At 65.7% G+C, this 57,671-nt stretch carries 49 protein-coding genes and 1 pseudogene (1 of these 50 running past the window's edge); 26 read left to right on the forward strand and 24 right to left on the reverse strand.

Going from position 1 to position 57,671, the window contains the following annotated elements:
* Nucleotides 1-41 precede the first annotated feature (41 nt).
* Both AC1D14_RS12710 and AC1D14_RS12715 read right to left on the reverse strand, forming a co-directional pair.
* Nucleotides 42-1,292 (reverse strand): FAD-dependent oxidoreductase, encoded by a 1,251-nt coding sequence (locus AC1D14_RS12710; protein WP_476968591.1) that lies wholly within the window; start codon nucleotides 1,290-1,292, stop codon nucleotides 42-44.
* Nucleotides 1,285-2,484, reverse strand: a complete 1,200-nt coding sequence (locus tag AC1D14_RS12715) for an MFS transporter (protein ID WP_476968592.1) — start codon at nucleotides 2,482-2,484, stop codon at nucleotides 1,285-1,287. Before AC1D14_RS12715 ends, AC1D14_RS12710 begins: the two co-directional genes overlap by 8 nt.
* Nucleotides 2,485-2,628: 144 nt before the next feature.
* Between AC1D14_RS12715 and AC1D14_RS12720 the strand changes: the two genes are divergently transcribed.
* From AC1D14_RS12720 to AC1D14_RS12740, 5 genes are all read left to right on the forward strand, one after another.
* Nucleotides 2,629-3,426 carry an IclR family transcriptional regulator gene (locus AC1D14_RS12720; protein ID WP_476968593.1) on the forward strand — a complete coding sequence of 266 codons (798 nt, stop codon included), beginning with the start codon at nucleotides 2,629-2,631 and terminating at the stop codon, nucleotides 3,424-3,426.
* A 123-nt stretch (nucleotides 3,427-3,549) separates the two neighbouring features.
* Complete coding sequence (locus AC1D14_RS12725; RefSeq protein WP_230117234.1) at nucleotides 3,550-4,677, forward strand: cupin domain-containing protein; 1,128 nt, start codon at nucleotides 3,550-3,552, stop codon at nucleotides 4,675-4,677.
* A complete protein-coding gene (locus tag AC1D14_RS12730) occupies nucleotides 4,678-5,514 on the forward strand; it encodes a fumarylacetoacetate hydrolase family protein (protein WP_476876828.1) in 837 nt (278 codons plus the stop codon).
* Complete coding sequence (locus AC1D14_RS12735; protein ID WP_230117236.1) at nucleotides 5,514-6,266, forward strand: maleylpyruvate isomerase family mycothiol-dependent enzyme; 753 nt, start codon at nucleotides 5,514-5,516, stop codon at nucleotides 6,264-6,266. The genes AC1D14_RS12730 and AC1D14_RS12735 overlap by 1 nt, the downstream gene beginning before the upstream one ends.
* A 107-nt stretch (nucleotides 6,267-6,373) precedes the next feature.
* Nucleotides 6,374-8,776 (forward strand): phosphoketolase family protein, encoded by a 2,403-nt coding sequence (locus AC1D14_RS12740; protein ID WP_476968594.1) that lies wholly within the window; start codon nucleotides 6,374-6,376, stop codon nucleotides 8,774-8,776.
* 57 nt (nucleotides 8,777-8,833) lie between these two features.
* On the opposite strand, the gene AC1D14_RS12745 is transcribed toward AC1D14_RS12740, so the two are convergent.
* The 4 genes from AC1D14_RS12745 to AC1D14_RS12760 all read right to left on the reverse strand — a co-directional run bounded on the left by AC1D14_RS12745 (nucleotide 8,834) and on the right by AC1D14_RS12760 (nucleotide 12,830).
* Nucleotides 8,834-9,496 (reverse strand): hypothetical protein, encoded by a 663-nt coding sequence (locus AC1D14_RS12745; protein WP_230117238.1) that lies wholly within the window; start codon nucleotides 9,494-9,496, stop codon nucleotides 8,834-8,836.
* A gap of 144 nt (nucleotides 9,497-9,640) precedes the next feature.
* Nucleotides 9,641-10,072: a VOC family protein gene (locus tag AC1D14_RS12750; RefSeq protein WP_230117239.1), complete on the reverse strand. Its 432-nt coding sequence runs from the start codon at nucleotides 10,070-10,072 to the stop codon at nucleotides 9,641-9,643.
* A gap of 101 nt (nucleotides 10,073-10,173) precedes the next feature.
* The gene (locus AC1D14_RS12755; protein WP_230117240.1) at nucleotides 10,174-10,848 is read right to left on the reverse strand and encodes a response regulator; all 675 of its coding nucleotides are present in this window, start codon (nucleotides 10,846-10,848) and stop codon (nucleotides 10,174-10,176) included.
* Entirely contained in the window at nucleotides 10,845-12,830 is a 1,986-nt protein-coding gene (locus AC1D14_RS12760) for a DUF4118 domain-containing protein (RefSeq protein ID WP_476876830.1), read from the reverse strand. The genes AC1D14_RS12755 and AC1D14_RS12760 overlap by 4 nt, the downstream gene beginning before the upstream one ends.
* A 134-nt stretch (nucleotides 12,831-12,964) precedes the next feature.
* Between AC1D14_RS12760 and AC1D14_RS12765 the strand changes: the two genes are divergently transcribed.
* On the forward strand, nucleotides 12,965-13,585 hold the full coding sequence (locus tag AC1D14_RS12765) for an L-threonylcarbamoyladenylate synthase (RefSeq protein ID WP_056626995.1): 621 nt from the start codon (nucleotides 12,965-12,967) through the stop codon (nucleotides 13,583-13,585).
* A 69-nt stretch (nucleotides 13,586-13,654) separates the two neighbouring features.
* Here the strand turns inward: AC1D14_RS12765 and ligD are convergent, their stop codons facing one another.
* Nucleotides 13,655-14,677: a non-homologous end-joining DNA ligase gene (gene ligD, locus AC1D14_RS12770; protein ID WP_476876831.1), complete on the reverse strand. Its 1,023-nt coding sequence runs from the start codon at nucleotides 14,675-14,677 to the stop codon at nucleotides 13,655-13,657.
* Nucleotides 14,678-14,876: 199 nt separating this feature from the next.
* On the opposite strand from ligD, the gene AC1D14_RS12775 reads away from it, so the two are divergent.
* Both AC1D14_RS12775 and AC1D14_RS12780 read left to right on the forward strand, forming a co-directional pair.
* Nucleotides 14,877-16,748: an amylosucrase gene (locus tag AC1D14_RS12775; protein ID WP_476968621.1), complete on the forward strand. Its 1,872-nt coding sequence runs from the start codon at nucleotides 14,877-14,879 to the stop codon at nucleotides 16,746-16,748.
* Between the two features lie 38 nt (nucleotides 16,749-16,786).
* Nucleotides 16,787-17,455 (forward strand): alpha/beta hydrolase family protein, encoded by a 669-nt coding sequence (locus AC1D14_RS12780; protein WP_476876832.1) that lies wholly within the window; start codon nucleotides 16,787-16,789, stop codon nucleotides 17,453-17,455.
* Nucleotides 17,456-17,463: 8 nt separating this feature from the next.
* Here AC1D14_RS12780 and AC1D14_RS12785 read toward each other — a convergent pair whose 3' ends face one another.
* From AC1D14_RS12785 to AC1D14_RS12810, 6 genes are all read right to left on the reverse strand, one after another.
* On the reverse strand, nucleotides 17,464-19,644 hold the full coding sequence (locus tag AC1D14_RS12785; RefSeq protein ID WP_476968595.1) for an elongation factor G-like protein EF-G2: 2,181 nt from the start codon (nucleotides 19,642-19,644) through the stop codon (nucleotides 17,464-17,466).
* A gap of 175 nt (nucleotides 19,645-19,819) precedes the next feature.
* Entirely contained in the window at nucleotides 19,820-19,975 is a 156-nt protein-coding gene (locus AC1D14_RS12790; RefSeq protein ID WP_230117246.1) for a hypothetical protein, read from the reverse strand.
* Nucleotides 19,976-20,095: 120 nt separating this feature from the next.
* Entirely contained in the window at nucleotides 20,096-21,172 is a 1,077-nt protein-coding gene (gene moaA / locus AC1D14_RS12795; RefSeq protein WP_230117247.1) for a GTP 3',8-cyclase MoaA, read from the reverse strand.
* A 136-nt stretch (nucleotides 21,173-21,308) separates the two neighbouring features.
* Entirely contained in the window at nucleotides 21,309-24,017 is a 2,709-nt protein-coding gene (locus AC1D14_RS12800) for an ATP-dependent RNA helicase (protein ID WP_476968596.1), read from the reverse strand.
* Between the two features lie 49 nt (nucleotides 24,018-24,066).
* A complete protein-coding gene (locus AC1D14_RS12805; protein WP_476968597.1) occupies nucleotides 24,067-24,984 on the reverse strand; it encodes a macrolide family glycosyltransferase in 918 nt (305 codons plus the stop codon).
* 12 nt (nucleotides 24,985-24,996) lie between these two features.
* Entirely contained in the window at nucleotides 24,997-25,377 is a 381-nt protein-coding gene (locus AC1D14_RS12810) for a VOC family protein (protein WP_230117250.1), read from the reverse strand.
* A gap of 317 nt (nucleotides 25,378-25,694) precedes the next feature.
* Here AC1D14_RS12810 and AC1D14_RS12815 point away from each other — a divergent pair, with 317 nt between their 5' ends.
* From AC1D14_RS12815 to AC1D14_RS12850, 8 genes are all read left to right on the forward strand, one after another.
* Nucleotides 25,695-26,690 carry a LacI family DNA-binding transcriptional regulator gene (locus AC1D14_RS12815; protein WP_476968598.1) on the forward strand — a complete coding sequence of 332 codons (996 nt, stop codon included), beginning with the start codon at nucleotides 25,695-25,697 and terminating at the stop codon, nucleotides 26,688-26,690.
* Nucleotides 26,687-27,667, forward strand: a complete 981-nt coding sequence (locus AC1D14_RS12820) for a 2-hydroxyacid dehydrogenase (protein ID WP_230117252.1) — start codon at nucleotides 26,687-26,689, stop codon at nucleotides 27,665-27,667. The genes AC1D14_RS12815 and AC1D14_RS12820 overlap by 4 nt, the downstream gene beginning before the upstream one ends.
* A complete protein-coding gene (manD, locus tag AC1D14_RS12825; RefSeq protein ID WP_230117253.1) occupies nucleotides 27,664-28,881 on the forward strand; it encodes a D-mannonate dehydratase ManD in 1,218 nt (405 codons plus the stop codon). Before AC1D14_RS12820 ends, manD begins: the two co-directional genes overlap by 4 nt.
* Nucleotides 28,882-28,883: 2 nt before the next feature.
* Nucleotides 28,884-30,401 carry a mannitol dehydrogenase family protein gene (locus AC1D14_RS12830; protein ID WP_230117254.1) on the forward strand — a complete coding sequence of 506 codons (1,518 nt, stop codon included), beginning with the start codon at nucleotides 28,884-28,886 and terminating at the stop codon, nucleotides 30,399-30,401.
* Nucleotides 30,398-31,450, forward strand: coding sequence for an alcohol dehydrogenase catalytic domain-containing protein (locus tag AC1D14_RS12835; protein WP_476968599.1), 1,053 nt, complete (start codon nucleotides 30,398-30,400; stop codon nucleotides 31,448-31,450). The genes AC1D14_RS12830 and AC1D14_RS12835 overlap by 4 nt, the downstream gene beginning before the upstream one ends.
* Before the next feature lie 101 nt (nucleotides 31,451-31,551).
* A complete protein-coding gene (locus AC1D14_RS12840; RefSeq protein WP_476881808.1) occupies nucleotides 31,552-32,940 on the forward strand; it encodes an MFS transporter in 1,389 nt (462 codons plus the stop codon).
* A gap of 97 nt (nucleotides 32,941-33,037) precedes the next feature.
* The gene (locus AC1D14_RS12845; RefSeq protein WP_476968600.1) at nucleotides 33,038-33,724 is read left to right on the forward strand and encodes a bifunctional 4-hydroxy-2-oxoglutarate aldolase/2-dehydro-3-deoxy-phosphogluconate aldolase; all 687 of its coding nucleotides are present in this window, start codon (nucleotides 33,038-33,040) and stop codon (nucleotides 33,722-33,724) included.
* Nucleotides 33,721-34,677, forward strand: a complete 957-nt coding sequence (locus AC1D14_RS12850; protein ID WP_230117258.1) for a sugar kinase — start codon at nucleotides 33,721-33,723, stop codon at nucleotides 34,675-34,677. The genes AC1D14_RS12845 and AC1D14_RS12850 overlap by 4 nt, the downstream gene beginning before the upstream one ends.
* 18 nt (nucleotides 34,678-34,695) lie before the next feature.
* Here AC1D14_RS12850 and AC1D14_RS12855 read toward each other — a convergent pair whose 3' ends face one another.
* Nucleotides 34,696-35,424, reverse strand: a complete 729-nt coding sequence (locus AC1D14_RS12855; protein ID WP_476881805.1) for a hypothetical protein — start codon at nucleotides 35,422-35,424, stop codon at nucleotides 34,696-34,698.
* 214 nt (nucleotides 35,425-35,638) lie between these two features.
* On the opposite strand from AC1D14_RS12855, the gene AC1D14_RS12860 reads away from it, so the two are divergent.
* From AC1D14_RS12860 to AC1D14_RS12870, 3 genes are all read left to right on the forward strand, one after another.
* Nucleotides 35,639-36,226 (forward strand): hypothetical protein, encoded by a 588-nt coding sequence (locus AC1D14_RS12860; protein ID WP_230117260.1) that lies wholly within the window; start codon nucleotides 35,639-35,641, stop codon nucleotides 36,224-36,226.
* Nucleotides 36,227-36,384: 158 nt separating this feature from the next.
* On the forward strand, nucleotides 36,385-36,519 hold the full coding sequence (locus AC1D14_RS12865; protein ID WP_476968601.1) for a hypothetical protein: 135 nt from the start codon (nucleotides 36,385-36,387) through the stop codon (nucleotides 36,517-36,519).
* Nucleotides 36,520-36,659: 140 nt separating this feature from the next.
* On the forward strand, nucleotides 36,660-36,824 hold the full coding sequence (locus AC1D14_RS12870; protein ID WP_230117261.1) for a hypothetical protein: 165 nt from the start codon (nucleotides 36,660-36,662) through the stop codon (nucleotides 36,822-36,824).
* Between the two features lie 69 nt (nucleotides 36,825-36,893).
* Here the strand turns inward: AC1D14_RS12870 and AC1D14_RS12875 are convergent, their stop codons facing one another.
* The 9 genes and pseudogenes from AC1D14_RS12875 to AC1D14_RS12915 all read right to left on the reverse strand — a co-directional run bounded on the left by AC1D14_RS12875 (nucleotide 36,894) and on the right by AC1D14_RS12915 (nucleotide 45,419).
* Nucleotides 36,894-37,265 carry a VOC family protein gene (locus AC1D14_RS12875; RefSeq protein ID WP_230117262.1) on the reverse strand — a complete coding sequence of 124 codons (372 nt, stop codon included), beginning with the start codon at nucleotides 37,263-37,265 and terminating at the stop codon, nucleotides 36,894-36,896.
* Nucleotides 37,266-37,368: 103 nt separating this feature from the next.
* Entirely contained in the window at nucleotides 37,369-37,800 is a 432-nt protein-coding gene (locus tag AC1D14_RS12880) for a YybH family protein (protein ID WP_230117263.1), read from the reverse strand.
* Nucleotides 37,801-37,883: 83 nt separating this feature from the next.
* Nucleotides 37,884-38,909 carry a LacI family DNA-binding transcriptional regulator gene (locus AC1D14_RS12885; RefSeq protein ID WP_230117318.1) on the reverse strand — a complete coding sequence of 342 codons (1,026 nt, stop codon included), beginning with the start codon at nucleotides 38,907-38,909 and terminating at the stop codon, nucleotides 37,884-37,886.
* Between the two features lie 208 nt (nucleotides 38,910-39,117).
* A pseudogene (locus AC1D14_RS12890) lies at nucleotides 39,118-39,753 on the reverse strand (mannitol dehydrogenase family protein); the annotation flags it as partial.
* 103 nt (nucleotides 39,754-39,856) lie between these two features.
* Nucleotides 39,857-40,858 (reverse strand): carbohydrate kinase family protein, encoded by a 1,002-nt coding sequence (locus tag AC1D14_RS12895; RefSeq protein WP_476968602.1) that lies wholly within the window; start codon nucleotides 40,856-40,858, stop codon nucleotides 39,857-39,859.
* A 127-nt stretch (nucleotides 40,859-40,985) separates the two neighbouring features.
* Nucleotides 40,986-42,044: an NAD(P)-dependent alcohol dehydrogenase gene (locus tag AC1D14_RS12900; RefSeq protein ID WP_230117265.1), complete on the reverse strand. Its 1,059-nt coding sequence runs from the start codon at nucleotides 42,042-42,044 to the stop codon at nucleotides 40,986-40,988.
* A gap of 39 nt (nucleotides 42,045-42,083) precedes the next feature.
* Complete coding sequence (locus tag AC1D14_RS12905) at nucleotides 42,084-43,025, reverse strand: carbohydrate ABC transporter permease (RefSeq protein WP_476881799.1); 942 nt, start codon at nucleotides 43,023-43,025, stop codon at nucleotides 42,084-42,086.
* Nucleotides 43,022-43,990: a carbohydrate ABC transporter permease gene (locus AC1D14_RS12910; protein WP_476881798.1), complete on the reverse strand. Its 969-nt coding sequence runs from the start codon at nucleotides 43,988-43,990 to the stop codon at nucleotides 43,022-43,024. The genes AC1D14_RS12905 and AC1D14_RS12910 overlap by 4 nt, the downstream gene beginning before the upstream one ends.
* A gap of 79 nt (nucleotides 43,991-44,069) precedes the next feature.
* Nucleotides 44,070-45,419: an ABC transporter substrate-binding protein gene (locus tag AC1D14_RS12915; protein WP_476968603.1), complete on the reverse strand. Its 1,350-nt coding sequence runs from the start codon at nucleotides 45,417-45,419 to the stop codon at nucleotides 44,070-44,072.
* A 275-nt stretch (nucleotides 45,420-45,694) separates the two neighbouring features.
* Here AC1D14_RS12915 and AC1D14_RS12920 point away from each other — a divergent pair, with 275 nt between their 5' ends.
* Nucleotides 45,695-46,621, forward strand: coding sequence for an AraC family transcriptional regulator (locus AC1D14_RS12920; RefSeq protein WP_476968604.1), 927 nt, complete (start codon nucleotides 45,695-45,697; stop codon nucleotides 46,619-46,621).
* 61 nt (nucleotides 46,622-46,682) lie between these two features.
* On the opposite strand, the gene AC1D14_RS12925 is transcribed toward AC1D14_RS12920, so the two are convergent.
* Nucleotides 46,683-47,693 (reverse strand): LacI family DNA-binding transcriptional regulator, encoded by a 1,011-nt coding sequence (locus AC1D14_RS12925; RefSeq protein WP_230117270.1) that lies wholly within the window; start codon nucleotides 47,691-47,693, stop codon nucleotides 46,683-46,685.
* 153 nt (nucleotides 47,694-47,846) lie between these two features.
* Here AC1D14_RS12925 and AC1D14_RS12930 point away from each other — a divergent pair, with 153 nt between their 5' ends.
* The 6 genes from AC1D14_RS12930 to AC1D14_RS12955 form a co-directional block, all read left to right on the forward strand.
* On the forward strand, nucleotides 47,847-49,025 hold the full coding sequence (locus tag AC1D14_RS12930; protein ID WP_476881796.1) for a Gfo/Idh/MocA family protein: 1,179 nt from the start codon (nucleotides 47,847-47,849) through the stop codon (nucleotides 49,023-49,025).
* Nucleotides 49,022-50,029 carry a sugar phosphate isomerase/epimerase family protein gene (locus AC1D14_RS12935; RefSeq protein ID WP_476881795.1) on the forward strand — a complete coding sequence of 336 codons (1,008 nt, stop codon included), beginning with the start codon at nucleotides 49,022-49,024 and terminating at the stop codon, nucleotides 50,027-50,029. Before AC1D14_RS12930 ends, AC1D14_RS12935 begins: the two co-directional genes overlap by 4 nt.
* 349 nt (nucleotides 50,030-50,378) lie before the next feature.
* Nucleotides 50,379-50,519, forward strand: coding sequence for a hypothetical protein (locus AC1D14_RS12940; RefSeq protein WP_230117273.1), 141 nt, complete (start codon nucleotides 50,379-50,381; stop codon nucleotides 50,517-50,519).
* A gap of 374 nt (nucleotides 50,520-50,893) precedes the next feature.
* Nucleotides 50,894-54,046 (forward strand): efflux RND transporter permease subunit, encoded by a 3,153-nt coding sequence (locus AC1D14_RS12945; protein WP_476968622.1) that lies wholly within the window; start codon nucleotides 50,894-50,896, stop codon nucleotides 54,044-54,046.
* Between the two features lie 92 nt (nucleotides 54,047-54,138).
* The gene (locus tag AC1D14_RS12950) at nucleotides 54,139-54,498 is read left to right on the forward strand and encodes a hypothetical protein (RefSeq protein WP_476881794.1); all 360 of its coding nucleotides are present in this window, start codon (nucleotides 54,139-54,141) and stop codon (nucleotides 54,496-54,498) included.
* 1 nt (nucleotide 54,499) lies between these two features.
* A protein-coding gene (locus AC1D14_RS12955; RefSeq protein WP_290369709.1) for an efflux RND transporter permease subunit crosses the window boundary here: on the forward strand, nucleotides 54,500-57,671 show its 5' portion. 41 nt of this gene lie beyond the right edge of the window; 3,172 of the gene's 3,213 nt are visible here — the first part of the coding sequence; its start codon is at nucleotides 54,500-54,502; its stop codon lies off the right edge, out of view.

Below are 57,671 nucleotides of genomic sequence, written 5' to 3' on the forward strand. Positions count from 1 at the left end.
CCTTCCTGGACAAGCTGTTGACGTTGTCGGAACCCGAGGGCTCAGGCGGGCACCCTGACCCGGCCGGCCGGGGCCGAGGCGGCGGGAACGCCGTCGTTGTCCTGGCCGTACAGCCAGTCGTTGTACTGGAAGTCCCCGTCTTTGCGGCTCTTGAAGAGCAGGTTCCGCAGGGTCCGAGCCAGTCCCGAAACGTGCCAGGACTCGCCCCAGACACGCGCGGTGCGCTGGACGCGGGCCGTCCGGGCGGCACGCCGTGCGTTGAAGTCGCTGATGGCCTGGTCCCAGGCGGCTGGGTCCACGCCGTCGTCGGTGAACACCGTGCCGTGGCTGGCGTCCTGCAGCACAGCGGCGTCCTCGAGGGCCTGGCACGCGCCCTGGGCGAGATACTGCAGCATCGGGTGCGCGGCGTCGCCCATCAGGACCATCCGGCCCGCAACCCAGTTTTCGATCGGGTCGCGGTCGTACATGGGCCAGCGGATGCCCGTGGCCAGGTTCTTGAGCGCCTCCTGGACTGCCGGCACACAGTCCTCATAGGCGGCCTGGAGTTCGTCCACGCCGCCGTACTGCTCCTCGCCGCGCTCGAACGACGGCGACTTGAAGACGGCCACGGTGTTCAGCAGTTCGCCCTTGCGCAGCGGGTACTGCACGAGGTGGCAGTCCGGTCCGAGGTAGACGATGACGTCTTCCAGATCGGCCTTGGGGGTGTTCTCCGTGATCGGCACAGTGCCCCGGTAGGCGACGTAGGACGACGAGACGGGGCCGTCCTGCGCAATTGCGGGGCGGAGGGTGGACTTGAGGCCGTCGGCGCCGATCACAACATCGGCTTCGAAGTCGGTGCCCCCGGCGGTGTGGGCCACGCCCCGGCCGTTCACGGTCTCCACGCTTTCCACCATGACGTCGTTGACCAGCCGGACGCCGGCATCCTGGCAAGCTTCCAGGAGGACCCGGTGCAGGTCGCTGCGGTGGATCACGACGTACGGCGCGCCGTAGCGTTCCTCGAACTCGCCGCCGAGCGTCTGGCGGGTGAGCTCCTCGCCGGTGACTGCATCGCGGAAAACAAGGTGCTTGGGCTGGACGCCGATCTCCAGCGCCTTGTCCAGAAGGCCCCACCGCTTCAAAACCCGTGAGGCGTTCGGGGCCATCTGAAGGCCGGCTCCGACCTCGCCGAATTCCGGTGCACGTTCAACGAGCGTCACGTCGGCGCCGTTCTCGCGCAGCGCCAGGGCTCCGGCCAGGCCGGCCATTCCTCCGCCAATAACGAGGACATCGGTGGACGTTTTCCGGTCAGACATTGTGAGCTCCTACTGAGGTTGGGGTTTTTGAATTGATTTTGATTCCGATGGCTCCGAGCAGAACGGCGGCCACGGCGGCCGCTCCCGCGAATGCCAGGAAGTTCGAATTGACGCCCAGGCCGGCTGCGAGCAGCAGCCCACCCACCTGGGGCGCCGCGACGGCACCGATGCGGCCGACGCCGAGTGCCCAGCCCAGCGCGGTGCCGCGGAGGTGCGCCGGGTAGTGGCTGGCCACCGCCGCAATGATCAGGCACTGGGTGCCGTGCGTTCCGACGCCTGCAAGAACCAGCATCAGATAAACGACGGTGACGGGAGGCCCCGCCACCAGGACCACCAGGGCGACGGCGGCGACGGCGGCCGCCGCTATCGCCGTCGGAATGGGTCCGAAGCGCGTGCCTGCCCAGGCGGTGATGACCGAGCCGGCGACAGCACCGAGGTTCAGCGCCAGGGCGAACGTCAGTGCTGAGCCAAGGTTGTAGCCCGCAAGCTGCATGAGGTTGGGCAGCCAGGTGCCCAGGCCGTACCAGGCGAAGAGCGTCACCAGGGTGGAAATGGCGAACAGCACGCTCATGCCCAGGTAAGGGGCGCGGAGCAGGGAACCAAAGCCGGCAGGTTCCGTGGCCTGGCCACCGGCACGCACCGGGGCCAGAGTCTCGGGCAGGTAGCGATATCCCAGCGGAATGACAACGAGCAGTGCCAGAACCGCGATGAGGAACATCACCGGCCAGCCAAAGGCAGGAATGAGCGGAATGCCCGCCAGCGCTGCAATGGAGCCGCCGATCGGAACACCGGACATCATCAGGGTGGCAATGGTGGACCGCCATTTTGCCGGCACCAGTTCCGCCACCAGCGCGTTGGCCGAGGGAACCAGCCCGCCGAGCCCGATGCCGGCCAGCAGCCGGAGCCCGCCGAAGACAGGGGCGCTCGGAGCGAAGGCGCACAGGATGGTGAAGGCCGAGAACACGATCGCGCATCCCAGGATCGTCCGGCGGCGCCCGAAGGTGTCAGACATCCGGCCGGCAAATATGGCGCCGATCATCATGCCCAGGAAAGCCATGGAACCGACGGTGCCGGCTGTGGCCTTCGTCAGGCCCCAGCCGGTGTCGTTGATGAGCGACGACTGCACAGTGCCGTACACGATGAGGTCGTAGCCGTCGAAGACGACCAGGAGCCAGCAAACAAGAACTGCCATGGCAGTTTGTTTGGGGAACCGGGACGAGGGCCCGGCCGCCAGGGTTGCGCCGTTGGTGGACCGCTCCGGCGCCGCAGCGGAAGGTATGTGATTCATCCCACCACTGTGGTGGCAGTCGCCATCGGGAACCTATAAAATTCTGTCGTGCAGAACTTGCCCCTCCAGAAGAAACCCACATACTCCATTGAGGCGGTGGACAACGCGCTCCAGCTGCTTCAGTTGCTGCGCGACGGCGGGAGCCTCCGTCTGAAGGATGCGGCGAAGGAGCTCGGGGTTGCGCCCTCCACTGCCCACCGGCTCTTAGCCATGCTGGTGTACCGCGGTTTTGCGGTCCAGGATGAATCCCGCCGCTACGTGCCGGGGCCCGCCATGGGGGCGGGTCCCGCGGGGGTCAGCTGGACGCGGCTTTTGAGAGACCTGGCCCGTCCCCATATGGAGCTGCTGTGCTCCCGGGTGAACGAGACGGTCAACCTGATGATCCGGGTGGGGACAAAGGTCCGGTTCCTGGACACGGTTGAAAGTACCAATGTTCTCCGCGTGGGTGACCGGCAGGGCACAGTGCTGCCGGCCAGCAAGGCGTCGGGCGGCAAGGCGATGCTCGCCGAGCTTGAGCCTGCGATGATCGACCAGCTGTTCCGCAGCCAGAACGCTGAGATCGGCGGCGACAGTATTCCGGACGCTGAGTATCCGGCCTTCCTGCGGGAACTGGAGACCGTCCGCACCAACGGCTTTGCCGCCAACTTCGAAGGGACCGAGGACGGGATCAGCGCCCTGGGCATGGCCCTCCACAACGGGACGGGCGTAGTGGTAGGCGCCCTCAGCGTCGCCACTCCGGTGGCCAGGTTCCGCAGGCTGTTCGATGCCGGCCTGGTGGCTGTGATGCTGGAGACGCGGCGGCAGCTGGAAATAGACATCGCCGCCAATCCCGCCGAGCCGGGCTAAGCGCTCCCAGCGGGTTACCCCCTAGATAATTCTGGCAGGCAGAATATCGTGGGGATCACATCGGTAGGTCTCTACAGTCGGATGTACGCCCAAACGCTATCCGCACCCACCGAGGAGGCCCCTGTGTCCATCAGCGCCGAGAACGCAACGCAAAAATCAGTTGCCGCCGGGCAGACCGTCCCGGAGCCGACGGCCGAAGAGACCGTCCAGCTCGAGCAGCTGTACCGCGACTTCGAAAGCGGTAACCTGATCCCGCTGTGGACCGAGATCGCGGACCTGATGCCGATGGTCCCGTCCCCGAAGGCCGTGCCGCATGTCTGGCGCTGGAGCGACCTGTACCCGCTGGCCGCCCGCGCCGGGGACCTGGTCCCGGTGGGCCGGGGCGGTGAGCGCCGCGCCATTGCCCTGGCGAACCCTGGCCTGTCCGGTACGCCGTATGCCACGCCTACCCTGTGGGCGGCAATCCAGTACCTCGGCGCCCACGAGACCGCCCCGGAACACCGGCACTCCCAGAACGCGTTCCGGTTCGTCGTGGAGGGCGAAGGCGTCTGGACCGTGGTCAACGGCGATCCGGTGGCAATGCGCCGCGGGGATTTCCTGCTGACGCCGGGCTGGAACTTCCATGGCCACCACAACGACACCGACCAGCCGATGGCCTGGATCGACGGCCTGGACATCCCGTTCGTGCACTATGCGGACGCCGGGTTCTTCGAATTCGGCACCGAACGCGTCACGGACGAGGCCACCCCTGACATTTCCCGGTCCGAACGGCTTTGGGCGCACCCGGGCCTGCGGCCGCTTTCGGGCCTGGATGACACCACGAACTCCCCCATCGCCGCGTACCGCTGGGAGCACACCGACCGGGCCTTGCGCGAGCAACTGCTGCTCGAGGACGAGGGGCATCCGGCCACCGTGTCCCAGGGCCACGCCGCCATCCGGTACTCCAACCCCACCACCGGCGGGGACGTGATGCCCACCATCCGGGCCGAATTCCACCGCCTCCGCGCCGGCGCCACCACCGAGTCGCTGCGCGAGGTCGGCTCCAGTGTCTGGCAGGTCTTCGAGGGCACCGGCACCGTGGTGCTGAACGGCGAAACCAGGACCCTGGCCAAGGGCGACCTGTTCGTCGTCCCGTCCTGGCAGGAATGGTCCCTCCAGGCCGAGACGGAGTTTGACCTGTTCCGCTTCAGCGACGCCCCCATCCTCGAACGCCTGAACTTCAACCGCACCTACACCGAAGGACGCAAGTAAATGAGACTCCTTACCCTCCGCCTCTCCATTGGGGATAAAACTGGAACCACGGCCGTCCGCCAGGACGGCGACACCCTCACCGAAATCGACGGCTTCGCCGACGTCGGGGAACTCCTCCGCGACTCCGCCTGGGAAGAGAAGGCAAAGGCGGCCAGCGGCGCAACGCACCCGCTCGACGGCGCCGACCTCGCCGCCGTCGTCCCTGCCCCGGGCAAGATCATCTGCGTGGGCCACAACTACCGCAACCACATCAAGGAAATGGGCCGGGATATCCCGGAGTACCCCACCCTGTTCGCGAAGTACCAGGAATCCCTGATCGGCCCCAACGATGACCTGGCCCTCCCGCAGGAATCGGACACCGTGGACTGGGAAGCCGAGCTCGCCGTCGTGATCGGCAAGAAGGGCCGCCGGATCAGCGAAGCGGACGCCGCAGAGCACATCGCCGGCTACTCCGTGCTGAATGACATCAGCATGCGCGACTACCAGTTCCGCACCATCCAGTGGCTCCAGGGCAAGACCTGGGAGAACAGCACTCCGTTCGGTCCGGCCCTGGTGACCAAGGATGAGTTCTCCGCCGGTCCGCTGATGACCTCCGCAGTGGACGGCGAGATCCAGCAGCAGACCCCCACCGGCGACCTCGTCTTCACCCCGGAATTCCTGGTCTCCTACATCTCCACCATCATCACGCTGAACCCCGGCGACGTCATCGCCACCGGCACGCCCGGCGGGGTGGGCCACGCCCAGGACCCCAAGCGGTACCTGCAGGAAGGCCAGGTCCTCGTGACCACCATCAAGGGCCTGGGCCAGCTGAACAACCGCGTGGTCAAGGAAGCCTGATGGCCGCCCGCACCGACCAGACCACGGACCCGGAGCTGCTCGAGGGGCTGCTGCAGGCGCGTCGGGGCACGGCGTTCTTCGCCCGCAAACTCAACGAACTCTCCGACCAGGACCTCGACGGTGATTCGCTGCTGCCCGGCTGGACCCGACGCCACGTCACGGCGCACATCGGCTACAACGCGCGGGCCATCGCGCGGCTGGTCGAGTGGGCGGGCACCGGCGTGGAGACACCCATGTACGCCTCCACGTCGGTGCGGGACCACGAAATCGACTTCGGTGCCACGCTCAGCCCCATCGCGCTGCGGAACCTCTTCGACCATTCCGCCGTGCACCTGAACGTCGAGTGGCGCGACCTGCCCGAGGACGCCTGGCACCACAAGGTCAAGACCGTCCAGGGCCGGACCGTCCCCGCCGAGGAGACAGTGTGGATGCGCACCCGCGAAGTCTGGGTCCACGCCGTCGACCTGAACAACGGCGCCACCTTCACCGACATCCCCGCACCGGTACTCAGTCGGCTGCTGAAGGACATCGCCGGCGCCTGGCACACCCGCGGCACCGATACAGGGCTCCTCATCAAGGTGACGGGGACCGAGCTCACGTTCGGCGACACCGGGGCGGACGCGCCGCTGGTGATCTCGGGCACGCTCGCAGACGTGGTCCGCTGGGCCACCGGCCGCGGCATCTCCGGTGTCACCGCCGAACAGAACGGAACAGTCCTACCCGAGGTGCCGGCAGCACCGAACTGGATCTGATCTCACCTTCTTGACGTCGACCCCACCTTGCCGCGGATTGGGCCGCCAACTCCGGGGTTAGACTGTGGCCGTCAACGCTGGAGCAGATCCGACGAGAGGCACGGGGCATGGGCACGGACAACACCGACGCAGCCGAAGCACTATCGGCTGAAGATCTTGAGCTGCTGCACCGGTACTGGAATGCCGCCAACTACCTCACGGTGGCGCAGATCTACCTCCAGGAGAATCCGCTGCTCCGTGAACCGCTGGAATCCCTCCACATCAAACCGAGGCTTCTCGGGCACTGGGGCACAGGACCGGGGCTGTCCCTGGTCTACGTCCACCTCAACCGGCTGATCAGCAGGACGGCCGCGAACGTCCTTTTCATCGCCGGCCCGGGACACGGCGGCCCATCGGTGGTGGCGAACGTGTATTTGGAAGGCACCTACTCCGAGATTTATCCGGACATCAGCCAGGACCTTGCCGGCCTGAGGCGGCTGGCACGGCAGTTCTCGACGCCAGGAGGGGTCGGCAGCCACGTCGGGCCCGCCACGCCGGGATCCATCCACGAAGGCGGTGAGCTGGGGTACTCGCTCATGCACGGCACCGGGGCGGTCATGGACAACCCGGACTTGATTGCCGCCTGCGTGATCGGCGACGGCGAGGCCGAGACTGGACCGCTGGCCGCTTCCTGGGTGGCTCCGTTTTTCCTCAATCCCGCCAGGGACGGCGCTGTCCTGCCGATCCTCCACCTCAATGGGCACAAGATTTCGGGGCCCACGGTGCTGGGGCGCCGCTCCGACGAGGAGGTGGAGGCGCTCCTGCGGGCGAACGGCTGGGATCCGGTCACCGTTGCGGGCGACGAGCCCGACGCCGTCCACCGGGCCATGGCGGCCGCGCTGGACGGTGCCTATGCCACCATCCGCGAAGTCCAGGCGGACGCCCGCAGCAACGGTGTCACAGCCGCGGCCCGCTGGCCCGCGATCATCCTGCGGACACCCAAGGGCTGGACGGGTCCGGAATCGGTGGATGGCAGCCCGGTGGAGGGAACCTTCCGTTCCCACCAGGTTCCGCTGTCCGGCGTCAAGGACAATCCGGAACACCTCGCGCTGCTCGAACAGTGGATGCGTTCCTACAGACCCGAAGAGCTGTTCGACGCCGAGGGGAGGCTCGTTCCTGAGCTGGCCGCGCTCGCGCCCAAAGGCAGGCTGAGGATGGGATCTGCGCCGTGGGCCAACGGCCAGCCGTCGCTGCCGCTCGTCATCCCGGATCTGGCGCAGTACGCGGTGGAGCCGGGCCGGCCCGGCTCCACCAGCAGTGAGACCACCAAACCGCTCGGGGAACTGTTCCGCGATCTCTACCGCGCCACAGAAGATATGCCCCGGTTCCGGCTCTTCTGCCCTGACGAGACCAACAGCAACCGCCTGGGCGACGTGTTCGCGGCGACCGACAGGTGCCTCCTGGTTCCGCCGAAGGCCGGGGATGCTCCGGCGGATCATGTCTCCGCTGACGGACGGGTGATGGAGGTGCTGTCTGAGCATCTCTGCCAGGGCTGGCTGGAAGGCTACGCCCTGACCGGCCGGCACGGGTTCTTCGCCAGCTATGAGGCGTTCGCCATGGTCAGCGCCTCGATGGCCGTCCAGCATGCCAAGTGGCTGCAGCATGCGCGTGACCTCGAATGGCGCTCCCCCGTTCCCAGCCTCAACATCCTGCTGACCTCAACGTGCTGGCGCAATGACCACAACGGCTTCAGCCACCAGGGCCCGGGCCTGATCGATACCGTGCTTTCACTCTCGGGCGAGGTGACGAGGATCTATCTGCCGCCGGACACCAACACGCTGCTCGTGGCCGCGGAGCACGCACTGCTGAGCACGGACTACGTCAACCTCGTCGTCGTGGACAAGCAATCCCATCCGCAGTACCTCACCCTGGCGGAAGCGCGGGCCCACGCCGCGGCCGGTGCATCGCGGTGGGACTGGGCCGGCAACGAGGAGCCGGCGACCACCGCCGATCCTGACCTTGTCCTGGCCTGCGCCGGGGACATCCCCACGGAGGAGGCGCTGGCCGCGGCCTGGCTGCTTCAGCGTCACGTGCCCCAGGCCCGGATCCGCGTGGTCAACGTCATGGACGCCATGGTGCTGCCGCCCCGGGACACCCACCCGCATGGCCTCGACGACACTGCGTTCAGCCGCCTGTTTACCGACAAGTGCGATGTCGTTGTCGCCTGGCACGGTTACGCCCGCTCGTTCCACCAGCTGCTGCATGGGCGTCCCAACCCGGAACGGTTCCACGTCCGGGGCTACAGCCAGCAGGGAACCACCACCACACCTTTCGACATGGTGGTGGTCAACAGAATGAGCCGTTACCACCTGGCGCTGGAAGCACTGCGGCGGCTGCCCCGGGAGCTCCCGGGAGCGGAGGACCTGGCCGATCATTGCAACCGGCAGCTGGCAGCCCACGCCGAGTATATTCGTGAGCACTTTGAGGATCTTCCGGAGATCCGCGAGTGGGCCTGGAGCCCTCCCCGCTGAGCGCTCCCGCCTGACCGCCCCCGCCTGAGCGCTCCCGCCTGACCGCCCGCGATGGTTTCAGGAGGCGGCGTCCAGCATCCCCGCGATCTTGGCTTCCAGCGCCGCCCGGGTGGCGTCCGGCAGGGCGATCAGACCGTCCAGCTCCCGCCGCGCCCGCTTATAGGCGGTCTGTCGCTCGGCGGGCGTAGCGGCCTTATCCTCAGCGATCCGCAGCAACTTCCGGGCGGTGGCCAGACGCTGGCGCTCTGGCCCGGAAAAGTTGCTGTCCTTGATTCTCCGTGCCTCCCGCTCGGCGACGTCAAAGGCGACTTCGTATCCGCGCACGGCCGCCCGGTACTCATCGAGGCGCGACCTGCTCTCCACATCCCCCGGACCGGCAGGACGCAGTCCGTCCGCTTCCCGCTTTGCCCTCAGGAACGCGACAGTCAGGGGCTCCCGGACATCCGTCATGACCGGATAGTCGATAAGCTTTCCGACATCAAGCTCATAGTCGAGCCACCTGCTGTTCACGTCATCATGTGCGGCCAGCAGTGCCGCCACTTCGGACTCGCTGGCTCGTTCTGCGGTCACTGCCTGGTTCCTGAGCCGGTAGAGCTCGATCCTGCGCTGGTGCCTGCGCTCGCTCGCTTTGGACCATGATCGGGTCCAACCACCGACCAGCCCGCTCAGTGGAAAAACGAGCCACCAGTAGTGGGCAAGGAAATCAAGGATAGGCTGCACGCATCCATCGTTGCACCGGGCCGCCCGTACCTCAAGGGAACGGCGGGCAACCGGCCGTGGTGAAGTGATCGACTGGTGAAATGGTCGACTGCAGAGATCCTTCAGGTGCCGGTTGCGCCGCCGTAACGTTGCGCCGCTGCGCTGTTAAGAAGCAGGCGCTGCCTGCGAACCGGCGATGTTCACCAGCCACGCAACGCCGAACCTGTCGGTACACATGCCGAAGGTGTCACCCCACGGCGCCTGTTCAAGCGGCACTGTGACGGAGCCGCCGTCGACCGACAGCTTGTCCCAGTAGCCGCGCAGCTCAGCGTCGTCGTCGCCACTGAGAGAGACCGAGATGGTGTTCCCCGGCGTGTAGTCCATGGAGTTGGGCGTATCGGCGCCCATGAGGACCATACCGGTGTCCGTGGTCAGCATTCCGTGCATGATCTTGTCCGCTTCGGAGGGGTCCTGGCTGGCCTGGAAATCCCCGAACGAGCTGAGAACCAGATCTCCGCCGAAGACAGACTGGTAGAAGGTCATCGCGTCGCGGGCGTTGTCGCGGAAGCCAAGGTACGGGTTGAGCACAGTGGGCACAGGATTCCTTAAGGGCTGAACTGGTGAGGTGCCACGTCTGTGGCGGACCGCACTACACATGTTGCCCCAATCCGGCTGCGCTTCATAGGGCTTCGCTGGGCTCAGGGCCGGAACCGGTAGCCGATGCCCGCTTCGGTCAGCAGATGCCGCGGGTTACCGGTGTCTACCTCGAGCTTGCGCCGGAGCTGCGCGATGTACACCCGCAGGTAGTTGGCTTCCTTCTCGTAGGCAGGTCCCCAGACTGTCGCCAGGATCTGCTGCTGCGTAATGAGCTTCCCCGGGTTGCGGACAAGCAGTTCAAGGATGCTCCATTCGGTCGGAGTGAGCCGCACGGGCTGTCCGTTCCGTGTGACGAGCCGCTGCCCCAGGTCCACGGTGAACTCGGCCGTCGTCACCTTGGGTTCGGCCTCCGGCCCGGGAGCCCGTCGCCGCAGGGCGCGCAGCCGGGCCAGGAGTTCCTCAAGGCCGAACGGCTTGGTGATGTAGTCATCTGCCCCCGCGTCGAGGGCTTCCACTTTGTCGGCGGAACCGTGCCGCGCCGAGAGCACCAGGACAGGCGCGGCGCTCCAGCGGCGGAGCTCCCGGAGCACCTCAGCTCCGTCCATGTCCGGCAGACCGAGATCCAGGACCACGAGGGCCGGCGGGTGCTGTGACGCCGCCAGCAAGGCCGACCTGCCGTCGGCAGCAGTGTCCACGCTGTACCCGTGGGCTTGCAGGGTTATCCGAAGGGCCTTCAGCAGATGCTGGTCATCGTCCACCACCAGTACTCCGGTCACAGGGCCGCCTCCCTGGGGTAGTCCGCGCCGCTGCCGGCCGCCGAATCCGGGAACCCGGCCCCGCCGGTCCCGCCCACGGGGCCGGCAGACAGGGGAAGCCGGAGAACCATGGTCAGGCCCCCGCCGGGGGTTTCGGTGGCAGAAAGTTCGCCTCCCATCGCGGTAACGAATCCCTTGGCAACGGCGAGGCCAAGGCCCACGCCGGTGGTCTGCGGCACGTCATCCAGCCGCTGGAACGGCCTGAACATATCCACCACATTCCGGGCAGGCACGCCGCTTCCGTGATCGATGATTCGGAGCTCGCCCGCGGGACGTCCTTCAAGGTCGGACAGGCTCAGGCCTCCTGGCACCCCGCTGACAACGACGTCCGAACCGGGCGCGTACTTGACTGCGTTCTCGGCAATGTTGGCGATGACGCGTTCCAGCAATCCCGGATCAGCATCAACAGCCGGCATGTTGGCCGCAAGTTCCACCCGCACTGCGCCGTCGGGAAGTCCCCGGAGGGCCGGAGGAACCACTTCGGACCACCGGACGGGCCTGAGCAGCGGCCGTACCGAGTCGGCCGTGATCCTTGACATGTCCAGGAGGTTTCCCACCAGGACATCGAGCCGGTCCGTGCATTCATCGATGGTTTCCAACAGTTCCTTTTCCTCCCCCGGGCTGTACGTCACTGCCGTTTGGAGGAGGCCGCCCACCGCGAGCTTAATCCCGGCCAGCGGCGTCCGGAGGTCATGGGACACAGCCCGCAGAATCGCTGTGCGCATGGTGTTCCCTTCGGCCAGCCGCACAACCTCGAGGCGGCTGGCTGCCAGTTGCTGGCGTTCAAGCTGGGCCATCACGTGGACCGCGAACGCACCCAGCAGCCGGCTTTCGGCGGCCGGCACGGTCCGGCCGAACAGCACGAGCCAGGTTCCGCCGTCGAGCTTTTCCACCGTGTTGCCGGCGAAATCGGCGCCGCCGCGCTCCCGTTCCGTCAACTCGCCGGCGCTCGCGAGCAGCCGCAGCTTGTCACCCCCGGCGTCCCCCGGCGGCGGGGCGTGGCCGGCGGCGTCCGGGACTCCTGTGGCACCGGTTGCTCCACCGTCGACGGCGAACACTCCGGCACCTCTGGCACCAAACACATCCAGTGCCTGCGTCAGCAGGCCGTTGACGGTGTCCTCCGAACGGGAGGCGCCAAGGGCGAGATCGCCGAGCGTTGTCGCCTCTGCACGGGCCCGCGCAGCCTCCTTGGAGCGCCGGGCCGACCTGTCCACCACGCCTGCCACCGCCACGGATACTCCGACGAACACGCCCAGGGACAGCAGGTCCTGGGGGTCGCTGATGGCGAGGTCGCCCAGCGGCGGCGTGGAGAAATAATTGACCAGCAGGCTGCTCCAGAGCGCTCCGGCGACGGCGGGCCACAGCCCGCCGACCAGCGCGACCGCCACGGCGCCCGCCAGCTGAAGCAGCGCGGCGGTAGCCACACTGTGGTCAGCCATGGCGAGCAGCGACTGCACAACAACCGGAACAGTGGCCGCCAGCCCAAATCCGATGCCGACCCGCACGCGGCCGAGCTCCCATTGCCGTGCACGGTTGCCGGGACGTCCAGCGAGGGGGCGGGAAACGACCTGGACGTCGATGTCGCCGGCGCCACGCACCACCCGCGTATCCACGCTGGCACCCCGCAGGAACCCTGCCATCCGCCGGCGGCGCGACTGCCCGATGACCACCCGGGTGGCGCCGGCGTTGGCGGCGAAATCGAGGAGGGCCCGGGCGGGGTCGGATGCGGCGACCGTGTGGTAGCTGCCACCGAGCTCAATCGCCATCCGGCGCTGGGATTCAAGGGCCCGGGGCGACTCGCCCGTGACGTCGTCGGAAGAGCGGATGTGCACAGCAAGCAGCTCTCCGCCCTGTGCTCCGTCGAGGATCCTGGCGGCGCGGCGGATCAGGGTCTCCCCCTCATCGCTGCCGGCCAGGCCAATGACAATCCGTTCCCGTGCCATGCCGCCATTCTTTCACTTGGCCGGCGTCGTTGAAGCGCCCGTGCGGGCGGGATCAATAGGCGTGCGCCAGCGGCTGATTCCTGGGCGCAGATGGGATGAGTGCGTGAACCTCGTGCGGGCCGTAGGCTCTTGGCATGGCGAGATACTTTGATGTTCACCCCGAGGACCCACAGCCGCGCGCAATTTCCCAGATCGTGGATCTCCTTCATTCGGGCGGCCTGATCGCCTATCCCACAGACTCGTGCTACGCCCTCGGGGCGCAGCTGGGCAACAAAGAGGCGCTGGACAGGATCCGCACCATCCGCCAGCTCGACAGCAAGCACCACTTCACGCTGGTCTGCCGGGACTTCGCACAGCTGGGTCAGTTCGTGAACATCGGCAATGACGTGTTCCGCAGCATCAAATCTGTCACGCCGGGCAGCTACACCTTTATCCTGCCCGCCACGAAGGAGGTGCCCCGCAGGTTGCTGCACCCGAAGAAAAAGACCGTGGGCGTGCGCATTCCGGACCACAACTTTGTGCAGGCCCTCCTGGCCGAGCTGGGGGAACCGCTGCTGTCCAGCACGCTGCTGCTGCCGGACGAGGAGGATCCGCTGACGCAGGGCTGGGAAATCAAGGAGCGGCTCGATCACGTGGTGGACGCCGTGGTCGACTCCGGCGACTGCGGCGCGGAGCCGACCACCGTCGTCGACTTCTCGAGCGGCGTGGCCGAGGTGGTGCGCCGGGGAACCGGCGATCCCTCGCGCTTCGAGTAGGACACCCGATCGCCTGACCGCGCGGACGGTGCGCGCCGGCGCCCGCTGCCGCCCATGCGGCTTGTGGGCTTACTCCGGCTTCTTGGCCCGGCTCGGCTGGACGCGCGGCGGCTCGCCGGGCATCTTCGGGTAGTCCGGCGGAAAGGGCAGCTCGCCCAGTCCGTTCTTAAGGTCCCGATCCCACCACGCCAGCAGGTCGTCGAGGGTCCCGGGCTTCGCGTTCATGTCCGCCCAGGGATCCCCCACGGTTTTCAGCCGTTCCGGCACCGTGAGGATAGTGAAGTCCTTGGGATTGACGCTCTCCAGTTCGTCCCAGGTGATCGGACAGGAAACAGGGGCGTGCGGGAGCGCGCGGGGACTGTACGCCCCGGCGATGGTGCGGTCGCGGTTGGCCTGGTTGAAGTCCAGGAAGACCCGTTCGCCGCGCTCTTCCTTCCACCAGTTCGTGGTGACCTTCTCCGGCATCCGCCGCTCGAGCTCCCTTGCCGCAGCAATGACGGCGTGGCGCACGTCCTGGAATTCGCGAGTCGGCTCGATGGGGGCATAGACATGCAGGCCGCGGTTGCCCGACGTCTTGATGAAGGCGGTCAGGCCCACCTCCGACAGCACGTCCCTCAGCGCCAGGGCGGCGGGGACGGCATCGTCAAAGTCGGTGCCGGGCTGGGGGTCAAGGTCGATGCGCAGCTGGTCCGGGTTGTCCGAGTTTTCCGCACGGGACGGCCACGGGTGGAAGACGACGGTGTTCATCTGCACCGCCCACACCGCGGCCGCGGGTTCGTCCAGTACCAGCTGGGGATGCGAGCGCGCGCTCGGATAGATCACCTTGACGGACCGGATGAAGTCCGGGGTCCCCTTGGGAGGATTCTTGGAGAAGAACTGCTCGCCGTCGACGTTCTCCGAAAACCGCTGGAGTGACACCGGCCGGTCACCGTTTGCCGCGATGAAGGCCTCCCCGACGTCCACGATGTAGCGGGCGAGGTCGAGTTTCGTCAGTCCCAACTCCGGCCACAGGACTCTGCTGGGACTCGAGATCCGCATGTCCCGGGACCCGTTCGGTCCGTCAACGGTAAGGATGGTCTGTTCGCTGGCCATGGGGACAACCTACCCCGCGTGACCCGCGGCGTCAGCACCTTGGCGGGCCCAGGGAAGAAACACGTGCCTCCTCTCTGGGCAGCCGCGGGCGCATCTGTAAGGATGTGAACTGATTGGGGCGCCGTCGGGGCCGGGAATAGTCGAAGGGGACCTCTCTATGGTTGAATCCGCGAGTCTGGACCAGATATCGGGCCGGCATATGCTGAGCGTCGTCGCCGGGCAAGCCGGAATCCGGCCCGGCGACCCGGACTGGGCGGACTTCGAGCGGCGCTTCGACCGCCATTTCCCAGATCTGTCCAGGCTGTTCCACTCGCTCTACGGCTCACGGCCGGACTTTCAGGACCAGCTGACTTCCCTGGTCATCGAGACTGCCCGCTCATGGAAGGCAAGGCCGGCAGACCTGAAGGTCCTCGACACCGAGCGGGAGGGCAGCAGCGACTGGTTCCAGTCCAACCGCATGCTTGGCGGCGTCTGCTATGTGGACCGGTACGCCGCCGACCTTGACGGCGTCCGCGCACGGATCCCCTATTTCAAGGAACTCGGCCTGACATACCTGCACCTGATGCCGCTGTTCCTGGCGCCCGAACCGCTGTCCGACGGCGGATACGCCGTGTCCAGCTACCGGGAGGTCAACCCCAGGCTCGGCACCATGGACCAGCTGCGCGACCTGGCCGCCCATCTCCGCGCGAACGGCATCAGCCTGGTGGTCGACTTCATTTTCAACCACACCTCCAATGAGCACGAATGGGCCCGCAAGGCAGCCCAAGGCGATCCGCACTACAGCGGCTACTACTGGATGTTCCCCGAACGGACCATGCCTGACGCCTTCGAGCAGCACGTGCGGGAGATCTTCCCGGAAGACCATCAAGGCTCTTTCGTGCAGCTGCCTGACGGCCGGTGGGTGTGGGCGACGTTCCACAGCTTCCAGTGGGATCTGAACTACTCCAACCCGGAAGTCTTCCGGGCCATGGCCGCGGAGATGCTCTTTCTGGCCAATCAGGGCGTGGATATCCTGCGGATGGATGCCGTGGCGTTCGTCTGGAAGCAGCTCGGAACTCCGTGCGAGAACCTGCCGGAGGCCCACACGCTGTTGCAGGCCTTCAACGCCGTCTGCCGGATCGCCGCCCCGTCACTGCTCTTCAAGTCCGAGGCCATCGTGCACCCGGACGAGGTGGCGCTGTACATCGATGCGGCCGAGTGCCAGCTCTCCTATAACCCCCTGCAAATGGCGCTCATCTGGGAGGCGCTGGCCACCCGCGACGTTTCCCTGTTGGCGCAGGCGCTGGAGCGCCGGCACAACATGCCGCCCGGAACCTCCTGGGTTAATTACGTCCGCAGCCACGACGATATCGGCTGGACGTTTGCCGATGAGGATGCGGCCGAGCTGGGCATCAACGGCTTCGACCACCGACGCTTCCTGAATTCGTTCTACGTCAACCGATTCCCGGGCAGCTTCGCCCGGGGTGTGCCCTTCCAGGACAACCCGCGCACGGGTGACTGCCGCATCTCCGGGACCACGGCCTCCCTGTGCGGGCTGGAGGACGGTTCGGCCGAAGCGATCCGCAGGATCCTGCTCGCCCATTCGGTCGCGTTCAGCACCGGCGGCATCCCCCTGCTGTATCTCGGTGACGAGGTGGGCCAACTCAATGACGACCAGTATGCGCTCGAGGACGGCCACGAAGCGGATAGCCGCTGGGTGCACCGGCCGCAGTTTCCCGCCGAGCGCTACGCGCACCGCACCGAACCGTCCACTCCCGAAGGTGCCATCTTTGCCGGGCTGCGGCGGATGATAGCCGTCCGCGGCAGCGCCCCTGAATTGGCAGGGACCCGTCTCATTCCCTTCGCCACCAACAACCCGGGGGTGCTGGGCTACCAGCGGCCGGGCGAAGGGACGCGGATCCTTGCCCTGGCCAACTTCAGTGACCAGCCGCAGGTGATTTCGGCGGAAACCCTGTCCGGCTTTGAGGCTGAGGCAGTGGACGTCCTTGCGGACGCTCCTGTCCGCATCGATCAGGGATTTGTACTTCGCCCGCAGGATTACGTCTGGCTCAGGGTGGTGCCGGCCGGCTGAGCAGGCGTGTTTCGGCGGCGATCCGGCATGATGGACTCATGCCTGTTGCTGAATCCCCCCTCACCCTCACTGTGGGCGACGTCCAGGTTTCCGGCGTTTATGCCCGGCCCGAGAACCCCTTCTCAACGCTTGTGGTGGCCCACGGTGCTGGGGCGGGCATGGAACATCCGTTCCTGCAGGGCTTCACGCGCGCCCTGAACGACGACGGCGTCGCCACCTTGCGCTTCAACTTCCCCTACCGTGAGGCAGGCAGGAAGTTCCCCGACCGTCCGCCGGTGGCCATCGCCGCATGGCGGGCGGCCATGGATGCGGCCAGGGCGGCCGCATCCAACGGGGGGCCGGTGTGGGCGGCGGGCAAGTCCTTCGGCGGCCGCATGGCCTCGATGGCTGTGGCCGACGGGATGCGGGCCACGGGGCTCGTGTATCTCGGTTACCCGCTGCATCCGCCGGGCAAACCGGAGAAACTGCGCGATGAGCACCTCTACGGCCTGGAACTGCCCATGCTGTTCCTGCAGGGCACGCGGGACACCTTCGCGACGGCCGAGCTACTCGAGGGTGTGGTTGCCCGCATCGGCCAGGCCGCGATCCTGGAATGGTGCGAGGGCGGCGACCACTCCTTCGCTGTGGCCGGCAAGAAGCGCAGCGCAGAAGACGTCGGCGCCTCGCTGGCTTCCACTGTCGCGGCCTTCATGCGCGCCAACGGCTGACCCGGGCATCACGCGTTCGGGGCGGCCGACGTCGCGCTCGCCGGCACCGGCTCGTGCCGCAGGTAGCTGCGCCGGAAGCGGCCGGTTCCTGCTGTGATCGCGCGCAACTGGACGGCGTAACGCAGCAGCTCGCCGTCCGGCACCTCTGCGGTGACTTCCGTGCGTTCCCCGCCTGCCGACGTCGTTCCTGTCAGCCGCCCGCGGCGGGAGGACAGATCACTCATCACCGGCCCGACGAACTCGTCGGGGGTACTGATGGTCACCGACGAGACAGGCTCGAGCAGCTGGATCCGTCCTGCGGCGGCGGCCTCACGCAGCGCCAGCGCGCCGGCGGACTGGAACGCAGCATCCGACGAGTCCACACTGTGTGCCTTGCCCCCGATGAGCGTCACCCTGATGTCGACCACCGGGAAACCGGCCGACACGCCTCGCTGCATCTGGGCACGGACGCCCTTCTCAACGGACGGTATATATTGCCCGGGAACCACCCCGCCCACGGTCTTGTCGACAAACTCAAACCCTGCGCCGCGCTCAAGGGGCTCCACTTCGATGTCGCAAATCGCGTACTGCCCATGACCGCCGGATTGCTTGACATGGCGTCCATGGCCGGCCGCGCGTGCGACGAACGTTTCGCGCAGGGGCGTCACCACCGGGACGGTCTGCAATTTCACGCCCTGGTCGCGCAGCCGGTCAAGCACCACCTCGCCGTGGGCTTCCCCCATGCACCACAGGATCAGCTGGTGGGTCTCGGAATTGCGTTCCACCCTCAGGGTCGGATCGCCGGCGGCAACCTTCCCGAGGCTCTTGGCGAGAGCGTCTTCGTCACTGCGCGTGGCCGCTTCAACGGCGACAGGCATCAGCGGCTCAGGCATGTTCCACGACTTCACCAGCAGCGGATGGTCCTTGGCTGAGACGGTGTCGCCCGTCTCGGCGTTCGCCAACTTTGCGATGGCGCAGATATCTCCGGCCACGCAGTAGGGCACGGGCTTCAGGCTGGCTCCGGCCGGCGAGTACAGGTGCGTGAGGCGTTCGTCGCTGTCATGGTCCTCGTGGCCCCGCTCTGACAACCCGCGTCCCCCGACGTGCACCGCCGAGTCCTCCCGCAGCGTGCCGGAGAACACGCGCACCAGGCAGACCCGCCCCAGGAAGGGGTCGATGGTGGTGCGCACCACCTCGCCGGCCAGCGGCCCGGCAGGATCACACGCCAGCGGCCCGGCGGGAATGCCGGCGAGATCCGTCACCGCGGGCAGGTCACGCTCTGCCGGCGACGGGAACGCACGGGTCAGCGTCTCCAGGAGTTCCGTTATGCCCAGTCCCGTCTCCGCCGACGTGGCGAGTACGGGAAAGAAGGACCCCCGGGCAACGGCGGTCTCGAGGTCGCCCACCAGGACGTCGACGTCGATCTGCTCGCCGCCGAGATAGCGGTCCATCAGCGACTCGTCCTCGCTCTCCGAGATGATCCCCTCTATCAGCGCGCCGCGGGCGGTCTCCGACGCGGCCAGCTCCTCAGCGGTGGCGTCCCTCACGGCCGGGACCGGTTCGCCGGCGGTGTACTCCGAAACGGTGCCGGAGAGCATTCCCAGCAGTCCGGTGCCCGTGGTCCCTGTGCCCAGGGGAAGGTACGCCGGGACCACCGAGTCGCCGAAGGCACGCTGGCAGGCGGCGACGGTCGCTTCGAAATTTGCCCGCGGATGGTCTAGCCGGCTGATGACCACTGCCCGCGGCATTCCGACCTGGTCGCACTCGGCCCACAGCGCCGTGGTCGCCGCATCGATTCCGTCCGAGGCCGACACCACGAAGAGCGCAGCATCGGCGGCGCGCAGTCCGGCTCGCAGCTCCCCGGTGAAATCGCCGTACCCGGGCGTGTCGAGCAGGTTCACCTTGACGCCGTCGAACACCAGTGGCGCCACTGAGAGCACAACCGAGCGCTGCTGGTGGATTTCAGAGGGCTCCGCATCGCTGACCGTGTTGCCGTCCTCGATCGAGCCCATCCGGGATATGACGCCGGTGGCTGCCAGCAGGGACTCGACGAGCATGGTCTTTCCAGCGCCCGAGTGGCCCACGAGTGCCACGTTGCGGACCTTCTCCGGCGCATCGGCCGGCGCCCCCGCCGACGCATCGGCACGCCGGAGATCCGAACTGCCGCGGCCGGGGCTCTTGCCCCGGCCATTTGTGCCTTTCACCGACATGACCGTCTCCTGGCGTCGTAGTCGTCGGTCCGCAGCCGACCCTTGTTAGAGATTCGACACCCTGGGACGGCGTTTGAGCAAGAGGGCGGAGAGCGTGCGGCCCGGGACGCGAGCAGCGAGATATTGCCGGCCGGCGAGGAGGATCTCCGGTCAGCCCTGCCGGCTTCCGCCGGCGTCAGGACGCGACGTCGTCGTGCCACCATCCTTCCCAGGCGGTGGACGTCAGTTGGCCGCGGGGGAAATCACTGCTGGCCTTGCCGCCACCGGAAGAGGAATCGTCGTCGTTCCGGCGGGAATCGAGAAAGAGCGTCAGGCTGCTCCATAGCAACATAGTTGTGTCCTTTCATACGTCGCTGAGACCACGGTGTCCCAACACGCATCAGCGTAGCTGCGCAATGTTTCGTGGCTACGACACCACGTTTCCGGGTTGTATCCGGAATCTATCGGGGCGTTATCCGCCGATGTACGACATCTCAATCTTGTGGGCCGCCACAGTAGCTTCGGGGGTGACAGTGCCTTCGCGAGTGACAGTGCCTTCGGGGGTGTCCGCGCTGCGCAGCGCCGAGTAACGGTCCGCACGGCCGCCCCACAGCGCCGACAGCGCCCCGGACAGCTCGGCGTCGGAGGCTCCTGCGCGCAGGAGTGCCCGCAGGTCGGTGCCGGCGGTGGCAAACAGGCAGGTGAACAGCTTGCCGTCGGCGGAGAGCCGGGCACGCGTACAGCCGCGGCAAAAGGCCTGCGTCACACTGGAGATGACGCCGATCTCGCCGCTGCCGTCCCGGTAACGCCATCGCTCCGACGTCTCACCGGGATAGTTCGGCGCCGCGGGCTCCAGCGGGAAGACCGCGCCGATGCGGGCCAGGACCTCGTCGGAGGGCACCACCTCATCCATTTTCCAGCCGTTGGAGGCGCCCACGTCCATGTACTCAATGAACCGGAGGATGAGCCCGGTCCCCTTGAAGTGGCTGGCCATCGCAACGATGTCCTGGTCATTCTTCCCCCGCTTCACCACCATGTTGATTTTCACCGGGCCAAGTCCTGCCGCCTGGGCGACCTCCACCGCGTGCAGAACCTTCGCCACGGGATAGCCGACGTCGTTCATGGCCTGGAACGTCTCCTCCCGGACGGAGTCCAGGGACACCGTCACCCGTTTCAGGCCGGCGTCCTTGAGGAACTGCGCCTTCTGGGCCAGAACCGTGCCGTTGGTCGTCATGGCCAGGTCCGGCACCCGCCCGTCGGGGGTCCGCAGCCGGGCCAGCATCCGGACCAGCCCTTCAATGTCCTTCCGCAACAGGGGCTCCCCGCCGGTCAACCGGATCTTCAGCACCCCGTGTGCGACGGCGATCGACGCCAGCCGGGTGATTTCCTCAAACGTCAGCAACTGTTCCCTGGGCATAAAAACATAGTCCCTGCCGAAAATTTCCCTGGGCATGCAGTAGACGCAACGGAAATTGCACCGGTCCGTGACGGAGATCCGCAGGTCCCGCAGGGGCCGGTGGAAAGTGTCCGTGATGGAATTGGCGTCCATTCAGCGCCCTTTCAAAGCGGCGGAAGCCACCGCTTGTTTATCCCAGCGTATGCCCGGCCCGGGGCCCCCACAATGGCCGTTCCGGCGAACGTCCCGGCGAATCTCCCGGGGCGGCTTGCCCCGCCGCTGGCCGCCGTCAGCTCCTGCCTTTGGTCCTTGCCGTCGCCGGCGCTGTCCACGGGTCCTCCGGCCAGGGATGCTTCGGATAGCGGCCCCGCATCTCCGACCGGACCTGGGCGTAGGGCCCGGACCAGAAGGAGACCAGGTCATCCGTCACAGCCAACGGGCGCCTGGCCGGCGACAGCAGGTGGAACAGCACCGGAACCCTCCCGCCAGCCAGCCGCGGCGTCTGATCCCAGCCGAAGCATTCCTGGAGCTTGACCGCCACCACCGGCCGGCCGCCGTCGTCGCCCACCTCCGGGTAGTCGATTTTCACCCGCGAACCGCTGGGCACTTCGAGCGTCTCAGGCGCCAGTTCGGCCAGCCGGGCGGCGTCGGGCCAGGGCAGCAGGCGCCGCAGCGGATCGGCCAGGTCGATCCGGTTCGTCGAGGCTCCGCCGGCCAGGGCCTCCAGCTCGGGCCGGAGCCAGGTGTCCAGCCCGGCCAGCAAAGCCTGCTCGGAGACGTCCGGCCAGGGGGCGCCCAGTTCCCGGTGCAGCAGGGCGAGGCGTCGGCGCAGGGCGTCAGCCGCCGTCGACCATCCGATGGTGCCGAGGCCCTCATGCTCCAGGGCGCGGGCAACCGCTGTGCGCCCCTCCTCCGCTGACGGCCGCACCGGCGTGGAGGAAAGCACAATCGCACCCAGCCGGCGTTCCCGCCGGGCAGTGACCTTGCCCTGGCTGAACTGTGCCTCCACGTTTTCGCTGAGGAGGTGCAGGGCGGCGGCCTCGGCGGTATCGGCCGTGAGCGGCGCCGCGGAGCGGATGACGGCGCCGGTCCCCGCCGCGTCGCGCCCGTCAGCGCGGGACACCTCGGCGACGGCCAGCCACTCATGCCCGGTCAGGGGGCTGCCGGGCGGCAGCCCAGCCCTCGTCCCGGACGTCAGCAGGTAGCGCTCCGGCCCCGTGCCGGGGACGCGGTGCGCCACACGGTCCGGGAACGCGAGGGCGACGACGAAACCGACGGCCTCCGCAGCGGTTGCGGGTGCGGGCAGTGATGGGGGCACGACGTCGGCCGTCTCCTGCCGTGCGATTGCCTCCATCCGCCGGACGTCCTCAGCCCACCGCCGCGCCACCGGGTCGCTGCCGGTCCGCAGCATGGCCAGGAGGCGGTGGAGGTCCGCGCCCGGGGCACGCTGGTCCCCGGAAACGACGGCGACGGCCTCCGCCGCCGTACGGTGGCCCACGGCGGCGGCGCCGTCGAGCAGGGCACGTGCCAGACGAGGGTCGGCGGGGATCCTGGCCAGGATCTTGCCCAGCCCGGTGGCGTGGCCGTCCGGTCCCACTGCGCCGAGTTCCCGCAGCACCTCGACGGCCTCGTCCATGGCAGCCCGCGGCGGTGCGTCCGGCAGGGCCAGCCCGCGGCCGCCGGGGGAACCCCAGCACGCCAGGATCAGGGCGGCACCCGTCAGGTCTGCCGCCGCGATCTCCGGGGTGCGGTGGGCCGGCGCGGCGCCGTAGGTCTTCTGGTCGTAGCACCGGACCACCCGCCCGGGTCCCTGGCGGGCCGCCCGCCCGGCGCGCTGGTCTGCGGATGCGCGGGAACAGGACACGGTCACCAGTCCTGACATGCCGCGGTTGGAGTCACGCCGGGGTTCGCGGGACAGTCCGGCATCAATGGCCAGCCGGACTCCCGGAACGGTGAGGGAAGATTCGGCGAGCGCCGTGGAGACAATGATCCGCGGAGGGCCGCCCGGGTCCCGTCCGGAGACGGCGCGGTCCTGCTCGGCCGCGCTGGCCCGGCCGTGAAGTTCCAGCACCTCAGCGGCCACCCTGCCGCGCAGCCTAGCAGCAACGTAGGACACCTCCCATGCACCGGGGAGGAACACCAGGGCGTCAGTGCCCGGGTCGGCTGCGAGCGCTTCGGCATGCGACGCCGCGGATATGTCCGCCACGTGGTCCAGGAAGGCGCGCGCCACTCCCCTCGTGTCCAACCGCGGCACAGCCGCGGGTGCCCAGTCCACGGTGAGGGGGTACAGCGCGGACGGACAGTCGACGACGGGAGCCGGGCCGCCGCCGTCGGGCTCCCCTGTCGGGGAGGCGCCGACCTGTGCGGAACCGCCCGCCGGGGACCCGATCAGGGCGGCGAACCGCGGCGCGTCCAGGGTGGCGGACATGGCCACCAGCGGAAGGTCGCCGCGCAGCTGGCGGACCTCGCTGAGCATGCCGAGCAGGAGGTCGGTTTCCAGGCCGCGTTCATGGACCTCATCGAGGATCACGGCGTCTGTTCCCTCCAGCCCCGGGTCTGTGAGCAGGCGCCGCAACAGGATTCCCGGGGTGACAAACTCGATCAGGGTCCCGGGTCCCGTCTGGCGCTCGCCGCGGACGGTGTAGCCGACGCGGTCGCCGAGCCGGCTGCCGTCCAGGGCGGCAAGGCGCCGTGCCGCCGAGCGTGCCGCGACGCGCCGTGGCTGGGTGACGACGACACGCGGGACCTTCGCACCAGGGTTCCCGTTCGCCCGAGAGGGACGGCCGGCCGCGAGGTTGGCCAGCAGCGGCGGAACCAGCGTGGTTTTGCCGGTACCGGGCGGCGCCTGCACCACGGCGGTTCCTGCCGCACCTCCCGCACGCAGGGCACCGGCCAACTCCCCCAGCGAGTCCGCAAAGGCCAGTCCGGCCCCGATGGAGCCCAGGTCGAAGGCCCCGTGGGCGAGCGCAGGATCCAAGGGGAAGGGCGGAGAAGTCATCCGTCCATTGTGCCCACAAACACTGCCCTCGGCGCTGTTCCGGATACCGCTACCTATTGCGTCCAATCCGGTACCGCAGGTGGGATTCGATTGCGGTGGCCGCGGCGGAGGCGCCTCCCGCGTTGCGGACCGTCGAGCTCATTGCCGCCACATTCCGGCGTATCTCGCTGCTGGCGCTGACCTCTGAAACCGCGCCTAGAAGCGTCGCCGGAGCGAGATCCTCGGCTGCCAGCCGCCGGCCCAGGCCAAGTTCCTCGAGCCTGCGGGCTGTGGCTTCCTGCTCAGGCTGTTGCGGGACGGCCACCATGGGGACGCCGAAATAGAGTGCTTCCATGGTCGAATTCATTCCCGCGTGGGTGAGGAAAACATCCGCCTGGCGCAGGACCAGGAGCTGCGGAAAGAACGGCCGTAGCCGGACGTTGAGAGGAACTGTTCCCAGCGAGGCGGGGTCAGTCTGTTCTCCGATGGCCATCGACACATCCCAGTCGGTGTGGCCGAAGGCGTCCAGACACGACCGGAAGAAGTCGGGCCGCCGGTTCAAGGGCGTGGTTCCCAACGAAATGAACAACACGGGATTCGTTCCGTCGCGGGTCCATTCACCCTCCGCATCGCGTCCGCTCACGCTGGGGCCCACGAACGTGAACCGTTCATCAAATGTCTCCGCCATGGGCTGAAACTCGCGGGGGATGAAAACGATGTTGAACGGCGCCGGCGGGCCGTCGAACATGCGGGGAGTTGAGACTCCCTGTTCCGCGGCGAATTCCGCCATGGCGCGACCCATCGCCTTCCAGACTTCTGCCATCTCGGGAGACGGTGCGGCAGGCATCAGAGTCCTGAAGGAGAAATGCTCATTCGTGGCGTACGTGGGCATCATGGCGACGGCTGGTACGCCTAGTTTTTCAGCCGCCATGACGCCGCTGATCGTCATGGCGTCAAAGCAGACTGAGTCAGGCTTGTCCTCCCTCAACTCGAAGTGGGGCTACAGCCGCTGGAACAGATTGAGGAAGTTGCCCTCGCTGTCTAGGAACCAGGCAGCTTTGCCCGCAGTGGTGGTGGCGATGCCGTTCTCGGTCTTCAGTCCCGGGAAATCGTAGTCCTCGAAGGTAACCCCGCGGGCGCGCAGATCGTCAACGTCCTTCTCGATGTTGTCGCTACCCCACCCCATTTGCGTGTTCTTCGCGGTGCCCGCGTTGTCAGTCATATATAGCAGGAAGGACGTTCCGTTCCCGCAGCGGTAAATCAGGTTCTCATCGTCAAGCACTTCCGAGGGCTCGAGTCCAAGCACATCCCGGTAAAAACCTTGCGCCCTGGCAAGGTCCTTCGCGGGAAGGACAGCGATGATGTCACGTTCCTTGAGCATGATGAATTCTCCTTTTTACACAGGTCCCCGGGGAGCAGTCCGCGCTGCCCGGGAAGCGCGGCGACATGCGGACGCGCGCCAAGAAAGGTCCTGATGCGCACCATGCTAGGCCTCGGGCGCTGAGAGTCAATGGCTCGCAGAAACGTCGCCCGTTGCGGTCGTCCACGTCGATGGCCGGGCCTGGCACCGCCCGTTTCCGGCCCCTCAGCGGTGGCCGGCGCCAATTGTGGTGCACGTCATGGAAAACCCTTGACAAACTTGTACAACTCTTTCCATACTGGAGAAGCAAGAGTTTCAATGAAGCAACTGGAGGACTGATGTCGGCAAAACTCACGGACGTCGCAAAGCTGGCGGGAGTCTCGCTGGCCACAGCGTCACGGGCGTTCGGTGACCCGAGCCGGCTTGCTGCCGAGACACGCCAAAAGGTGGTGGATGCCGCCGTTCAACTCGGGTACGACGTGCCGGGACTCACCGGCGCCCGGACCTTCGGCGTGATTGTTCCGGACATTTCCAACGCAGTGTTCGCAGCGCTGATCAAGTCCATACAGGACCAGGCCTGGCACGGCCGGCACCGCATGATACTGGCCGACACCGCCGAGTCCTCGGCCCGGGAGCGTGAGCACCTCGGGTCGTTCGCCGCCGGCGTGGACGGCATCATCCTCTGCTCGCCCAGGCTTCCCTCGGACCAGATCCACCAACTGGCCGGCAACGCACCCCTCGTGGTGATCAACGGTGAAGCGGACCACGCGGCACGGGTGCTCATGGAAGCCGGCGAAGGCCTCCGCCAGGCAGTGGAGCACCTTTATGCGCTGGGGCACCGCAAGCTCGCCTACATTCCCGGTCCCGCATCCTCCTGGGCGAACGGACAGCGCATGACGGCCATCACACGCCTCTGCACCGAGTGGGGCGTCGAGCTGGTCACTGTGGGCAACCAGAACGCCACGGTCGACGGCGGCCTGGCCGCCGCCGCTTCGGTCGTCGCCAGCAGCGCCACCGCCGTCATTGCCTACAACGACCTCGTCGCTATCGGCATGCTCGCCGGCGCCCGCACACTCGGCTACCACTGCCCCGAAGACATCAGCGTGGTGGGCATCGATGACCTCGACATTGCCGCCGCCGCCGAACCCGGCCTGACATCTGTCCGCGTTCCCATTCACCGCAGCGGTTCCCTCGCACTCGAACTCCTCCTCGAACAGATTGCCGGGAAGCCGACGGCCACCGAGGCGGTCCACCTCAATTCACAGCTCATCGTTCGCGGCTCCACCTTCGCTGCACGCACCGCAGACCAAGCGCTCCAAGGAAAACAATCATGAGAATCGTCATCGCCGACCCCAACCTGATGCCCCAGAGGGCCACCTTTGAGGCCGCGCTGCCGCAAGGCACAGTCACGTCCTGGCACGACAGCTGGAATGAACACGCCGTCCTGACCGACCTGAAAGACGCGGACGTTTACGTCGGACCCAAGTTCACCGAGGCCATGGGCGCCGAGGCCCGCAACCTTCGCCTGGTTCACGTCGCCGGCGCTGGATACGACGGCATCGACGCAGATGCACTGCCCGCCGGCGTGGTCTGCGCCAACACGTTCCACCATGAAGGCTCCATCGCCGAGCACATCGCCGCCGTCCTGGTAGCCCTCCGCCGGAACCTTCTCGGCCAGGACGCTGCCCTCCGTTCCGGACTCTGGGCCTCCTCGGTCTACTCACCGGACATCCGGCAGCCAGAGACGCTGCGGGGCGCGGTGGTGACCTTCCTGGGATTCGGCCACATCGGTAGTGCCGCCTGGAACCTCCTCCGGGCCTTCGGCGCCGAAGGTATTGCGATCACCCGAAGCGGTTCGGTGAACGCGCAGGAAGACTCCCTGCGGTGGGCAGGCAACACAGACCGCCTCAACGAAGCACTCAGYGAGTCCGACATTCTCGTCGTCAGTATCCCGCTGACCGCCGAAACGACCTCTCTGATCGGCGCCGCCGAGCTCGATGAACTCGGCCCGGACGGGCAGCTCGTCAATGTCGCACGCGGCCCCGTGGTCGACGAAACCGCGCTCTACGATGCCCTGAAGGACCGGCGGATCGCGGGTGCCGCCGTCGACGTCTGGTACCAATACCCGGACACCGACGGGCGCGGCGAACCCTCCGCCATGCCGTTCAGCCGTCTCGACAACATCATCATGACGCCGCACGCCTCCGGCGTCACAGCGGAAACCTTCCGCGGCCGTGCCCGTGAGATCGCCGACAACATCACCCGCCTGTCCCTGAACCAGCCACTGAAGAATGTAGTGATTTCCCGATGACCCGAAAAATCGTCGACGTCGACGTCCTTGTCACCAGTCCCAGCCGCAACTTCGTCACCCTGAAAATCACCACCGACGATGGCATCGTCGGCTGGGGTGACGCCACCCTCAACGGCCGCGAGCTCTCCGTGGCCAGCTACCTCCGCGACCATCTCGCCCCCGCACTCCTCGGCAGGGATGCCGACCGCATCGAAGATACGTGGCAGTACTTTTACCGTGGCGCTTACTGGCGGCGCGGGCCGGTGACGATGGCCGCCATCGGCGCCATCGACCTGGCCCTGTGGGACATCAAGGGCAAAGCCCTGGATGTCCCGGTCTACCAACTGCTCGGCGGTGCCGCCCGCGACAAGATCCTCACCTACACGCACGCAACCGGCTGGGACCTTCCCGAGCTCCTCGACTCCGTGGAGCAGCGCCGCGAACAGGGCTTCCGGGCAGTCCGCGCCCAGTCCGGCGTTCCGGGCCTGGACAAGGTCTACGGCGTCACCAAGGGTGCCGCCGGCTATGAACCGGCCGGCCGCGGCGCCGGACCGGTTGAGGAAGACTGGGACACCTCCGCCTACCTGCGCCACGCACCCAAGATCCTCGGCGCGGTGCGCGAGCACGTTGGCCCGGAACTGAAGCTGCTCCACGATGTCCACCACCGGCTCAACCCCACCGAGGCGGCCCGCCTGGCCAGGTCGCTGGAAGATGTGGACCTGTTCTGGCTCGAGGACGTGACCCCGGCCGAAAACCAGCGCCTGCTCCGGACCCTGCGCCAGCAGACCACCATCCCGCTCGCCATCGGCGAGGTGTTCAACACTGTCTGGGACTGTGAACAGCTCATCACCGAACGGCTCATCGACTTCATCCGCACCGCCGTCGTCCACGCCGGAGGCATCTCCCACGTCCGCAAGATCCTCGCCCTGGCGGAGGTCTACCAGATCAAGGGTGCCCCGCATGGTCCCTCGGATGTCTCTCCGATCAACCTTTCGGCTTCGCTGCACCTGGGCCTGGCCACCAGCAACTTCGCGATCCAGGAATACATGGGCTACGACCCCCTGGTCTCGGAAGTATTCCGGTCCAGCTTCCGCTTCGAGGACGGCTACCTCCATCCCGGCGACGAACCCGGCCTGGGGGTTCAGGTGGACGAAGAAGCCGCGGCGCGCTTCCCGTACAAACAGGCGTATCTGCCCATCGCCCGGGAACTCGACGGCTCCATGAAGGACTGGTAACCGTGGCTTCCTCGTCAACGCCCCCGCTGTCCGCCAAAACGCCCGGCATTCTGCGGCGTGCTGCCACTCCCGCACCCGGGATCGTGCATCTGGGGCTCGGCAACTTCCACCGTGCCCACCAGGCCGTATACACCGACGCAGCCATCACCTCGAGGGGAGGCGACTGGGGCATCATCGGAGTCTCCAGCCGTTCCTCCGCCCTACCGGACGCCATGCACGCCCAGGACATGCTCTACACAGTGGTGGAGATCTCGCCCGAAGGCTCCACGTTCAGCGTCCCACAGGTCCACACGGACGCGTTCGTCGCAGCCCGCAACCCGGACCGTGTCATCGCCGCCATCGGGGATGCCGCCACCCGCATCGTTTCACTGACGGTGACGGAAAACGGCTACAACTACACTCCCGCCACCGGGTCGCTTAACCTGCAGGACCCGGCCGTTCAGCATGACCTCGCCAACTGCATCTCTCCGGGGACGCCCATCGGCCAGATCGTCCGCGGGCTGCAGCGCCGCGCCCGCACACACGCCGAGCCTGTCACCGTCCTCAGCTGCGACAACCTTGCCGACAACGGCCACCATACGCAGCGTCTCGTCCGCGAATTCGCGTCCATGCTGCCTGCGGCGGAGGCCGCCGAAACCCTCGCCTGGATCGACTCCCACGTCAGCTTCCCGTCATCCATGGTGGACAGGATCGTGCCGGCCACCACCGATCAGTACCGCATGCTCGTGGCCGAACAGCGCGGCTACGCCGACCTCATCCCGGTCCCGGCCGAACCCTTCACCATGTGGATCGTGGAGGACAACTTCATCGCCGGCCGTCCCGCCTGGGAAGCGGGCGGCGCCGTCTTCTCCAGCGATGTGGCCAGCTACGAACAGCTCAAGGTCCGACTGCTGAATGGCACCCATTCCCTCATCGCGTACCTCGGTGCCCTGTCCGGTGCCGCCACCATTCCGGAGTCCGTCACTCAAACCCACATTGAACTGGCCGCCCGTTCCGTTCTTAAAAACGAATACCTCCCCAGCGTTTCAGTACCGGCCGGGGTGGACGTAGATGCCTACGAGGAACAGCTGTTCTCCCGCTGGCGGAACACGGCCCTGGGCCACCGCACCAGCCAGGTGGGCTCAGACGGATCCGTCAAGCTCCGCCAGCGGATCCCGCTCCCGGCACTGCAAATGCTCGACGACGGGCGTATTCCGCAACTCCTGGCACTCACCACGGCAGCCTACCTGTCATGCATCGCACCGCTGGGCGGCTTCAACCCCGGTACGCACGCGGAAGCCATGGAGGATCCGGCACGCCCACTTCTGGCCGGACTCGCTGCCCGCTCCCGCTCCGGCCGGGAGCTCGCCGGGATGGTCCTCGGGGACCACCACCTCCTCGGGGAAGAACTGGCCCAACGTACCGACTTCATCGAACGCACAGGTCAGCTGATCGACATCATCCACTCCTCCGGACCGCTCGCCGCCATTGCCGACGCCAGCGATCCATCCCCCCACGCAGCCATCGGGAGCACCCAATGACCACCCAGACCCTCAACACCAGCCACGCCGCCGGCTTGCCTGCCGGCACCGAAGCAGCTGTGCTGCACGGGGCCCGCGACCTGCGGATCGAGCACAGACCCCTGAAGTCGCTCGGCGCCAACGACGTCCTGGTCGAGATGCGCTCCGGCGGCATCTGCGGCTCAGACATGCACTACTACGCCGACGGGCGCAACGGCACCAATGAACTCCGCCAGCCGACGGTCCTGGGTCATGAAGGCGCAGGCGTAGTCATCGCGGCAGGAACGGCCGCAAGCATCGCCGCGGGCACCGCCGTCGTCATTGAACCGGCCCTTCCCTGCCGGACGTGCCCCACCTGTCTCTCGGGCCGGTACAACCTCTGCCCGGCCGGCACGTGCTTCGGCTCGCCGCCCACGGACGGGCTCTTTGCCCGCCACGTGGTTGTGCCCGAAGCCGCCCTGCACGAACTGCCCGGCTCCATCCCCGCAGAAATCGGGGCCGCCATCGAGCCGCTCGCCGTTGCCGTGTGGGCGGTCCAGCGGGCCCAGGTTCAAGCCGGCCACCGGGTGCTGATCACGGGAGCCGGTCCCATCGGGCTGCTGGTTGCCCAGGTCGCGGCGGCCAGAGGCGCTTCGGAGATCGTGGTGACGGACGTCAACGACGACCGACTGGCCGCAGCCGCGAAGTTCGGGGCCACGCGCACGGTGAACACCGTGGCAACCCCACTGGACCTGAAAGGCATGGACCGACTGATCGAGTGCTCCGGCAACGCCCACGCCCTTCACGACGGTATCCTGACACTGGCGCCGGCAGCCCGGGCCACAGTCGTCGGACAGGCCCGCCCCACGGTGGACGGCATACCGCTCGGGTTCCTCCAGCGCTACGAAATCGATCTGGTGACTGCCTTCCGCTACGCCAACGCTTTCCCTGCCGCGATCGCGCTCGCCTCCGCCGGCACGGTGGACCTCCGGTCCATCATCACCGGCAAATATCCCCTCGCGGCGGCAGCGGAAGCCCTGACGGCCCCGGTCACCGACCCCACCAACCTCAAAATCATCATCACTTACTGAGCTCACCAGCACGAGTCCCGCTGGTTGAGCCTGTCGAAACCAAGAAACCGCATCTCGCCAGGCTCGATCACCGCAGGACATCCATTCAAAGGAGTATGGAAATGACCACAGGAAATCCCCAACCCTCTACAATCGATCAGAGGAAGGTGCGCAAGGCGGCTCTGGCAGGCCTGATCGGCACCACCCTTGAGCTCTACGACTTCGTCATCTACGGCACGGCCTCAGCGCTGGTCTTCAGCAAGCTGTTCTTCCCGAACATTTCGCCGGCGGCCGCCCTGCTCGCCAGCTTCAGCACGTTCGCCGTCGGCTTCCTGTTCCGGCCGCTCGGCGGGATCTTCTTCTCCCACTTCGGAGACCGGCTGGGCCGCAAATGGATTCTCGTGGTCACCCTGCTGCTGATGGGCGGAGCAACCCTGGTGATCGGCCTTCTGCCGACCTTCGAGCAGGTTGGCATCCTCGCACCCATCCTGCTGTGCGTCTGCCGCGCAGCCCAGGGCTTCGGCGCAGGCGCGGAGCAGTCCGGCGGTGCCACACTGCTGACCGAATCAGCAACAGCGGGAACCCGTGGAAAGCTCGCCTCCCTCATCATGGTCGGCGCTGCCGCCGGCACAGCGTTGGGCGCCCTTGTCTGGATCGCAGCCCAGGCGCTGGCCCCCAACGACATGATGACGTGGGGATGGCGTCTCGTCTTCCTTTCGAGCATCTTCGTGACCATCGCAGCCCTCGTCATCCGGCGCAAGCTGGACGAATCCCCTGTCTTCAAGGAAATCAAGCAGCAGCAGACAGAACCGCCCGCACCGCTCAAGGAGGTCATGAAGAACGGCAAGGCGAACGTCCTGCGCGTCATTCTCATGAACTTCGGCGTCAGCACCCAGTCGTACACGATCCAGGTCTTCATGGCGTCCTACCTGATCACCGTGGTGGGAACGGATCCCAAATTCATCCCACAGGTCCTTCTCATCGGGTCACTCTGCGGAGGCTGCGCCGCCGTGGCCTTCGGCATGCTTTCCGACAAGATCGGGCGCCGCCGCGTGGTTTCCATCATCACCGGGGCGCTCATCCTCTTCCCGGCCCCGGCCTTTATGCTTCTCACCACCGGCTCGCCGGTCGCGATCATGCTGGTGATGATCATCGGCTTCATGCTGGCCTGCCAGGGAGTGGTGGGCGTCCACATGAGCTACTTCCCGGAGATCTTCGGCAGCCGCTACCGCTACGCAGGCGTCACGCTGGGTCGTGAGTTCTCGTCGATCATCGGCGGCGGCATCGCCCCCATGGTCTGCGCCGGCCTCCTCGCGGTCTTCAGCAACTCATGGGTTCCGGTGGCCATCTACATGTCCCTGGTCATGGCGGTCAGCTTTATTGCCACCAGGCTCTCCCCCGAGACCCTCAACCGCGACCTGACGGACCCCAACGACGCCGGCCGTGACGGCCTCACCGCCCCGGCGACCGCCGTCGTGGCTGACTTAGCCGTCACCCGGACCGCCAAGTAGCACCACCACAAGATCCCGACGGCGGCACCAGCCGCCGTCGGGCAGGCCTTCAGCCCGCCACTGCAAAAGTCAGCCGACCACAGCAAAAGGAATTCCCATGCAGCGCCCCGACGATCAAGGCATCCTCACCCGCCCGGCCCCGTCCACCATCCTCAGCGACACCCGCGTGGTGGCCGTACTGCGGGCCCGTCACGCCTCCGATTACGCCCCTGTCATCGAGGCGCTGCAGCGCGGCGGCGTCCTCAGCATCGAGCTGACGCTGAGCACCCCGGGAGTATGGGCTGAACTTCCCCGCCTTCAGGAGCGGTTCGGCGAAAGGTTGGAGATCGGTGTGGGGACAGTGACCGAAGCAACGGACGCAGAAACGGCCCTGGACCTGGGCGCCGCCTACATCGTCACGCCAGTCACCGATCCCGATGTCATCGCAGCATGTGTCCGACGCGGTGTCCCCGTGTATCCCGGAGGCCTGACTCCGACGGAACTGCACGCCGGCTGGAAGCTGGGCGCCACCGCCGTCAAGGTCTTCCCTGCCTCCACGGTAGGCCCCGGCTACGTCTCCCAACTGTGCGGGCCATTCCCCGACATCCAGGTGATTCCCTCCGGCGGCGTGAATATCGAGGACGTTCCGGGTTGGATCAAGACAGGAGCCCTCGCCGTCAGCCTCGGCGGCCCCCTCCTCGGAGACGCCTTCCAGGGAGGGGACCTCCAGGAGCTCACAGCGAGGGCGCGGCGCGTGCGTGACCTCGTCGCGCAGACCGCAGAGCTGATGGGTGTGAACCCATGAGCGCCATCCCGGCACCGTACGTGCTCACCTTCGGCGAAACGATGGCCCTGATGCGCGCTGAGCAGGTCGGCCCGCTGGCCCACGCGTCAACCATGAGCCTGGGCATCGGAGGCTCTGAATCCAACGTGGCGATCGGTCTTCAACGCCTCGGCGTACAGAGTGTGTGGTGCGGACGCGTGGGGGCGGACTCGCTCGGCCAGCTCGTTGAGCGCGAAATCCGCGCGGAAGGCGTCGACGTCCGCGTCGCCGTCGACCCTTCCGCCCCTACGGGCCTGATGATCAAGGAACGCCGAACCCCCGCCACACAGCGCGTCAGTTACTACCGCGCCGGCAGCGCCGGATCCCGGATCACGCCGGAGGACATCGACGCAGAGCTTATTTCCGGCGCCAGCCTGCTGCATGTCAGCGGAATCACGCCGGCCCTTTCCGGGCAAGCCGAAGCAACCCTCAGATACGCCATCTTGGCGGCACGCGCCGCGGGCGTGCCGGTGTCCTTTGACCTCAACTTCCGCGGCAACCTTTGGTCACCCGAAGGTGCCAGCAGCGTCTTTCGGGACATCATTCCGCTCGCAGACATCGTCTTCGCAGGAGACGACGAAGCAGCGATAGCGGTCGGCGCCGCCGAGCCGGAGGAACTGGCCCGGCGGATAGCCGCACTCGGGCCCAGCCAGGCTGTCATCAAACTCGGTGCGGAAGGAGCCCTTGCGCTGATCAACGGCCGAGTGTACCGACAGGCGGCAGTCACCGTCGTGGTGGTGGACACCGTCGGCGCCGGCGATGCATTCGTCGCCGGCTACCTGGCCGAACTCATCGGAGACCGCGGCCCCGAGGACAGGCTTCAAACCGCAGCAGCAACCGGCGCCTTTGCCTGCCTTGTGCCCGGGGACTGGGAAGGCTTCCCGCGTCGCAGCGAACTCATGTTGCTCGACGCCAAGGAACCCGTCTCCCGCTAGCATCCCTGGCGGACAGGACTACCGCCTGACGACGACGTCATCGATGTAGCTGTCTCCCATCTGGCGGGGATGCTCGGCTCCGAATTGAACCTTGCTCAGGCTAGTGGCACCGAAGCCCACGTTCTTGGAAAACACGGAGGCGCCGTCAAACAGGACCTGGATCGAGGACTTGGCGCCATTCGTCCTGACCTGCATCTGGACGCGGTGCCATGTGTTCAGCGGGACGATTGAGGGCTTGAGATTCGTGTACGAAAACGTCCCGTTGGGATTCGTGACCCTCAGCCACAGCTGTCCGGTGCCGTTGTCGCGGAACACATCCGCAATCCGGGTAGCCCCGGAGAAGAACCGCACATAGGGCACGTTGTTCCCCCGAAGGCCGGCTGTGGTGATGTTGACCCACGCGTCTGCGCTGGCCCTCTTGGTTCCCGAGGGCAGCGCCAAGCCGATGTTGGCCACAGATCCGATATCCGCTGTCGCGCGGAGTCTGGCCGAACACGTTCCGGAGTGGGCCTTCGGGCTGGCAACACTCACCGATCCGTTGCCCGACCTCGTGGCGATGAACGGGGAGAGGGTGTTGCCCTCGAAGTTGGTGGCAGTCAATATCTTGCCCGACGATGTGCTGGTGGGGGCAGCCGTTCCCGGGCGGCAGGTGGCCGCAACAGCGGCGTGTGCTGAACCGAAGATCAGGCTGCCCGACATCAGCAGCCCGAGGCTTCCGACCGCCCCCAGTTTCCGTAGATTGCTCATGGCACATCCTCACTGTGTTGATCCGGCAGTTCCACTCGGGCTAATGCTTGATCCGTGAGCTTGGAAAAACCTTGGAGTTTCCTTGGGACACCCCCCTCTCCGTGTCCCCCAATTCGGGGGGTGAACACCTGCCGGCGGCCTCTCCACAGGCCCATGAACGCAGAGGATAATTGCGCCGAGAGACAACGGCCAGCACGGACACCAGGGGGCCCGGATGCATACAGTCCCGCGTATCACGGTGGAGGTCCCGGTTCTCAGCATCGGCTCCGGCCCCTCCGACTATGAGCAACTGGGCAGCTACGTCGAGGGGCTGCGGAGGCAGCAGGGGCTGCACCTGACCCTGCTTCACCTCGGTGTCCTGGAGGACTTTTCCCTGGACGTCGCGGAGTGGACAAAAGACGTCACCAGTTCCGCGGACGCCAGCCGCCGGACGGTTGACTGGTTGCAGGGGCTACCGACCCTGGGGGGCTTCTCCGGAAGCGCCGAACAGCTGATCGTGCTCGGCGGCGGAAGCGTGTGTGGACTTGAGGTGGACGTGCCCGAGAGGGTACGTGACTATCAGGTCTCCCTCGTGCAGGCACTGCACGAACTGCTGGACGAGCTGCTCGTGGACAATGTTGATGACTTTATCCTTGGCTCACGCGCCCTTGGCTTCAGGTACCCCCGTTGGACACCCCATATTGCCGTGGGCCGCCCACGGACCCGGCGCGGCGGCTCTTGGGAAATTGCACCGCTGGCGGTCGAATTCGGCGAATCACGGATAAGGAACCGCCGGTTCCTGCCGTCCGCGGGGGCCGGGTAGGGCGGCCTTCCACGGGATGAGGCCTCCGCCTACGCTGGTGGTATGCCCAGACTCAGCGTCAACGGCGTGGATCTCTACTACTGGGAGCAGGGCGAAGGAATCCCCGTCCTGGGCGTTCATAGGACGCCCGATTCGGCCGTGACGTGGACGGTGCCGCCATGGAACTCGCCCGGCACGGCCGGTGCATCATCTATGACCGCCGGGGCTTCCACCGCAGCGCCCCGCCGGTGCCGTTCGAGACACTGGACCTGGTGGACCACGTCGACGACGCCGCGGCCGCCCTGGCCGGGTAGCACGCCGGGCCGGCCGTGGTGATCGGGCGCCGCGCGGACGGTCTTATCGCCATCGAACTTGCCTGCCGGTTCCCCGACAAGGTTAAGGCACTGGTCCTCTTGGAGCCGGCCCTGTTCACCATCGATCCGGATGCTGAGGCGTGGGCCCGCGGCCTTCGGCTCAGGGTGCCGGAGCGATCGGCCGGTCCGCCCGGACTGCTCCCGGAGACGGTATTCCGGCCAGCGGCCGCCTCATCAACCCCGCCCATCCGGCGGTCCTGGACTTCGTGGACCGCATTGCCGCCCGCGCCGACACCTGGGCCTAGCCGGGACGTTCGCTCGGCGAACCGGGCCGGACGGGAAATTGCCCACGGGCCTCGCCCCTATCTCTGGTCCTATGCTTGGCGGAGCCCTAGGGTGTTGCCGTCGGGATCGCGGAACCATGCACCACGGGCGGGACCGAGCTGGGCGATGTGGCCGGTTGTGGCAAGCGGCCCTTCAGCGTAGTCCAGGAACTCGACACCCTTGGCAACCAGGTCCTGGATCACGGCCTCGATATCGTCCACTTCGAAGTGGGCAAGCGTATGCTCCGTCGTGACGGGCGGGCGCCTGAACACGGAAATCTCGCTGGCGGTCCCGCAGCGGTACCGGACGGCGACGGCGGTCTCCCACAGGAATGTGAGGCCGAGGGTATCGCCATAGAACTTCTTCGCACGCTCGAGGTCCGTGACCGGGACCGTTGCTACCACCATGGTTGCCGTGATCATTCACTGCCTCCTTGTGCAGGCCCGAACCATGGGTGCGGCCGCTCTGTGTTGTGTCGAAACTGTCCGGATGCTACCCCGAATCCCGTCCTGCTCCCCAGACAATCTACGTCTGTACGATGGACTCGATCGGCTTCGGGGAAGTTATTGGATCGGCATGGCGGTGGAGAATCTTCCATTTTCCCTCTTCCAATCGGAAGATCGTCGTCACCCGAAGTGATATCGGCGACGGCTCGGCGGCTCCGCCGACCTTCGCACGCGTTCGTTCGATCTCGAGGATGTAGGCCAGGTCTGTGCCAGTATGCCCGGAGATTCGCTCGAATCGGGTGGGCTCGCCCTCCGCGAGCTGGGACGACGCCCGCTCCATGGTGTTTTCGACCTGGCTCCAGCCCCGTGCAGGCGGCCCGAGGGGATTGGCGAGCGTGACATCATCCAGCCTGGAAAACAGCTGCTTGTTCGGCGCGGGGTCTCCCCTTACGAATGCATCAAGCGCTCGATGATATTGCTCCACGATCAGATCGAGATCGGACCCTGTCATTCGTTCCTCCAGCCTCGCTTGCGAGCGGACGCCTCCGTGTGGCTGCGGTGTTCGGCCATGGTCGCACCGTTCATCAGGGATGTCTACCGGTTCCGCTGGCGTTCGACGGCGGCCGCTTGCCCATGCGGGCTGAGTCGGCGGCCCTTCCGATGGGGGGCGTCAATCTTGGGCCACAACTCGCCGGAGCCACGTGCTATCAATGTTGTCGGCACGACATAGGTGTTCGGTTCGGCCCGGGAACCGTCGATTCGCGCGAACAGTCTTTCGGCCGCCATTTGTCCGATTCTTTCCGGGTCGGGGGCGACGACCGTAACACCGGGTTCCAGGATTTCCGTGAGGGCGAAGTCATCAAATCCGACGAGGGCGACCGAATTGTGGAGGCCGGCTTCGCGCAACGCCCTGATGGCGCCGATGGTTGAGGGACCGTGACTGGTGAAAATCGCCGTCGGTCGCGAGCCGGACCGCACCATTGTTGCGACCGCGTTCTGTGCAGTCTCCGCATCATCCAGGTCCTGGAGGACGGGTACATCGGTAGTAGGGACGCCCCAACGGCCGAGTTCCTCCATGAATCCCCGCTCTCGTTCGCGGGCGCTCCGAAACCCCAGGTGGTCCCCCGGGCCGCAGTACGCGATGCGACGGTGTCCGTGACCGAGGAGATGACGAGCGGCATGTGCGGCACCGGTGAAATCGCCCGAGATGACCGCGTCCGCGCCCACTCCACCGGATGCCCGGTCAACGAACACGAGCGGGGTGCGCCGGGCGGCGCCTTCGGCATGGTACGCGCAGCTCCCGCCGGCCGTCGTGAGGATCATCCCGTCGACACGGCGACGCTGTAAGGCCTGCATAATGGCGTGCTCCCGGATCGGGTCATCCCCGTGGCTGGACGCGAACACGGCGGTATCCCGTTCCCAGGCCTTCTGCTCAATGGCGCGGTGAATTGCGCTCGAGATCGGGTTGGCAACGCTTTCCACGACCAGCCCGATGGTGAGCGTCTTTCCGTTTGCCCGCTTGAGGTTGCCGGCGTTCAGGTCAGGCTGATAGTCCAGTCGCTCGATCGCTTCCCGGACGCGATGAACCGTCTCTTGGGAAACGTTGGGTTCGGCGTTCACGACCCTGGAGACCGTCTTGATTCCCACGCCTGCGAGAGCGGCGACGTGGCGCATCGTTGGACGCGACCGGCCCGAACCGGTGATGTGGGCTGTGTCGAGCATATAATTTTCCGTTGCCTTCGTTGAGATCGGGGCTTCGTGCAGCCTGGGAACGGGATTTCAGGGATTCCAGGGCAGCCCGGGCACCGCCGCGGTGAAGGTCGTCCAAGGCCCAGCTGGCGACGATGGCCGCGGAGCGGCGGATTTCCCCGCCCTGTTCCAGGTTGATGCGGACGACGGGCAGCATCCATTGGGGGATCCGGTCCGAGCTTTCGGTGCAGAGTCGGGCCAGGGTGTCCCGGACGTGCTCGTGGGAGAACCGCTCGATGAGGGTGTGCTTAAAGCCTCTGGGTCGATGCCGGGCACGGGCTGGAGGGTGGGGTGGCTTCGTTGTCCATATAGTCGAGAAGGAACCCGGCGAACAGGGGGTCCTGGGCCACCTCGTGGGCGTAGCGGTAGCCGAAATAGCACATCCCCTGATGGCCGGCATTGAGCAGAGCTTCATCAACTCGTAGGGTTCGACGTCCTTCACGATCTGGACGCCGGCGGCTTCGAACGGAGGACGCCCGAGGCTGAAATGGTCTTCGAGCACCCACTGCTCGAACGGCTCGCACACCACCGGCCAGACGTCCTCGACCCCGAACTCCTCGGCTATGACGGCACGGTCCGTATCCGTGGTGACCGGGGTGATCCGGTGCACCATGCTGTTCGGAAAAGGCACGTTCTCCGCGACCCAGGCGCTAAGCTCCGCGTCCCTGAGCTTTGCAAAGGCGGTGAACATCTTCCGGGCCACATCTCCGACGCCGAAGTGGACGATCCCGGCGGTCAGCCCGGAGCGGTCGTAGCCCGGTGTGGCCAGGGAGGCGTGGGCCGTGGTTGCTGTGGTGCTGTTGAGGGTCCTCATGCTGTCAGCCCTCCTGGGCCATTGACGGCACGGGCAACGGGCCGAGTTCCGCGGAGCGGGGCGGATTTGCACCTTGCCGGGAGCAGGTGATCGCCGCGGCGCGGTTGGCGTAAGCGGCGACGGTGTGCAGCTGTTCCGGCGTAAGCGATTGCAGCCGCTGCCTGCCGCCGGCGCCGAGCGCCTGAAGCTGGGCGAGTCCGAAGATGAGCCCGGCCATGAAGGAATCGCCGGCGCCCACGGTATCTGCCACGGTTATGGGTTCGGCTGCCATCTCCACCCGCCCCTGGCGGGCGAGGATGACCGGGCCGGAGGCTCCTCGCGTCAGGGCTACGATCGCGGGCCCGAGTTCGAGCCACGCTTCCAGGCTTTCGTCCGGTGTCCGGTCCGGGTAGAGCCAGCTCAGGTCTTCGTCGCTGGCTTTGACGATGTCGCTGGCAGCCACAAATTTTTCCGCCTGCCGGCGGGCAGCGGCCGCATTAGGGCTGATTGCGGGCCGGCAGTTGGGGTCGTAGCTGATGGTCGCGTGTTCACGGGCTGCCTCCGCGAGGACCAGGGTGGCCTGCTCCCCTGGCGGGAGCACGGTGGCGATCGATCCCGTGTGGACGTGGGTGGAACCTTCGACGGCGGCCAGAGCGGGCAGCGACGCCCCGTTGATTTCCCAGGTGATGGAGAAGGTGTAGTCGGCAGCACCGTCGGGGCCCAGTGTGGCGAGAGCCGTGGATGTCGGCGTAGTCCCACCGTTGATCACATCGACACCGTTGGACCGCAGATGTTCGCCGATCATGAGCCCGTAGCGGTCGTCGGCGTAATGGGTCACCAGACTCGTCTGCAGGCCCAGGCGGGCAGCCCCCACAGCCACATTGAAGGGGCTCCCGCCGGCGTGCGCCTGGCTTGCCGCCGGCCGGCGGGGGTCACTGATGATGTCGACGAGGGATTCGCCTATGACCGTCAGGACGGTGTTCCCGGCAGCCGGGATAGAGGCGGATGAGGTGTCATGTGATGGCATGGCTGCTTCCTTGCAGTGTTACTTCTTCGCTCAGGACCAGGGATGAGCCTGGCCGCCGTGGACTTTCCGGCCGCGATGCCGGCCAGCGGGGCCTTCCTGCCCGGCTGGCCGGCACCGATGACGCGTTTCAGCGGCCAGGGTAGACGACGGCTTTGAGCTGGCCGGGCTGCTTGCCCGCTTTGAGCGCCTCTTCGGATTCGGACAAGGCGAACTTGCCGGTGACGAGGATGTCCAGATCCACTGTGCCGTCGGCAATCAGCTGGATCGCCAAGGGCCAGGTGTTGGTGTAGCGGAAGACGCCGGAGAGCCAGATCTCCCGGTTCTGGATGTACGAAACGGGGAGTTCAACGTCGTCCGCCCCGAGCCCCACGAGGATGACCTTCCCGGCGGGTCCGACAGCCTTGATGCCGGAGCGGACGGCCTGCGGGGCGCCGGAGGCGTCGATGAAGGCATCGACGTCCAGGCCTTCGACCGTGTAGGTTTTGGCGTTAAGGGCGTGGGTGGCGCCGTGTTCCAGGGCGAAGGCCAGGCGGTCTTCGGCGACGTCGGTGATGTGGATTTCGGTGGCGCCGTAGGCGCGGGCGGCCTGGGCGGCGATGATGCCGATCGGGCCGGCGCCGGCGATCAGGACCCGGCTGCCGGGCTTGATGCCGGCCCGTTCGCAGGCCCAGAGTCCGACGGAGAGCGGTTCGATAAGGGCGGCTGCCTCATCGCTGACGCTGACCGGGATGTCGTAGGCGAAGTCGCTCTGGATGGTCACGTATTCGGCGAACGCGCCGTCGATCGGCGGGGTGGCGTAAAACTCGATGTCCGGGCAGAGGTTGTACCGGCCGGCCTTGCACTGCTTGCATGTCCGGCAGGGCCGCTGGGGTTCGACGGCGACCCGCTTGCCGATGCGGGCAGCGTCGACGGCGCTTCCGACGGCGGCGATCCGACCGGAGAGTTCGTGGCCGAGGATGAGCGGGTGGTCCACCACGTAATCGCCGATCCGGCCGTGCTCGTAGTAGTGCACGTCGCTGCCGCAGACGCCGACGGCGGCTACCTGGACCAGGACCTGATCGGCCTCCAGTTGCGGAACGGGCAAGGTTTCCATGGCCATGTCTCCCTGGCGCTTCAGGACGGAAGCGCGCATCGTGGCGGGCACGTCCGTGCTAGGGGTGACGGTCTGGGCGGTGGGTGTTGTCATCGAAGTAATCCTCTGCGAATCGAAAGTGGGGGTGGCCGGTTATTTGACGGCGCCGAGTGAGAGGCCCTGGACGAGTTTGTCCTGGGCGGCGAAGCCGGCGAAGAGTACCGGGAGGGAGATGACGACGGCGGCGGCGCAGACTTTGGCGAGGAACAGTCCCTGGCTGGAGACGAAGCCGGTGAGGAAGACCGGGGCGGTGCCGGCGATGACGCCGGTGAGGACGCGGGCCAGGAGCAGTTCGTTCCAGCTGAAGATGAAGCAGATCAGGGCGGTCGCGGCGATGCCGGGCATGGCCACGGGGGCGATGATCGTGCGGAGTATCAGCAGCAGGCCGGCGCCGTCGATCTCGGCGGCCTCGAGCATTTCCACCGGTACTTCGGCGAGGAAGGAGCGCATCATCCAGACCGCGATGGGCAGGTTCATCGAGGTGTACATCAGGACCAGGAACCAGATGTTGTCCAGGGCGCCGGTGCTTTTGGCGAACAGGTAGAGCGGCAGGATCGCGGCGACGACCGGCATCATCTTGGTGGAGAGGAAGAAGAACATCACGTCCGTCCACTTTTTCACCGGCCGGATCGAGAGGGCGTAGGCGGCCGGGATGGCCAGGACCAGGACCAGGACGGTGGAGAGGATCGAGGCGGTGGCGGAGTTGATCAGCGGCGGCCAGGGGCTCACGCCGGAGCTGGCGCCGAAGAACTCCTTGTACGCGTCCAGGGTGAGGTTGGCCGCGATCGAGGGCGGGTTGGTGGCGGCGTCGGTTTCGGAGTGGAAGGACGTCAGGATCATCCACAGGACCGGGGTGGCGAAGAGCAGCGCCAGCAGCCAGGCCGCGATGCCGGCGGCGGTGTTGTTCCGGGTCGGGTCCATCCGGGACTTGCCCCGGCCGGACTTTCCGAATCCGCGGCGGGTGCCGGTGGCGTTCGGGCCTGTTACAGGGCTGCGGGGTGTGCTTTGGGGTGTGGCGGGGGTGAGGGTGCTCATCGTGCTGCCTCCTTCTTGAAGAGCGAGAATACGGTGCGCAGGGCGAAGGTGGCCACGATGATGGTGCCGATGACCACCACGACGCCGGCGGCGGAGGCCAGGCCGTATTCGTTGGCGAAGTAGAACGTCTGGTAGATCGCGTAGGGCAGGTTCGCGGTGCCCAGGCCGCCGGAGGTGAGGGTGAAGACGGCGTCGAAGTTCTGCACGATGTAGATTGCGCCGAGCAGCCCGCCGAGTTCCAGGTACTGGCGCAGGTGCGGGAGGGTCAGGTGCCGGAAAATAGCCCAGGAGGTGGCGCCGTCCATCTGCGCGGCTTCGACGGTGTCCATCGGCCGGGACTGCAGCCCGGCGAGCAGGATCAGCATCATGAACGGGGTCCACTGCCAGACCAGGGAGACGATCACGGCGGCCAGCGGTGCCTGGGACAGGAGGTCCGGCTGCGGCGGGGTGTCGGAGCCGAACAGGGACCAGATCCAGGTCAGGGCGCCGTTGATCAGCCCGTACGTCGGGTTCAGCAGGGCGTGCTTCCAGATCAGGGCAGCGGCCACCGGGACCACCAGGAACGGGGCGATCAGCAGGGTCCGGGCCAGGCCGCGGCCGATGAACTTCTTATCCAGCAGCAGCGCCAGTCCGAGGCCGATGACCAGGCTGGCCAGGACCACCGAGACGGTCAGGAGGATGGTGGTGAAGATCGCCTGGCGCAGGTCCGCGTTGGTCAGGACCTGGAGGTAGTTTTCCAGGCCGGCGAATCCGGTCTGGTCCGGGCGGAGGCTGTTCCAGTTCAGGAACGAGATGACCAGCGTCACCACAAACGGCAGCTGGGTGACGATGATGAGGAAGATCAGGGCCGGCAGCAGCGGCGCACGCCGTGCCCAGGCCAGAGCGCGTTCACGTGATCTGGCGGTCTTGGATGGTTTGGGTGCGCTGTGCCCGGAACGGGGAAGGCGCGCTGTTGCGGTAGTCATGATGCTCTCCTGCGGTCCCGCGGCCCGCCCGTCAGGCGGGCCACGGAACCGGTTAGTGGATGATTACTTCGTGTACTGGTTACTTCTTGTACTTGTCGCCGATTTTTTGTGCGGCGTCCTGGCCCTTGGCCAGAGCGTCTGAGACACTGCCCTGGCCGGCGATGGCGGAGCTGACACCCTGGGAGACCGTGGTGCCCAGATCAGCGAATTCGGGGATCCCGACGAACTGGATGCCCACGACGGGGCGTTCCTGCACGCCGGGGTTCTTCGGGTCCGCGTTCTCAATCGCTGAGCGTTCGGCCTTGAAGAACGGGGCCGCCTTTTGGAACTCGGCGTTCTCGTAGGTGGAGATGCGCTTGCCGGATGGGACCTTCGCCCAGCCGAGCTTGGAGGCGACCAGTTCCTCGTACTTCTTCGAACTGGCCCAGGCGATGAACTTGCCGGCAGCGTCCTGCTTCTTCGACGCAGCCTGGACACCCCAGGACCAGGTCCACAGCCAGCCGGAGGACTTCGTGTTCTTCACCGGGGCCTGGGCGTAACCGATCTTGCCCTTCACCGGGGACGCGTCCGCTTCCAGGGCACCGGCGGCGGACGTCGCGTCGTACCACATGGCGACCTTGGACTGGCTCATGTTGTTCAGGCACTCGGTGAACCCGGCCTGCGCGGCCCCCGCCTCACCGTGCTCCCGCACCAGCTTCGTGTAAAACTCGGTCGCCGCGGTGAATTCGGGGGCGTTGACCTTCGCGTTCCAGTCCTTATCGAACCAGGTCCCGCCGAACGTGTTCACCACCGTGGTCAACGGCGCGAAGACCTGGCCCCAGCCCGGCTGCGCGCGCAGGCAGATGCCCTTCATCCCCGCAGCCGCACCGTCCGCCTTCGCCGCGAGGTCAGCAACCTGGTCCCACGTGGGCTTCTCGGGCATGGTCAGGCCCTTGGCGTCGAAGATGTCCTTGCGGTACATCAGGAAGGAAGACTCCCCGTAAAACGGCTCCCCGTACAGCTTGCCGTCCTTGCCCGTGAGGGAGGCGGTGTAGGCCGGAAGGATGTCGCCCTGGTTGAACTGGGCATCCTTCGCGACATTGTCCAGCGGCGCCAGCCAGTTGTTCGCGGAATAGAAGGGGATCTCGTAGTTCGAGAGGGACGCAACATCGTACTGGCCGGCTTGGCTGGAGAACTCCTGGCTGATCTTGGCCCGGACATCATTTTCCGGCAACACCGTGTAGTTCACCTTGATGCCGGTGTCCTTGGTGAAGTTATCCGCCGTCAGCCGCTGCAGGTCCTCCATCTGCGGATTGTTCACCATCAGGACGTTAATGCTGTTCTGATCACCGGCAGCCGTGCCGCCACCGGCACCGGAGCAGGCCGAAGCGGACAGGACCAGGCAAACTGCTCCGGCGGCCAGTGAGGCAGCGCGCATTTTTGAGCGCATTAAGGACTCCTTTGTTCTTCATGGGGGTGCACAGTCACCACACTCCAACTGCTGTGTCGAAGGATCGGACTGGAGCGAGGCCTGGGACCGGGAATCCGATGTGCCGCGCTGATGTTCCTCAACATTAGGCTTGTGGGACAGGGCACAACTAGCGTCTTGGTTGCCACTTTCTGATACTAATTTTCCCAAGACGATGCTCGATGTAGGGGCTAACCTTGGGGAAGGCGCCCGTGGCGCTGTCCTTATTTCATAGAGTGAAGGCACGGGGAACGACCATGAGCGCTGCAGATCCGAGCGACGGCGCAGCCGCAAGGCTTGCCGAACGACTGCTGGGCATGCGCGCCAACCGGGAAGTCATTCCGGCCGATCCGAACCATTCGGTCCGGTGGCACGAGCATGACTATCCCAGTCCGCTGGCACGCTGGAACTACCATCCCGAATACGAGATCCACCTGATCCGGAAAGGCACCGGAAAATTCATTGTGGGAGACCACATCGGCACGTTTGAGGCCGGTCAGGTGTCCCTGGTGGGAGCGGGGCTGCCACACGACTGGGTCAGCGACCTTGAGCCCGGAGAAGTCCTCCATGGGCGCGATGCCGTGATCCAGTTTGACGGAAAATGGGTCGAGCAAGCAGCTTCGATTGTTCCGGAAATGGCCGAGATCAAACCCCTGCTGGAACAGTCCGCACGCGGGATCGAATTCCTGGGGAAGTCAGCCCGCAGGGCAGCGACATCCATCGAGGCGATGGGTGCCTCCTCCGGATTGGAGCGGCTTCATCACCTCCTGGAACTCTTTGCAATTCTTGCTCAGGCACCGCAGGAGGAACGACGCTACCTTGCCGACGAATGGTTCCGGCCCCAGCTGGATGGCCAGGCAGCGGCCGTGGTGGACATAGTCCTCGAATACGTTTTCAGCAATCATGCCAGCAGCGTCAAGATGTCCGAAGCGGCGGCGCTGGTGGGAATGTCCGAGCCGACGTTCTCGAAATACTTCAAACGTGCCACCGGCCAGAACTTCAGTGGCCTCGTCCGCAAACTCCGTCTGGCCCATGCACGGAGGCTCCTTGAGCGCAGCGACCAAGCCATCTCCGACATCTGCTACGAAGTGGGCTTCTCGAACCTGTCCAATTTCAACCGGCATTTCCTCAACGATGCCGGTGAAACTCCCCGGCACTACCGCCAACGAGTCCAGAGCGGCTGAGCCGCCGCACGGGAGCCTGCGAGATACCGAGCCCTGACGGTCCCGGTGCGGAACTTATCAGTCACACCGTAACTGCCGCCGTCGAGGCCCTAATGACCAGTTCCGGCTCCACCAGCATTGTTCTTAACGGCGCCGACGGATCCTTCATGCGGTCCAGCAGTGCCTTTGCAGCCCCGGCCCCGACCTCCTCGTTGCGGCCGTCGACCGTGGTGAGCCGCAGCAGGTTGGCCGACGCCAAAGGCGAATTGTCGTAACCGATGAGGGACAGGTCCTCGGGTATACGCCGACCCCTGTCGCGGGCGGCGCCGGCTGCACCGAGCGCCATGGTGTCGTTGGCCGCAAAAATTGCTGTGAGCGATGGGTTCTGATCCAGCAGCTTCAGCGATGCCTGGTAGCCATCGGACTCCATTGTGAGTCCTTGGCCCTCCTTGATATGAGGCCGCAGTCCGTTCTCACGCATGGCGGCTTCGTACCCTTGCGCGCGTAAACGGGCGGCGCCTCCGCCGCCGGTGACGTGCCCGATTTCCCTGTGGCCCAGTCCGACCAGGTGCTCGACGGCGAGCCGGCTCCCCACCAGATCGTCATTGGCCACGACGTCGGCCCCCGGAACGGGAATGTCACGGTTGCCGGCGACAACCGCAGGAACGTCGAGAGCCGCGAACATCTCCTCCGATGGTTCGGTTGCGATCACGATGCCATCCACACGCAGTGACATGAGACCATCCACGGGTGTCCGGTCCAGGTGGGCATTGAAGGAGGGATCGGCGACGGCAACGCGGAACCCCAGCGGCGCAAATTGCTCGTGCAGACCTGACAACAGCCCTACGAACCAGAGGTTCCGGTAATCATCAAGGACAACACCAATGGTGCGCGATCTGTTACCGGCCAGCGTCGCGGCAGCGCGATTCGGACGGTAGTTCAGCCGTTCGATAGCCTCCTCAACCGCAGCCCGCCGCGCAGGGGAGACACCAGGCGCACCGCGCAGCACCAAGGAGACCAGAGACTTTGATACCCCGGCCGCGGAGGCCACGTCGTAAATGTTCGGGCGTCTGGCACCGGTTTCCTGCGTCACCCTGCCATTGTCACCCATGACACAGGACATTCGATAGATTGACAGGACAAAGTTCCGGTCCTATCGTGTTTCTGGAGCGCTCCATTTTTGATTCCATACTGTCGTAGCGGCTGAGCCGGGCAACGCCCCGGCTAAGTTTCGAAGGAGAAGTTAATGCCCAAAGATCTCGGCATCGCCGTCATAGGTGCAGGCATGGCCGGCAAGGCTCACGCCGCCGCCTTCCGCACCGCCTCCACGCTCTACAACCCCGTCCTTCCGCCCGTCCGGCTGGTCTCCATCGGTGACGTCAATCCCGAGTTTGGGTCAATCGCAGCACAGCGGTTCGGCTACGAACGCAACGACACGTCGTGGCAGGCCATCGCAGAAGCCGATGATATCGACGTCGTCAGCGTCGTCATCGCCAACTCGCTGCACCGCGAAGTCGTCGAGGGCCTCCTCGCCGCCGGAAAGCACGTGCTCTGCGAGAAGCCGCTGAGCGACACCCTGGAAGATGCCCGGGCAATGGCCGAAGCAGCCCGCAACGCTTCGTCCATTGCCCGGATCGGATTCACCTTCCGCCGCACTCCCGGTATCGCGTACATCCGCGACCTGATACGGAACGGAACCCTCGGCAACGTGCTGCACTTCAGCGGCCGCTACTGGACGGACTACGGCTTCAGCCCCGATGCACCGATGAGCTGGCGCTACAAAGGCGGCCCGGGTTCCGGCGCCCTGGCCGACGTCGGCTCCCACCTGGCGTACGTCGCCGAATTCCTCTGCGGCGACATCCGCTCGATCAGCGGCGGACGCTTCAGCACCGCCATCGGCAAGCGTCCCCTCCCCCTCGGCGCCGTCATGGGACACGACCACGCCGCTGTCAGCGACACCTACGAGGCCGTCGAAAACGACGACTATGCAGCCTTCTCCGCCGAGTTCGACCACGGCTCCGGCGGTTTCGAGGTCTCGCGTGTCGCCGCCGGGCACGCAAACAGCCTCATCTTCGAAGTCTTCTGTGAAAACGGAGCCGCCAGGTTCGACCAGCGCCGCCCGGCTGAAATCGAACTCTTCCTCAACTCCGGCCCCTCATCCCAAAACGGCTACCGCCAGGTCATCCTCGGCCCCGAACACCCCTACCTCGCCGGCGGCCTCGCCATGGACGCCCCCAGCGTCGGCTTCGGCCAGAACGATGCCTTCGGCTACCAGGCCAGAGCCTTCCTCGATGAAGTCGCAGGCCTCGACGAGGCTTCGTCCCTTCCGCGCTGCGCCACTTTCGATGAAGGCGTGCACAACATGGAACTGCTCGGCGCAGTCGCAGAGTCGGCCCTCGGCTCCGGAAAGAAGGTAACCCTGTGAAACTCGGCGTCTACAACGCAGTCCTGCACGACCGTCCGCTCCCCGAAGCCCTGAAAGTCATCGCTGACCTGGGACTGACGGGTATCGAAGTCAATTCTGGCGGGTTCCTGCCCCCGGTTCACATCCCCACCTTCGACCAGATCCTCGAAAGCGACGCAGCGCGCGATGACTACCTCGCCATCTTCGAAGGCACAGGCGTGGCGATCGCCGGGCTGAACTGCAACGGCAATCCCCTGCACCCCAACCGCATCATCGGGGACAAGCACGCCGAAGACATCCGCCGCTCCATCCGCCTCGCCCACCGCCTCGGACAGGACCGGGTGGTCACGATGTCCGGTCTCCCGGGTGGCGAGCCCGGGGCAACCGTGCCGAACTGGATCGTGAACGCCTGGAACTCAGCGGCGCTGGATGTCCTCGACTACCAGTGGGGCGTCGCCGCAGAGTTCTGGAAAGAAACTGACCGGCTTGCCCGCGACCTGGACGTCAAGGTCGCCTTGGAGCTGCACCCCCAGAACCTCGTGTTCAACCCGGCTGACGTGTACAGGCTCGTGGACCTCACCGGAGCCACCCACGTGGGCGTTGAGCTCGACGCCTCACACCTTTTCTGGCAGCAAATGGACCCCGTGGCCGTGATCCGCGAACTCGGCCCCCTGGTGTTCCAGGCAGCGGCAAAGGACGTGCGCGTCAACACCGCAACAGCGGCCGTCTACGGCGTCCTCGACAACCGCTTCCGCCGCCTGTCCCCCGCAGAGAACCGCACCAACCTCGGCGGCGACGAGTGGGCCAACGAATGGCCCAAGCCGGCCGCGTGGGACTTCGTTGCCCTCGGCAAGGGACACGACGTCGCCTATTGGACCGAATTCCTCCGCGCCCTCCACGAGGTGGACCCGGACATGCTTGTCAACATCGAACACGAAGACGTCGAGCTCGGCCGCATCGAAGGCCTCGAAGTCGCAGCCAAGGTTCTGAAGGAGGCTGACTCCGCTCTGAGCATCTCGGCGTAGGAACGTTGGGCCGCCGTCACGGCGGCCTAACGCGGAACGCTCCTCGGCAGTGGGGTGACCAGTCCACGGAGGCGGCGTCATCGCGTCGGGATCAGCTTGATCTTTCGATCCCCAAGATCAAGTTCCGCATAGTCATTCGCCCGATCGTTGACTCCAAAAAACTCGAGCAGTGAATACGCCGGCGCCGATAACTGCTGCCGCGCCGCGGGGGTCAGTTCCTTTCTCACTTTTTAGCATCGAAGTTCTGCCCAAACATTGCAGATATCTGCCGCAAACCTTGATCGGGGCAACGGAATATTGGCACAAAGAGGCAGCTAACCAACGGACTGTGAAAGTGAAGGTAGCCAAAGTGGCCACGACAGCAGAGAAATCGAAGTACCGCTACAGTGACTTTTACTGCTTCATGTCGCTTGCGGACTTCACTGCCTATGTCTCCAAGGATGACGGCGAAGGGGACAGCGGCTTTTCGATCAGCGGCAACGAGCCTTAGCCGATCGGCTGGAGCCCTTCGGCACGTCAACTGCCGCAGTAATTGCTGGCATCACGGGGCCTCGGACCAAGGTTCACCGCTTGTGGTATCGGCAAGCTCGCCAAGGGATTGACGCCGGCGTGCTACAGGGCCATTATTCTCCTAGACGACGGCTGGGGGCGCTAGGCATTTAGGCAAAGGAGCCGCGCCGTGGCCAGCTACAGTTTCACAGCACCAGTCTGCGGGGATTTCCCCACATCCGGTTTGAGCGGAATTCTGAATGCTCAAACACGACGATTCATAGGTCCGGTTCAGCCTGATTGCCGACGACACCATAGACGCCGCCGCAAGTCTGTCCAAGGTCCGGCCCCAGAGTCAGCAGCGTGCCGGTCATGATGGCCGCCGTGCTCCGTTGGGTACTGCAGTTCCGGCTATTGGTCCTCGTTCTGGCAGCGGGAATCCTGGGTTTTGGATTCACAAGTTTGCCAGCCATGTCGGTGGATGCATTCCCGGAATTCGCCCCACCGCAGGTTGAGATTCAGACGGAAGCCCTGGGGTTGTCTGCTGCCGAGGTTGAGCAGCTGATCACCTCCCCCATGGAGGCCGACTTGCTGAACGGTGTGGCCTGGGTGGAGGCAATCCGGTCCAAGTCGGTTCCGGGTCTTTCCTCGATCCAAATGGTCTTCCAGCCCGGGACCGACATCTTCAGGGCGCGTCAGCTCGTCGCGGAGCGTTTAACCCAAGCGCGGGCCCTGCCGAACGTCTCGGCGGCTCCTGTCCTGATGCAGCCACTGTCATCCACTAGCCGTGTCATGATGGTTCGTCTCACGTCTAAGCAGATGTCTGCCATCGAGATGTCCGTCCTGGCCCGGTGGACGATGAAGCCCGGGCTCCTGGCCGTACCCGGGGTTGCAAACGTCTCCATCTGGGGCCTGCGCGACCAGCAGTTGCAGGTCCTGGTGGATCCCGAGAAGCTTCAGGCCAAGGGCGTGACACTCGACCAAGTGATCCGGACCACCGGTAACTCCGTGTGGGTGTCCCCTTTAACCTTCCTGGAAGCTTCGACACCGGGCACAGGCGGTTTCCTGGAGACGGGGCACCAGCGCCTCGGAGTCCAGCATGTCCTGCCCATAACGACTCCCTTGGACCTGGGGAAAGTCAGTCTCCAGGGCCCGTCCGGAAAACTGCTTCTTGGGGATGTCGCCCGGGTCGAGACGGATCATCAACCGTTGATCGGTGACGCGGAGCCTGGCCAGGATGCCGAACTTCTGCTGGTGATCGAGAAGTTCCCGGAAACGAACACGATGGACGTCACCCGCGGCGTCGATGAGACACTGCACGCACTCCAGCCCGGTTTGCCCGGCGTTACGATCGACACCACAGTGTACCGGCAGGCTTCATTTATCCAGGAGGAGGTCGGCACCCTCGGCGTCGCGCTATTGATCACGCTAGTGCTGATAGCTGCAATGTTTGGCGCGTTCTTCCGATCCTGGCGCACAGCGCTCATCAGCCTGATCACTATTCCAGTGTCACTGACCGCCGCGGCTCTGCTGCTCTCCCTGCGCGGCGCCGGGTTGAACACTATGGTCCTGGCCGGCATGATCCTCGCCTTGGCGGTCATTGTGGGAGATATCGCTGAAGACCTTAGTGGCACCATCCAGGCCTACCGGATGTCCGGTGGAGCCGATGCCGGAGAAGCGCGTGACGCCTTGGTGGCAGGTTCATTGCAGGCAGTTCGCACGCCTCTGCTCTACTCGTTGTTGATTATGGTACTGAGTGTCATCCCGGCGCTCTTTGTGCCAGGCGAGAACGGTGCGATGTTCGGACCCCTTGTCCTTTCCTATCTGCTCGCTCTGGCGGTCGCCATGGTGTTGGCGCTGACTGTTACCGCTGCACTGGTGTTCGTCCTGCCGATCGGCTCCTCCCCGAGACGGGAAGGGCCGGCGATGAAGCGTCTTCGTATTCGGTACGGCCGTCTTCTGTCGCGAGGGGCGGGCAAAACCGGGTGGGTGTTCGTAGCTGCCGCGGTGATTGCTGTGGCGGGGCTTGCACTAGCCCCGCAGCTGGCCTCGAACCAGCCTGTGGTGCCGGTGCTCGCGGACAAGACACTGGTGGTTCAGTGGAACGCTTTGTCGGGCACATCGGACCAGGAAATGAGCCGGATCACTGAGACGGCCGTGCGTGAACTCAGGGCGCTGCCTGGAGTCTCAAACGTCGGAGCAGAGGTCGGACGGGCTATTACTTCAGACCAGGTGGGGGACGTCGGTTCCGGGGAACTTTGGGTGACGGTGGCTCCGGACGCGTCCTACCGTGACACGGCAGACACGGTCCAGAAGATTGTCGAGGGGTATCCGGGTCTTACGGCCAAAGTCTCGACCTACACCCAGCAGAAAATTGACCAGATCCGGGAAGCCGCTGATTCCGGCTTCGCGGTCCGGGTGTACGGGGTGGACATAACTACCATCCGTCAGAAGGCAGAGGAGGTGCGGCAGATCCTCGCGCGCACCGCTGGTGTAGTGAATCCGCATATCGACGCCCCCAACGAACAGCCAATCGTCGAGGTCAAGGTTGATCTTGCCGCAGCACAGAAGGCGGGCGTGATACCCGGGGAAGTGCGACGTGCGGCTGCCGCTTTGCTTCAGGGCATCGACGTGGGCAACGTCTATGAACAGCAGAAGGTCTTCTCTGTAGTGGTGAAAGGAACGCCGTCGACCCGGAACAGCCTGACGAGCGTCCGCGAGCTGCTGATCGATACCCCCAAGGGCGGACATGTGCGTCTGGGCGACGTAGCCAAGGTCAGTGTTGTGGGAAACGAAGCGGTGATACTCCACGACGGCACGTCCCGGCGCGTAGACGTGAAGGCTGACATTCAGGGGCGCGGGTTGAATGACGTGCAACAGGACATTAACAGGAGCTTGCAGCAGATCCAGTTCCCGCTGTCCTACCATGCCGAGATCCTCACCCAGTACGAACAGCAGCAAAACAATTTCCGTTGGCTGGGGCTGCTGGCGGCAATCGCTGCCTTCGGCATCCTGGTCCTGCTCCAGACAGCTCTGGGAGGGTGGCGGCTCGCAGCTGCTGTCTTCCTGGGACTGATCGTTTCCCTCTCCGGAGGCGTCCTTGCGGCCTTCGCTGCCGGCGGGATCAACTCCTTGATTTCGCTCGTCGCATTCTCGGCAGTCCTCGGAATTGCGGCCCGGAGCTCTCTTCTTCTCGCAGCCAGGGTCCGACAACTTCAGTCCGGGCGCGAGACCGCCACGGGGGCTGAACTGGTCGTCCGGGCAGCGCGGGACCGGCTACGGCCGACCCTCGGGTCTGCCTTGATGACGGGTCTGGCTGTCCTTCCGCTGGTTCTGTTCGGTGGTACGACCGGCGCGGAGATCATGCTGCCGCTAGCCGTCATCATCTGGGGCGGGCTGCTGACAACGACGCTCTTCGTTCTCTTTGTCCTGCCCGCCGTGCTGCTACGCTTCGCGCCTGATCGCGCAGTGAGCCGCCGGATCAACGGCAACCCCCTGTCGAGGCCTGAAAGCCGGAATGCATCATGAGTCCATTAAATGCTCCTCGTGAGCGCAGCCTTTTCGTTCTGATCATCTTGGTCCTCGTGGCATTATGTTTGCCGGGCTGCAGCCAGCCGCCGGTGGAGACTGCGACCGGGGACGCCGCTGCGCGCCTGGAAACTGTGCCGGGAACAGACCTCAGCAAGGTCACTCTGACTGAGCAAGCCGTCAGGAACATCGGGCTGGAGACGAGCACGGTGAGTGCCGACCCGAAGAGCAAGAAGCTCAGTGTCCCCTACGAGGCGATCCTGTATGACAGCCAGGGAAAGACCTGGGTCTACACGAATCCCGAGCCCCTGGTCTACGTTCGCGGCTCCGTGACCGTCGAGCGCATCGACGGGCAGATCGCCCGGCTGGCTGACGGCCCGGCGCCCGGCACTACCGTAGTCACCTTGGGAGCCGAGGAACTGTTCGGCGCAGAGTTGGATACGGCCCACTAGCATGAGGTGGATCATAGGAATCAGCCTCAAATTCAGGACAATAGTCGTTGCCTTGGCCAGCGTCATCATGCTGCTGGGTTCCCTCCAGCTAAGCGGAGCGTCCATAGATGTCTTTCCTGAATTCGCGCCTCCACGTGTCGAAATTCAGACTGCCTGCCTGGGTTTGACCGCGCAAGAAGTTGAAGAACTGGTCAGCGTGCCCATCGAGGCCTCCCTCAGCGGCATGCCCGGCCTGGACGAACTGCGGTCGAAATCCGTGCCCCAGCTGTCCTCGATTCTGCTGGTCTTCAAACAGGGCACCGACCTGCTCAACGCGCGCCAACTGGTAGCCGAGCGCATGGCCGCGGTGACCTCAGCGCTGCCGACATGGGCCGCCCCCCCGGTAATGCTGCAGCCGCTTTCTTCGACGAGCCGCGTCATGAAAATCGGCATGACCTCCTCCAGCCGGTCCTTGATCGAAATGTCCATGCTCTCTTACTGGGACATCCGGGCGCGGATACTCCGGGTCCCGGGCGTAGCCAACGTCGCCATCTGGGGCGAACGACTCCAGATGCTCCAGGTCCAGGTCCAACCGGAGCGGCTCAAGGCCGAAAAAGTCACTCTCAACCAAGTCATGGAAGTCACTGCGGGGGCCGTGGACGCGGGGCTGCTCCAATACTCCCCCGGGAAATTCATCGGGACGGGCGGCTTCGTCGGCACCCCAAATCAGCGGATGAGCGTCCGGCATGTCCAGCCGATCACCAGCCCCGCTGATCTGGCCCGGATCACCATCCGCGAGAAGGACGGCGTCGCGCTGCACCTGAGTGATGTTGCCCGGGTCGTCGAAGATCACCAGCCGCTTATCGGTGACGCCGTCATCAACAACGGCCACGGACTCATGCTCATCGTCGAAAAGCTTCCCTGGGGGAACACCCTGGATGTGACCAAGGGAGTCGAGGAAGCCCTTCACGAGCTCCAACCAGGCATGAGCGGCATCAGCTTTGACACCACCATCTTCCGGCCGGCGAGCTTTATCGAGGAGGCTATTTCCAACCTCAGCCTCGCCCTGCTCCTTGGCTGTCTGTTGGTGGTGATGATTCTCAGCGCGTTCCTCTTCCAATGGCGCACCGCCCTGATCAGCCTTGTCGCCATTCCCCTCTCCTTGCTGACGGCGGCACTCGTCCTCTACTTCACAGCCAGTGCGATCAACACCATGGTCCTCGCCGGGCTGGTCATCGCCGTCGGAGTTGTCGTCGACGACGCGATCATCGACGTCGAAAACATCATGCGCCGGCTACGACAGCACCGCGCCCGCGGCAGCGACGAACCAACGGCTTCCGTGGTCCTGAAAGCCTCGCTTGAAATGCGCAGTCCCATTGTCTACGCAACCTTGATCATTGTTGTGGCTTCCCTACCCATCTTCTTCCTGAACGGACTGACCGGCGTCTTCTTCAGGCCGCTGGCCGTCTCCTACACACTCGCGGTCCTGGCTTCAATGCTGGTCGCGCTGACTGTCACCCCGGCGCTGGCCCTGATTCTGTTGGGCAGGGCCAAACTAGAGGAGCGCGAACCGCCGCTGGTCCGCGTACTCAAGCGCGGATACCACACGGTCCTGTCCCGGATCATGAACCGGCCCCGCTACGGCTATGCGGGTTTCGGTGCCCTGGCGCTCACGGGACTGGCGATCGCTCCCTTGCTGGGCCAGTCCTTGTTCCCCACATTCAAGGAACGGGACTTCCTGATGCACTGGGTCGCCGAGCCCGGCACCTCGGTGGCAGAGGAATACCGGATCGCTCAAAGGGGCTGCGATGCATTGCTTAAAGTACCCGGGGTGCTTAATTGTGGATCACACATTGGACAGGCATTCCAGGCAGACGAAATAGTCGGCGTCAACGCCGGTGAAAACTGGATCAGCATCGACCGCCACGCCGACTATGAAAAGACGGTTGCAGCAGTCCAAGAAGTTGTTGACGGTTACCCTGGCCTTCACCGTGACGTGCAGACATATCTGAAGGAGAGAATCGAAGAGGTCATCACCGGCGCCAGCGAACCCATCCTCGTCCGTGTCTATGGCGATGACCTCAACGTGCTGCGCGAACAAGCCCAAAAGATCAAGGAGCTGATGGACGGAATTCAGGGAACCGACGAACCCCATGTCTCCCTGGAAGTCGAAGTTCCGCAGATTACCGTCAAGGTAAATCTCGAAGCAGCCAAGAAGTACGGCCTGAAACCCGGCGACGTCAGACGCGCGGCCGCGACCCTCGTAGCCGGAGAGGAAGTCGGCGACGTCTTCCGGGATGGCAGGGCCTACGACGTCCAGGTCTGGAGCACCCCCGAAACCCGCGCCAGCGTCACCAGCATTCAGGACCTCCCGATCGATACACCTGCCGGGTCGCACGTCCGACTGGCCGACGTCGCAGCGGTCAGCGTGCAGCCGACCCCGAACCTCATCGACCGCACCAACGGATCCCGCCGGGTCGAGGTCGGATCATTCATCGACAGCGGAGCAGACCTGGGACAGGTCGTCACCCAGTTGCAGGACCGCCTGCAGGGCCTTGACCTGCCGGCCGGCTACAGCATCCAGCTGCTCGGTGAATACACTGAACGACAGGCGGCCACCGAACGACTGACGATTTTCGCCATCGCCGCGATCCTGCTGATCCTCCTGTTTCTGCAGACCTCCTTCCGGAGCTGGCGGCTGGCCGTACTCGCCCTTCTGACCCTTCCAATAGCGCTCGTCGGCGGAGTGTTCGCCGCATACTTCACGGGCGGTGTCCTCTCACTCGGATCGCTCGTTGGCTTCCTTACCGTGATGGGCATCGCAGCGCGAAACGGCATCCTGCTCATCAGCCACTGCCAGCATCTGGAACGGAACGAGGGCGAAGCATTCAGCCGGGCGCTCGTGCTGCGCGGCGCAGGAGAAAGACTCTCACCGATCCTCATGACCACCCTCGCCACCGGGTTGGCACTGGTGCCCCTGGTCGTCATGGGCAACATCCCCGGCCACGAAATCGAACATCCCATGGCCGTCGTCATCCTTGGCGGCCTCCTTACCTCCACCCTCCTCAACCTGTTCATCGTTCCATCCCTTTATCTCCGCTTCGCCAAGGCACGGCCAAGCCACGGTGGCACCCGGCGGGACGGAACGAAGGTGTCGGCGCTGCCCTTCCTGAGGTCCCGACGCGTAGCTACTG

It is taken from the genome of Arthrobacter sp. P1_B11, from assembly GCF_056406715.1.

Coding starts and splice junctions, on each gene's coding strand:
- AC1D14_RS12710 (WP_476968591.1), bottom strand. CDS start 1,292: ATGTCTGACCGGAAAACGTCCACCGATGTCCTCGTTATTGGCGGAGGA.
- AC1D14_RS12715 (WP_476968592.1), bottom strand. CDS start 2,484: ATGGCAGTTCTTGTTTGCTGGCTCCTGGTCGTCTTCGACGGCTACGAC.
- AC1D14_RS12730 (WP_476876828.1), top strand. CDS start 4,678: ATGAGACTCCTTACCCTCCGCCTCTCCATTGGGGATAAAACTGGAACC.
- AC1D14_RS12735 (WP_230117236.1), top strand. CDS start 5,514: ATGGCCGCCCGCACCGACCAGACCACGGACCCGGAGCTGCTCGAGGGG.
- AC1D14_RS12740 (WP_476968594.1), top strand. CDS start 6,374: ATGGGCACGGACAACACCGACGCAGCCGAAGCACTATCGGCTGAAGAT.
- AC1D14_RS12760 (WP_476876830.1), bottom strand. CDS start 12,830: ATGGCACGGGAACGGATTGTCATTGGCCTGGCCGGCAGCGATGAGGGG.
- AC1D14_RS12765 (WP_056626995.1), top strand. CDS start 12,965: ATGGCGAGATACTTTGATGTTCACCCCGAGGACCCACAGCCGCGCGCA.
- ligD (WP_476876831.1), bottom strand. CDS start 14,677: ATGGCCAGCGAACAGACCATCCTTACCGTTGACGGACCGAACGGGTCC.
- AC1D14_RS12775 (WP_476968621.1), top strand. CDS start 14,877: ATGCTGAGCGTCGTCGCCGGGCAAGCCGGAATCCGGCCCGGCGACCCG.
- AC1D14_RS12780 (WP_476876832.1), top strand. CDS start 16,787: ATGCCTGTTGCTGAATCCCCCCTCACCCTCACTGTGGGCGACGTCCAG.
- AC1D14_RS12785 (WP_476968595.1), bottom strand. CDS start 19,644: ATGTCGGTGAAAGGCACAAATGGCCGGGGCAAGAGCCCCGGCCGCGGC.
- AC1D14_RS12790 (WP_230117246.1), bottom strand. CDS start 19,975: ATGTTGCTATGGAGCAGCCTGACGCTCTTTCTCGATTCCCGCCGGAAC.
- moaA (WP_230117247.1), bottom strand. CDS start 21,172: ATGGACGCCAATTCCATCACGGACACTTTCCACCGGCCCCTGCGGGAC.
- AC1D14_RS12800 (WP_476968596.1), bottom strand. CDS start 24,017: ATGACTTCTCCGCCCTTCCCCTTGGATCCTGCGCTCGCCCACGGGGCC.
- AC1D14_RS12810 (WP_230117250.1), bottom strand. CDS start 25,377: ATGCTCAAGGAACGTGACATCATCGCTGTCCTTCCCGCGAAGGACCTT.
- AC1D14_RS12815 (WP_476968598.1), top strand. CDS start 25,695: ATGTCGGCAAAACTCACGGACGTCGCAAAGCTGGCGGGAGTCTCGCTG.
- manD (WP_230117253.1), top strand. CDS start 27,664: ATGACCCGAAAAATCGTCGACGTCGACGTCCTTGTCACCAGTCCCAGC.
- AC1D14_RS12835 (WP_476968599.1), top strand. CDS start 30,398: ATGACCACCCAGACCCTCAACACCAGCCACGCCGCCGGCTTGCCTGCC.
- AC1D14_RS12840 (WP_476881808.1), top strand. CDS start 31,552: ATGACCACAGGAAATCCCCAACCCTCTACAATCGATCAGAGGAAGGTG.
- AC1D14_RS12845 (WP_476968600.1), top strand. CDS start 33,038: ATGCAGCGCCCCGACGATCAAGGCATCCTCACCCGCCCGGCCCCGTCC.
- AC1D14_RS12850 (WP_230117258.1), top strand. CDS start 33,721: ATGAGCGCCATCCCGGCACCGTACGTGCTCACCTTCGGCGAAACGATG.
- AC1D14_RS12855 (WP_476881805.1), bottom strand. CDS start 35,424: ATGAGCAATCTACGGAAACTGGGGGCGGTCGGAAGCCTCGGGCTGCTG.
- AC1D14_RS12860 (WP_230117260.1), top strand. CDS start 35,639: ATGCATACAGTCCCGCGTATCACGGTGGAGGTCCCGGTTCTCAGCATC.
- AC1D14_RS12865 (WP_476968601.1), top strand. CDS start 36,385: ATGGAACTCGCCCGGCACGGCCGGTGCATCATCTATGACCGCCGGGGC.
- AC1D14_RS12875 (WP_230117262.1), bottom strand. CDS start 37,265: ATGATCACGGCAACCATGGTGGTAGCAACGGTCCCGGTCACGGACCTC.
- AC1D14_RS12880 (WP_230117263.1), bottom strand. CDS start 37,800: ATGACAGGGTCCGATCTCGATCTGATCGTGGAGCAATATCATCGAGCG.
- AC1D14_RS12895 (WP_476968602.1), bottom strand. CDS start 40,858: ATGCCATCACATGACACCTCATCCGCCTCTATCCCGGCTGCCGGGAAC.
- AC1D14_RS12900 (WP_230117265.1), bottom strand. CDS start 42,044: ATGACAACACCCACCGCCCAGACCGTCACCCCTAGCACGGACGTGCCC.
- AC1D14_RS12905 (WP_476881799.1), bottom strand. CDS start 43,025: ATGAGCACCCTCACCCCCGCCACACCCCAAAGCACACCCCGCAGCCCT.
- AC1D14_RS12910 (WP_476881798.1), bottom strand. CDS start 43,990: ATGACTACCGCAACAGCGCGCCTTCCCCGTTCCGGGCACAGCGCACCC.
- AC1D14_RS12915 (WP_476968603.1), bottom strand. CDS start 45,419: ATGCGCTCAAAAATGCGCGCTGCCTCACTGGCCGCCGGAGCAGTTTGC.
- AC1D14_RS12920 (WP_476968604.1), top strand. CDS start 45,695: ATGAGCGCTGCAGATCCGAGCGACGGCGCAGCCGCAAGGCTTGCCGAA.
- AC1D14_RS12930 (WP_476881796.1), top strand. CDS start 47,847: ATGCCCAAAGATCTCGGCATCGCCGTCATAGGTGCAGGCATGGCCGGC.
- AC1D14_RS12945 (WP_476968622.1), top strand. CDS start 50,894: ATGGCCGCCGTGCTCCGTTGGGTACTGCAGTTCCGGCTATTGGTCCTC.